We start from the raw sequence: 55,805 nt of genomic DNA on the forward strand, positions 1-55,805 counted from the left end.
ATGGCGCGCGGTGCTGCGCCAGCTGGTGGCGATGGGCCATCTGCGCGCCGACAGCGACGCCTTCGGCGCGCTGAAACTGACCGACAGCGCCCGCGGCGTGCTGAAGGGCGAGACCGCGGTGATGCTCCGCGAGCAGCCGGAAGGCGCGCGCAACCGCGCGATCCACGGCAAGTCGCGCCGCGGCGAGCTTGCGCCCGCAGCCGACAGCCCGGGCGGGGTCGCCAGCCCCGCGCTGCACGCGGCACTGCGCGCCTGGCGCTCGGAGGTCGCGCGGCAGCGCGGCGTGCCGGCCTATGTAGTGCTGCATGATTCGACGATCGACGGCATCGCTGCGATGCGTCCGGACACGCTGAACGAGCTGCGCAACATCGCCGGGATCGGCGACAAGAAGCTCGAGCACTACGGCGCCGAGCTGATCCGGATCGTGAAGTCCAACGACGACTGAACAACCGCCGTCTGCCTCCTGTTGGTGACGCCATCGTGACGTCGGCGCGATACGGCCGCGCTTTGTCTCGTTGACGGCGCCCGGATGCCCGCTCATCCTGATCGCGTTTTCCTTAACCGATCCAGCAGAGGAGCCGAGCATGAGCAGCAAGCCGACGATCGTTCTGGTTCATGGATTCTGGGGAGGCGCGGCGCACTGGAGCAAGGTGATTGTCGCGCTCTCGCGCAAGGGTCACACCGGTCTGCAAGCGGTCGAGATGCCGCTGACCTCGCTCGCCGACGACGCCGAACGCCTGCGCAAGATGGTCAAGCAGCAGAGCGGTCCGGTGCTGCTGGCCGGCCATTCCTATGGCGGCGCCGTCATCACCGAAGCCGGCGACCTCCCGAACGTGGTCGGCCTGGTTTACATCGCCGCCTTCGCGCCTGACGCCGGCGAGAGCCCCGGCGCCATCACCGCCGGACTGCCGCCGGCGGCGATCGCCAATGTCGCGCCGGACAGCGACGGCTATCTCTGGATCAAGCCCGACAAGTTTCACGAGAGTTTTTGCCAGGACCTGCCCGCCGATGAGGCGCTGGTGATGGCGGTCACGCAGAAGGCCCCGCTTGCCAGCACCTTCGGCGACAACATCACCACGCCGGCGTGGCGGAAGAAGCCAGTGTGGTATCAGATCTCCAGCAACGACCGGATGATCAACCCCGACAACCAGAAGCGGATGTCGGAACGGATGAATCCGCGCGAGATCATCACGCTCGCTGCCAGCCACGCATCGCTGGCCTCGAAGCCGGACGAGGTGAGCGCCTTCATCGGCGAGGCGGCGACCAGCCTGGCGAATGCATAGGCACGAATTGTCCTGACATGGCCGGACTTGTCCCGGCCATGTCAGTTTGTATCGCTGCGACGAGGAGGCCGGATGGACCCTGAAGCAGCTCTAAGCGCGGCCTATTGACTGCGATCACACGCTCCGCCATGCGTGACGCATGTCCACGCAATCCCCGGCTGCATCGGCCGATTTGTTCCGCCATCCGCCGCTTTTGTTTTTTGTCGCGTCACGCGGCTTCTCCGAATTCGCCTACCAGATCGCGACGGTCGCGATCGGCTGGCAGGTCTATGCGCTGACCGGCAGCGCGGTCTATCTCGGCCTGGTTGGGCTGGTGCAATTCATCCCGAGCGCACTGCTCGTGTTCATCGCCGGCCACGCCGCCGATCGCTACGATCGCCGCCGCGTCGTGCAGGCCTGCCAGATCATCCAGGGGCTGGGGGCCGCCTATCTCGGCTGGCGCAGCTTTGCCGGCGATCTGACGGTGCCCGAGATCTTCTTGGTGCTGGTTATGTTCGGTGTCGCCAGTGCATTCGGAGACCCGGCCGCCTCGGCGCTGCTGCCGGCCGTGGCGCCGGAGGGCCATCTGCAGCGTGCCACCGCGCTGTCGACCGGCGCCTGGCAGGTCTCGATCGTCACAGGTCCGGCGATCGGCGGCTTCGCTTACGCGATCTCGCCGGTCGTGCCCTACGCCGTGATGGCGGCGTTCTGGCTGCTCGCTGCAATCCTCTCCGGCGCGATCCGGCTGGAGCGGCCGGCCGCCGAGCCGGATCCGCCATCGCTCGGGCAGTTGTTCGCCGGCGTCAAATTCGTCCGCGACAATCCGGCGATCCTCGGCACCATCTCGCTCGATCTGTTCGCGGTGCTGCTCGGCGGCGCCAGCGCGCTGCTGCCGATCTATGCCCGCGACATCCTGCATGCCGGGCCATGGGCACTCGGCGTGATGCGCGCCGCACCGGCAGTCGGCGCGCTCGCGATGACCGCGGTGCTGGCGCGGCATCCGATCTCGAAGCATGTCGGCCTGCGCATGTTCCAGGGCGTGATCGCGTTCGGCGTTGCGATCTGCGTGTTCGCGCTGTCGCGCGAGATCTGGCTCTCGGCCTTGGCGCTCGCCGCGATGGGCGCAGCCGACACGATCAGCGTCGTAATTCGCGTCTCGCTGGTGCAGCTCGCGACGCCGGACGAGATGCGCGGCCGCGTCGGCGCCGTGAACTATCTGTTCGTGAACGCCTCCAACCAGCTCGGCGAATTCGAGAGCGGCATCACCGCTGCGCTGTTCGGCACGGTGCCGGCCGCGCTGATCGGCGGCATCGGCACAGTCGCGGTTGCGCTGCTCTGGATGTGGTTGTTCCCGTCGCTGCGCAAGGTGCAGCGCCTGGAATGAGGCAGCGTCCGGATACCGCAGCGAGCGGCCTCGCGGCATAGGAGCCATACCCGGCGCGGTAACGCATGTGCTTGCGGGCTGCGCCGCAACAGCCCTAATCTTTTGCCCACCGTGTCCAACGAGGCGCGGCCGAAGACAAAGCATAGGGATGAGACCGACCATGGCTCAAGAGAGCACCGCGCGCACGACTGCGCGCCCTGCCGAAACCGGATCGTTCGACGCCGTGGTGATCGGCGCAGGCTTCGCCGGCATGTACATGCTGCACCGGCTGCGCGGGCTCGGCTTCACCGCGCGGGTCTATGAGGCCGGCGGTGGTGTCGGCGGCACCTGGTACTGGAATCGCTATCCCGGCGCGCGCTGCGACGTCGAGAGCCTGCAATACTCCTTCTCGTTCTCCGAGGAACTCGACCAGGACTGGAGCTGGTCGGAGAAATATTCTCCGCAGCCCGAAATTCTCGCCTACGCCAATCATGTCGCCGATCGCTTCGATCTGCGCAGCCAGATCGTGTTCGACACCCGCGTCACCGCGGCGACCTTCGACGAGAAGGCAGGAATCTGGTCGATCGAGACCGATCGCGGCGACAGGGTCACGGCGAAGTTCTGCATCATGGCGGTCGGCTGCCTGTCGGCGCCGAACCGTCCGGCCTTCCCCGGCATGGCGGATTTCCGCGGCCCGATCTATCACACCGGCGAATGGCCGCATGAGGGCGTCGATTTCACTGGCCTGCGCGTCGGCGTCATCGGCACCGGCTCGTCCGCGATCCAATCGATCCCGATCATCGCGCAGCAAGCCTCCGAGCTCACGGTCTTTCAGCGCACGGCGACGTGGTCGGTGCCGGCGTGGAACGAGCAGCTGTCGCCTGAATATTTGAAGGAAGCCAAAGCGCATTATCCGGAGCTGCGCGCCAAGGCGCGTGCGCGGCCGACCGGGTTCTATTTCCTGTTCAACGCGCAGCCCGCCTTGCAGGCCAGCGAGCAGGAACGCGAGCGGCTCTATGAGGAGGCCTGGCAGCGCGGCGGCCTGCCCTTCCTCGGCGCGTTCGGCGACCTCTTGTTCGAGAAGGCGGCCAACGACACCATCGCCGATTTCGCGCGCGAGAAGATCCGCGGCATCGTCAAGGACCCGGCGACGGCCGATCTGCTGTGCCCGCAGAACGTGTTCGGCTGCAAGCGGCTCTGCGTCGACACCAATTATTTCGAAACCTACAATCTTCCGCATGTGAAGCTGGTCGACGTGTCGAAGACGCCGATCGAGCGGTTCACGGCTGAGGGAATCATGGTCGACGGCACCGAACACAAGTTCGATGCTGTCGTCTCCGCCACCGGCTTTGCCGCCATGACCGGCTCGTTCGACAAGATCGCGATCACCGGCCGCGGCGGACAGACGCTCGCCGAAAAATGGCGGGCCGGCCCGCGCGCCTATCTCGGCCTCGCCTCGGAGGGCTTTCCGAACCTGTTCATGATCACCGGACCCGGCAGCCCGTCGGTGCTCGCGAGCATGATCCAGGCGATCGAGCAGCACGTCGACTGGCTGGCGGATTGCCTCGGTCACATGCGTGACATCGGCGCCGGCACGATCGAGGCGGTCCGCGACGACGAGGACGCCTGGGTCGCCCATGTCACCGACGTCTCTACGGTCTCGCTGCGCTCGACCTGCAGCTCCTGGTATGTTGGGACCAACATCCCGGGCCGTCCCCGCGTGTTCATGCCCTATATCGGCGGCTTCCCGATCTATGTGCAGAAGTGCAATGAGGTGATGAATTCCGGTTATGACGGCTTCGTGCTGCAGGGCGGACGCAACGGCAATGCGCCGCCGCAGGTGCGCTTCACCGAACGCTGGCAGGTGCCGCTCGACATCGAGGTGATCTCGCCGGCCGCGGTCGCCGCCAAACGGGTTCCTATGGTCTGATCGCCGGCGGTATTCCCGGCAGGATGGTGCATGATAGTGTCGCGCCGGGCGCCGTTTCGCATCGCGGGCCGCACGGGGGATGATGGCCGACACGGCGTTGCAGGGATTGATCGAGCGGATCGGCGCGGACCATGTCGTGCGTCGGCTTGGCATCGAGGCTGCGCATGAGAAGCAGGTGTTCGGCCAGGGCACGCTGGTATTCAATGTCGAGAACTGGAAGCTGGCGCCGCGGGTGGTCACGACCGCGCTGAAGGTCGCCGGCCTCCATGGCCGCGCCCGGCGCAACGCCGACCGGGTCGAGGTACGGCGCAATCTGGTGACGTCGGCGCAGCTGCCGCCGGCGTTCGACGGCTTCACCATCCTGCAGCTCAGCGACCTCCACGCCGACATCAGTCAGGGCGCGATGCGGCATCTGGCCGACATCGTGCCCTACATCGACTGCGACATCTGCGTCTTGACCGGCGACTATCGTGGCAAGACGTACGGCCCGTTCGACACCAGCCTTGCGCTGATGAGGGAGCTCTGCGCGCGGATCAAGCGGCCGCTCTACGGTATCCTCGGCAATCACGACAGCATCCGCATGACGCCGGCGCTGGAGGCGATGGGCATCAGGATGCTGTTCAACGAGCAGGAGCCGATCGCGCGCGATGGCGCAACGATCTATCTCGCCGGGATCGATGACGCGCATTTCTACCGCACTGACGACATTCCGAAGGCGGCCGCGGCGATCCCGCGCGACGCATACTCGATCCTGCTCGCGCACACACCGGAATCCTATCGCGCGGCGACGGCGGCCGGCTTCGATCTGATGCTGAGCGGCCATACCCATGGCGGCCAGCTCTGCCTGCCCGGCGGCATCGCAATCAAGCTGGAGGCGCGGCTGCCGCGCCGGATGGGCAGGGGCGCGTGGCGCTTCGGCGAACTCGCCGGATACACATCGGCTGGTGCCGGCACCAGCCTGGCGCCGGTGCGGCTCAACTGCCCGGCCGAGATCACGGTGCACACGCTGCGGCGGCTCGAGTAACGAGCGCCGCGCAATCGGGCTCGACTTCGTCCCATCCGGACTCAGACGACGCGCAGGCGCGCATTGCCAAAACATCGAAAACAACCCCATGCAAAGTAGCCGGCGGCCGCCCCGACTTTCGCCGGGAAAGACGCGACCGGTAACTATATACAGTCACCCTGCCGTAAGGACCTGGAGAGGCAGTAGCGGAGGTCTCACTTTCCCCGTTTCGCGTTCGCGCTCTGCTCGGTCACCGTGCAGGTGATCAACAGTGTGTAGCCGCGTGCATTCTTGGCGATGTCGGACGTCTCCTTCTTCGTCCCGTCGCGCCATTCAGCGGTCCGGTACATCACCGCGCTGTTGTCGAGGAAGTCGCGCAGCGCGCCGGTCTTGATGGCGAAGTTGATGTTTTCCGGGATCGATCCCGTGGCCCGCGCCATCCTGACCGCATCGAGCTTCGAGGCCACCACGCCGACCACGGCGCCGCCGAGATCGAACAGCGGTCCGCCGCTGTTACCGGGCTGCACCGCGGCGCTGATCTGCAAATGACGCGTGTCGTTGAGGATACCGCTCAGCGAAGAGACGATGCCCGTGGTCACGGTGAAATCGGATGTCAGCAGGCCATGATAGGGATAACCGATAGCCACGACTCCGTTGCCAACCTGAATCGCGTTCTGCCGGATGCTCGCGACATCCTTGAACGGGCTCGGCGCTTGCAGCAGCGCGAGATCGTTGGTCTCGTCGTCGGACACCAATCGCAATTTGACCGCCGCCGCGCCGCTCAGATTGCCCGTGATCTCGCTGCAACCATCGACGACATGATGGTTGGTGACGACGTGGCCACCATCGCTGACGACGAAGCCGGTGCCGGTCCCCGATCGCGCCTGCTTCGCGAGCGGCGCGTTGGGTGCCGCAGCCTGTGGCGGCGGCGGCGCGGCCGCAGGCTTTGTCGCGACCGCGAATTCCCCGGCACCGGCGACGCCGTTCTTCTTCACCGAAACCACGCAGTTGAGCAACGCGGGCAGCAATTGCCCGGTTTGATTCAGGTTGAACTGAAACAACTGTCCCTGCGCGAACGCCGTCATCTGGCGCGCCTTGCGGAACTGATTGATCAGGTTGGAGGTCACCGGCATCTCGACATTGACGAGCTGGGTGCCGAGCGGCATGCCGTAGACATTGATCGCGGGCTGGCCGTCGAAAGTCAGCGCAAGCGGAAAGGCCTCGCCCGGCGTCAGGCGCCAGCTCTCATGGGCAAAGCCGAGCCGCCAACTTCCATTCGCGGTAATCGCCACCACGAAGTAGATTCCGCTCTGGTAGGTCGAGCCGGCCGAGCAATGCGTGAACGCACCGCTCTTATCGTCGGTGAAGGCGCCGCCCTTCCAGTTGCCGACCGTGATCGAGCCGTAGGGACCGCGGGCATTTGAAGGAGTTGCAGACGCAAACAGCCACGCGGCCACAACGGCCACCCGGATCACAACTCTCATGACGCGCACTCCCCAGCCACAACCCATTTTAGGAGGCGAAGAAATTCGCCCGCAAGTGGTGCGCGGCCCGGCCTTTGGTCCTGCCACCGCGCAATACCGCTGCGGATGCAGCCATCGCCACACCCTCAGGTTACACCAGGAATGTTCCTATTATGTTCTTAAAATGTCAACCCAGACGTATTTCATCCGCGGTGCAGGCGGGTCGACCGCTACTGCGGCTCCCGCACCGAGGATTGCGCCGGCTCGTTTGGATCGCTGAACCAGTAGCGGGATGCGAGGGCGTGGACGCCGACGCCGATCAGGAAGATGCCCGCGTACAGCTCGACCGCGTGATTCATCCCCAGCAGGCGGGTGCGCAGGGCGGCGCCATGGCCCTGATAGGTCCAGAACCAATGCCCCACGGCAACGATGCCAAGGCCAAGCGCGGCGATGGCTCGGCCAGCCGCATTGATCATCCTCACGCGAAGGTCTCCCGACTCGCCCGGCCCGGACAGGATATCGAGAGAAGCTGACGCCGACCTTACTCGGGAAATGGAACGTAACTCGGGGAAATGGAACGTAGCCCGGATGGAGCGCATCCGGGCTACCAGGCGCGCGATGCCTCAGCCGTTGCGGAACGCGTAGGCGTAGCCGTTGAGCGCCGGGGCGCCACCGAGATGCGCGTAGAGCACCTTCGATCCGGCCGGGAAATAGCCCTTCTGCACCAGGTCGATCATGCCCTGCATCGATTTCCCCTCATAGACGGGATCGGTGATCATGCCTTCGAGCCGCGCGCTGAGGCGGATCGCCTCCTTGGTCTCCTCCGACGGCACGCCGTAGGCGGGATAGGCATAGTCCTCGATCAGCACGACATCATCCTCGACAATGTCGCGGCCGAGCTCGACGAGCTTGGCGGTGTTCTGCGCGATCGACAACACCTGCGCCTTGGTCTGCGCGGGCGTGAACGAACCGTCGATGCCGATCACGTTGCGCGCGCGGCCGTCGGCGGCGAAGCCGACCAGCATGCCGGCATGGGTCGAACCGGTCACGGTGCAGACCACAATGTAGTCGAACTTGACGCCGAGCTGGCGCTCCTGCGCGCGCACCTCCTCGGCGAAGCCGACATAGCCGAGCCCACCGAACTTGTGCACGGATGCGCCAGCCGGGATCGCGTAGGGCTTGCCACCCGAGGCTTTCACCTCCTCGATCGCCTGCTCCCAGCTCTTGCGGATGCCGATGTCGAAGCCTTCGTCGACCAGGCGCACATCGGCGCCCATCACGCGCGACAGCAGGATGTTGCCGACGCGGTCATAGACGGCGTCCTCGTGCGGCACCCAGCTCTCCTGCACCAGCCGGCACTTCATGCCGATCTTGGCCGCGACCGCTGCAACCATTCGGGTGTGGTTCGACTGCACGCCGCCGATCGAGACCAGCGTGTCGGCGTTGGAGGCGATCGCGTCGGGGATGATGTATTCGAGCTTGCGCAGCTTGTTGCCGCCATAGGCGAGCCCGGAATTGCAGTCCTCGCGCTTGGCATAGAGCTCGACCTTGCCGCCGAGATGCTTGGACAGCCTATCGAGCTTCTCGATGGCGGTCGGCCCGAAGGTCAGCGGGTAGCGCGCGAATTTCTCCAGCATGCTGGCATCCTCTTTGGTGGTCTGGAACGGCGGCCACACCTACCATCAGCGGTACGAAAGGTGCTCTCTAACTCCGCCCGCATATCTGCCGAAGATTGCCAGATTTGCCGCTCATGGTATGTTTTCCCTCATAAAATTGACCATTAATGAGAGATCCTTCCATGGCGGCACGACTCGACCGCATCGACCTCAAGATGTTGAGATTGCTGCAGAAGAACGGCCGGCTCAGCAATGCCGAGCTGGCCGATCAGGTCGGCGTCAGTCCCGCTACCTGCCATCGCCGGACCCAAGCGCTGTTCGACGAGGGTTATGTCAGCTGTGTCCGCGCCATGGTGGCGCCGCGCAAGCTCGGCAAGGGTACGCTGGTGATGGTCGGCGTCGTGCTCGACCGCTCGACGCCGGAGAGTTTTGCCACTTTCGAGCAGGCGGTGGCGAAACTCAAATGCGTGCTCGACTGCCACCTCGTCGCCGGTGATTTCGACTACTTCCTCAAGATCCGCGCCGGCGACGTCGACGACTTCAAGCGCATCCATGGCGACCAGCTGATCGCATTGCCCGGCGTACGCCAGACCCGCACCTTCTTCGTGATGAAGGAGGTGGTGGACAATGCGGCGCTGGAGTTTTGAGCCGAGCGCAACGCTGCGCGCGATCGGCATCGCGCTGTCGTGAAAGCGTCACCCGAAAAATCGCCACCATTCGGATCGAGGCTTCGACAAGCCGTGTGACTCCCGATGAGGGATGACGTCCGGCGGACGCGGAGCATCAAGGCCATGCGCACCATCACGCTTGAAGAGCATTTCGCCACCCCGGGCTTTCTCGATGGCCCGGGACGCGACCTCAAGGAGCAGGCACGGCAAGCCGCCGGCGGCCGCGCCGAGCGGCTGATGCGCGATCTCTGCGATCTCGGTGACGAGCGGATCGCCCAGATGGACGCAGCGGGCATCGACATGCAAGTGCTCTCGCTGACAGCGCCCGGCGTCGAGCAGCTCGAGGCCGCCGAGGCGGCGGCACTCGCGCGCGACACCAATGACGCACTGGCCGAGGCGATCGCGAAGTATCCGGAGAGATTGTCCGGCTTCGCCGCGCTGCCGATCGCGACGCCGGACGCTGCTGCCAAGGAGCTGGAACGCCGCATCAGCAGGCAGGCTTTTGCCGGCGCCGTGATCAACGGCCACCACCGCGGACGATACCTCGACGACAAATTCTTCTGGCCGGTGCTTGAGGCTGCCGAATCGCTCGGCGCGCCGATCTACCTGCATCCGACCAAGCCGCCCAAGCCGGTGATCGACGCCTCGTTCGGCGGCTTTGCGCCGATCGTCACCGACATGCTGGCGGGCCCCGGCTTCGGCTGGCACATCGAGACCGCGGTGCATGTGCTGCGCATGGTGCTCGGCGGCGTGTTCGATCGTTTCCCCGGGCTTCAGGTCGTGATCGGCCACATGGGCGAAGGCCTGCCGTTCTTCATGCAGCGGGTCGACGTGATGCCGGTCGAGCTCACCAAGCTCAAGCGCCCGGTCAGCGCCTATCTGCGCGACAATCTGCACTACACCTTCGCCGGCTTCAATTTTCCGCCGACCTTCCTCGACCTGCTGCTCGAGATCGGGGTCGCGCGCATCATGTTCTCGGCCGATCATCCGTACGGATCGATGGCCAAGGCCCGCGCATTTCTGGACCAGATTCCGGTTTCGGCCGCCGACCGCGCGCTGATCGCGCATGGCAACGCGGAGAAGCTTTTCAAGCTGTGAGCATCGCGCACGGGCCGCGCCGTAAGTGTGACTCGGCTCACGAACTCGTGGCAGAACGCCACAGCCCAGGTGCATGCGCGCGTGTTTCCGGGAGACCCGTGATGCCGTAAGCTGTCCGCAGCCAACCTCGCGTCCAGCGGAGTGCCAGGCCGACCATTCAAGCATTGCAACGCTGCGCGCGGCCCGACGTTGGCAACAAGCCGACAAAACCGGGAGGACGTCATGACGATGCGACCCGACCCCACGTTTCACGCCTCGCCAAAGCTTGCGATGGAGGCGCCGCCGGAGCAGTTCGCCTATACGCTGCTACTCAGTCCCGACTTCAAGAAACCCGACGCGCTCGCGGTAATCGACGTCAGGCCGGGCTCGAAGACCTATGGCAAGATCGTCCATACCGTCACGATGCCGAACAAGGGCGACGAATTCCACCATTTCGGCTGGAACGCCTGCTCCTCCGCACTGTCTCCGCTCACCGGACACGCCTTCATCGAGCGGCGCTTTCTCATCATCCCCGGGCTGCGATCGTCACGCATCTACATCATCGACACCAAGCCTTCGCCGCTCGAGGCGAAGATCCACAAGATCATCGAGCCGGAGGAAGTGTTCAAGAAGACCGGCTACTCGCGGCCGCACACCATTCATTGCGGGCCGGAAGGCGTTTATGTCTCCACCCTCGGCGGCAGCGGCAAGGACGGCACGCAAGGCCCGCCCGGCATCTTCATCATGGATTGCGAGACCTTCGACGTGCTCGGCCGCTGGGAGATCGACCGCGGGCCGCAGACGCTGCACTATGATTTCTGGTGGAATTTGCCGCGCGACTACATGGTGTCGAGCGAGTGGGCGCTGCCGCCGCAATTCGAGAACGGCATCGTGGCCGAGGACCTGCTGGCGAACAAATACGGTCACCGGCTGCATTTCTGGGATCTGCGGGCGCGGCGCAACGTGCAGACCATCGACCTCGGCGCCAATCACCAGATGGCGCTCGAGGTCAGGCCAGCGCATGATCCGATCCGCGAATACGGCTTCGTCGGCGTCGTCGTCGACACCACCAACCTTGAAGCCTCGATCTGGACCTGGTGGCGCGAGGGCGGAAAATTCCACGCCGAGAAGACCGCGGTCATCCCGCCCGAGCCGGCGCCGAAGGAGAAGCTGCCGCCGCTGTTGCAGGGGTTCGGCGCCGTGCCGCCGCTGGTGACCGATATCGACCTGTCGATGGACGACCGCTTCCTCTACGTCTCCTGCTGGGGCACCGGCGAAATGCGCCAATACGACGTCCGCGATCCGCGGAAGCCGAAGCTCGCAGGTTCGGTGCATATCGGCGGCATCGCCCGCCGCACGCCGCATCCGAACGGCAAGGCGTTTGCCGGCGGCCCGCAGATGGTCGAGATCAGCCGCGACGGCAAGCGGGTGTACTGGACCAACTCGCTTTATTCGACCTGGGACGACCAGTTCTATCCCGACGGCATGCCTGGCGCCGAGGTCATGGCCAATGTCGGCGCAAACGGCGGGCTGGAACTCGCCAAGGACTATTTCGTCGACTTCCCCGAGGGCTATCGCCCGCACCAAATCCGCCTTGAGGGCGGAGACTGTTCGACGGATTCGTTCTGCTACCCGTCGGTCTGAAATTGAGCGGCGTCGATCCGACGGCCGTCTGGCTGTGGCTCGCGATTATCGCAAGCGGCCTCTATCACGGAATCAATCCGGGCATGGGCTGGCCGCTCGCGGTCTCTGCGGGCCTGATGGACAAATCCCAGCGCGCCGTCGTCGGCGCGCTGCTGCCGCTGTCGGCGGGCCATCTCGCAGCTATGCTGCTCGTGCTGCTGCCGTTCGCACTGTTGATCGCGCTGGTGGAATGGCAACGCCCGATCCAGGTCGCGGCCGGCATCATCGTCATCGGCTTCGGCCTGATGCGCCTCGTCGATCGCCGTCACCCGCGCGCCCTCGCGCGGATACCGCCGGCCAGATTGGCACTCTGGTCGTTCGCGGTGGCGATTGCACATGGTGCAGGCCTGATGCTGCTGCCGATCTATCTCGGCCTCTGCGCGACATCATCAGCGCCTGACGGCCACACGGCCGCAGCGCGTGTGATCGACCAGAATCTTGCGATGGCGCTGCTGGTCGCGCTGGTCCACACCGCCGCCATGCTCGGTGCCGGCGGCCTGCTGGCATGGCTGGTCTATCGCTATCTCGGCGTCAAGTTCGTTGCCAGGAGCTGGTTCAACCTGGAAACGGTCTGGGCGGTCAGCCTGGTTCTTGTGGGCGTTGCAGCACTCGCCATCAATGTCGCGGAGTGGCGGTGAGCTGGCGGCACAGCCGGGCTGCCCCGGCGGAGTAATCCTTTCATCCGACTTGATGGTCAGCGCAAATCGGCGCAGTCTCTCCCGGAATCCCCACAGGACAGGGTCGCGCGCGGAGGCGCGGGGACATTCATCCGTGGATGACAATCATGAATGTCGCGGCGGTGAGACTGGTCATACCGTTGCTGGCACTTGCCGCCGGCGGCGCAGCAGCGTTCATTTTCGGCATTCACCAAACCCGGCAAATTCTCGGCGTAAGCACGCAATTGATGGCGACGGCGCCATCCGCGCCGGCGATCCCCGCGCAGGACCAGCACAACACTACACCGGCGAAGGCACAAACCGAGACAGCGGCCCTGACCGACGCGCTCGCAGGACCGGCGCCGGCACCTGGCAGCGACGCGGTGCCGGAGTTCGACGTCGTCAACATCGAGCCGACTGGCGAGACCGTTGTCGCGGGCCGGGCGCTACCCGGCGCGACGGTGGAATTGCTGCGCAATGGAGAGGTGCACGATCGTGCAGTGGCGGATCAGTCTGGCCAGTTCGTCATGGTCCCGCGTCCGCTTCCGCCGGGAAATTACGACCTGACACTGCGCATGACGCGTGACGGCAAGCAGGTGACCTCGAAGCAGAGCGTGGCAGTTGCGCTCGAAGCTGCTGCAAGAGAGCGACCGATGGTGGCGCTGATGGCGCCGGACAAGGCGATCCGCGTGTTGTCGCAACCTGCGACCACGGCGCCGGCGGCCGGAAAGACGGCTGTCGATGCCGTCACATCGACCGCATCGATCCCGGCGCCCGCGGCGGCGACCACCGCCGCATCGAACTCGCCCTCTGTCGTGACCGCGCCGAAAGGCATGATGACCACTGTGTCCCGCGGCGACAGTTTGTGGCGACTCAGCCAGCGCGCATTCGGTGCCGGACAGCGCTACGCGGTGATCTATCGGGCAAACATGCAGCGTATCCGCAATCCCAACCTGATCTATCCAGGTCAGGTCTTCGTCGTGCCGGCTAAATAATAAGGCCGGCATTCCTCCGACAGTCACTTCCCGGGGGATTTCAGGAAGGCCACGATCGCTGCGCGATCCTCGGGTGAACGGACGCCGGTGTACGGCTTCATGCCGTTACCCGACACCACGGCTTCGGGATCCTCGATGAAGCGCAGCAACGTGCGCTCATCCCAGACGATGCCGGATGATTTCATCGCCTCCGAGTAGGGAAAGTTCGCGACCGATCCGGCCTTCCGGCCGATGATGTTGTGCAGGTTCGGGCCGACACGGTTGTCAGCTTCCTTGACGGTGTGGCAGGTGCGGCAGGAATTGTTGAACGCCTGCTCGCCGGATACGCCCGCATCCTGGCCATGCGATGGCGACAATGCCAAGGACATCGCCAAGGACATCAACCCGCAAACGACGACGATGAATCCAGGTCGCATCGATCACTCCGCCGCCAATTGCACCAGGCAGCTACCCGCAACAGCGGTCCCTTGTGCCATGCCGTCAACGCAGAGGCGGCGTGAAAGGTCCTCCCGCAACAGGCCCCACATCTGGCGCAAGCGTGCGCGCCGCACTAGATGTGCCCGCATGCAGCACCCCGCCCTCGAGGATTTCGTCGCCGGCCACCAGCGCCTGTTTGTCCTGACCGGGGCCGGCTGCAGCACCAATTCGGGCATTCCCGATTACCGCGACAGCGACGGCAACTGGAAGCGGACGCGGCCGGTCACCATCCAGGCATTTCTGGGCGAGGCCGCGACGCGACAGCGCTACTGGGCGCGCAGCATGGTGGGCTGGCGCCGGTTCGGCCGCGCCATGCCGAATGGCGCGCATCGCGCGCTCGCGAAGCTCGAACAGCAAGGCCGCTGCGAGCTGCTGTTGACCCAGAACGTCGACCGGCTGCACCAGGCCGCGGGCAGCCAGCATGTGATCGACCTGCACGGCCGGCTCGATGTGGTGCGCTGCCTCGGCTGCGGCGCGACGATGCCGCGTGAGCAGTTCCAGGGTGAACTGGCGCGGCAGAATCCGGCCTGGCTCGCGTTCGATGCCGCTGACGCGCCCGACGGCGACGCCGATCTCGAACAGGATTTTTCATCATTCGCGGTGCCGGCCTGCACGGCCTGCGGCGGCGTGCTGAAGCCTGACGTGGTGTTCTTCGGCGAGAACGTGCCGCGCGATACGGTCGCCTCCGCGCAGGCGCATCTCGAGCAGGCCGACGCGCTTCTCGTCGTCGGCTCCTCGCTGATGGTCTATTCCGGCTTTCGCTTCGTCCGGATGGCGGAGCAGCGCGGCCTGCCAATCGCCGCCGTCAATCTCGGCCGCACCCGCGCCGACGATTTGCTCACGCTCAAGGTCGAGGCCCCTTGCGAGGCCGCGCTGTCGTTCATGCTTTAGGTTGGCGCCCGCTCGCCTGTGCGCTCACGCGCGGTGGCGCGGCGCCTTGGCCATCGGCATGTTGGCGTTCCAGTGCGTCCAGCTGACGCTGGCGAGGCTGCCGAGATCCGTCGCCAGCGGGCGACGGGTGCGGCGCTCGTACTCGGCGATGCAGCGGCCTGATTCGCCGATCTTGCGCTGCAATTCGTCGATCGTCATCTGCGTGGCGCGGCCGCAATTGGCCTTGCCGAGCTGATCGACCTCGATCGCCTTCAACGCCGCGCGCAGCTTCTTGAGCTGCGCGCGCTGCCAGGCGATGTGACTATCGCTGTCTACCGTCATGTGGCCGCCACCATCTTTGATCGTTGCACGCCATTGGGAACCTCGATGTCGACCTCGAGCATCGAGACGAACTTGCCCCGGTCCATCCGGACCACGACCTTGTCGGGATCGACGTCGATGTGCTTGGAGACCACGCTCAGGATTTCCGAGCGGAGCGTCTCCAGCAGGTCGGGTGCGCCGGTCCGGCCGCGCTCATGCGAAAGCAGGATTTGCAACCGCTCCCGCGCGACGGGCGCCGATGCGGCGCGGCCGCCGAACAGCCGCATTACGTTCATCATGCCGCCCTCCGTCGCAGCAGCCGATCCATCAGACCCTTACGCTCGACCGGCACGGTCATCTCCACCGCTTCGCCCATCAGGCGCCGCACCGCGTCGGTATAGGCCTTCGCCGGCGCGCTGCCTGCAGCGTTCAGCGTCACCGGGCAGCCGACATTGGAAGCGCGCAGCACGTCCTGGCTCTCCGGGACGATACCGAGCAGCGGCGTGGCAAGGATCTCCAGGATGTCGTCGATCGACAGCATCTCGCCGCGGGCGGCGCGGCCGGCATCGTAGCGGGTGACCAGAAGATGCTTCTCGACCCGCTCGCCGCGCTCGGCACGAGCGGTCTTGGAGTCCAGCATGCCGATGATGCGGTCGGAGTCGCGCACCGACGACACTTCCGGATTGGTGACGATGATGGCCTCGTCGGCATAGCGCATCGCAAGCGTCGCGCCGCGTTCGATACCGGCCGGGCTGTCGCACAGGATCCAGTCGAACTTGGTCTTGAGGTCGGCGATCACGCGCTTGACGCCCTCTTCGGTCAGCGCGTCCTTGTCGCGGGTCTGCGACGCCGGCAGCAGCCAGAGGTTCTCCAGCCGCTTGTCGCGGATCAGCGCCTGCGGCAGCTTGGCGACGCCCTGCACCACATTGATGAGGTCGAACACCACGCGCCGCTCCGCGCCCATCACGAGGTCGAGGTTACGCAGGCCGACGTCGAAATCGATGACGACGACGTTCTGGCCCATTTGCGCGAGTGCCGCGCCCAATGCAGCAGTAGAGGTCGTCTTGCCGACCCCGCCCTTCCCAGACGTCACGACCAAAACCTTGGCCATTCTCTCTCTCCTTGTAGTCGATCAATTCAATGGTGTGATGCGCAGCATTTCGCCCTCGAGCCACGCCTGGGCGGGCCGATGGCGCAGACTGTCAGCGATGTCATCTGCGGTCTGGTAGTAGCCGTCGATGGCGAGCAGCTCGGCCTCGATCTTCTGACAGAAGATCCGGGCCGCCGAATTGCCGTTGATGCCGGCCATGGCGCGGCCGCGCAGCGTGCCGTAGACGTGGATCGAGCCGCCGGCGACGATCTCCGCGCCGGAACCGACCGAACCAAGCACAGTGACGTCGCCCTCGGCGAATACGATCGACTGGCCGGAACGGACCGGGCTCTCGAGCAGCAGCGACGGCAGCTTGCTCTTGTCCTTGTCTTTGTCCTTCGCCGGCGGCGCCTTGGGCTCGACATGGGTGATCGCGCAGGCGCGGCCGCCGGTCAAAAGCGGCGGCATGTTGGCGCCGAGCTTCGATTCGTCGACGCCTTCAATGCCGAGAATCCGGATGTTGCGTTCACCGAGGCTGCCGATCAGATGCGCGATCGCGGCCTGGCTGAGGTCGACCGACGCGAGGTCGAGCACCACGGGCTTGCCGGTAAAAAAGCCCGGCGATTTCGCCAGCGTCGCGTCGATCTCGGCGAGCCACGACACGACAGGCACGACCGGCGAGAAAACGAACGCAACGTACGAACGGCCGCGCATGCGGACCTGCTGACGTGCGACCTGTTGAGTTGCGTCCATCGCCCCTGACTCGGTTGTCTTGTCGAATGGTTAACAATCGACCCGCATGGTTAACCGAAGGTTAACGGAGGGGGGTGTTTTCACGGATTTACCGTGACGGCATCGCGGGACCTCACCTCGCAAGGAACGGGGAGAGCGGGCACAGATCCGTGCGTGGCGCCTATCTGTGGGCCTGACCGCGGGACTGCTGCGACAATTGCCGCAGGAAATCATTGGTGTCCTTTGTCAGACCGTTGCTTTGGGTCTGATACCCGCCGGAATTACTGACCGGTGGTGGGGACGTAAGCGCCTGGGTGGCATGCTGGCGCGGAAACAGCAGGGCGACGACAAGCCCGATTACCGCTACGGCAAATGCGACGTTGACGCTGATGGCAAGGACGTCCGGCTTACCGGGCTGCGCCGACGGAACGGGCGCCGCGGGCAACAGACTGGCCTGATCCGGCGAAGGCACCGCCGCGATGACCGGATCGGGCGCAGTTGCGGGGACGGCCGGCTGGCCGGGACCACTTGCCGCCTCAACTTCCGGATTCGGCGATGCCTTGCCGGGCACACTGCCCGCAACGATCAGCAGCACGAGATTGACGACCGCCGAAACAAGGCCCACCGCGCCAGTCAGCGTTTCGAACTGGGCAGGCGGTAGTTTGTTTGCGATCGCGTAGCCGACGATTCCGAGCGGGATCACCAGCATGGTCCCGATCAGGAACGATGCGCCGATCCATCCGGACCACCCGATATTCCTGAACCGGCGCGCGAGCAGACGCGCCAGCCAAAGGACAGCGACAGTGTCAAGCGCACTGACTCCGGTGATGCCTGCTCTGCCAGCAAGCGACAATGCCACATGCGCAATGACCAAAGGGACAGCCCAGGTCCAGAAGACCTCGCGGTCGACAGTCTCGGGAAATTTCATCGTCCGTCCTGCCCCTGCCGCCGTGCGAGCGGCGGCAATGCCCTCCACTACCTTTACGGGAATGAGCGCTGACGATCAACGCCGCGCTGATGGCGATCGTTCTGCCTGCACGGAAGCATCGAACACCGCGCGGCATGACGGGCTGAGCTGCTCGACCTGGGCGGCCATGCAATCCCTGATGCGGCCGCGATCCGGAATGTAGGCGCCGCACAGGCGCACGGCGTCGCCCATGCAGGCCTGACGCTGCATCGATTCGTTCGGTCCGGACTGGGCCACAGCGGGCGCAATGGTTGCGGCAAGAAGCACGAGGGCAAGGCGAAGTTTCATGGATCACTCTTTCACTGGCGGTTGAAATGTCGGGTCGCGACGGGATGTCACGACTGCGGCGTGCGGCCGTTGCCGGCCGCGGGCTCGGCGTCGGCTTGCGACGGCGGAAGGTGCAGAAGCGTTGCGATCGTGGTGTCGAGCAGCTGGGTCCAGGCGGTTTCCGCATCGATCTCCGGCGCGATCCGGCCGAGCAGCATCGGAAACGATGGCGGCTGGTTGAGCGCGGCATTGAGCAGCGCGAAGAACAGCGCCGGATGGCTGCTGCGGACGATGCCGGCATCGATGCCGGCCTGGAAAAGCTCGCGCGCCGACTCATACGCCGGACGCAGCAGCTTCTCGGTCACGAGCGTCGCGCGCTCGGGGCTCTCGGCGCCGCGCCGAACCACGAAATTGCGGACCTCCGGATGCGCTGCGTAGAACGTCGCGACGCGGATGATCAGCGCGCGCAGCCGATCGTCGAGCGAACGGCTGCCGTCGTGGGCGATCGCATGCACCTCGGCCATCGCGGGCACGGCAAGCGTCACGATGCGGTCGAGGCAGGCCTCCCACAGCGCGGCCTTGTTACCGAAATGAACGCGCACGAGATTCGGCGCGACGCCCGCCGCCGCCGCGACACTGCGCAGGTCCGCGCCGTCGAAGCCGAGATTTGCGAAGGCCTCGGTCGCCGCGATCAGCAGCGCCTGACGACCGTCGGGCATGTCCTTGCTGCGGCGTCCTTTGGGCCGGGAGGCCGGCAGCGCGGCGGTAGTCTTGGTCTCAATCATCGCTCACCAAATATGTTCATACGAACATATAAACTGATAGGACCGCACTTCAAGCCTGGAAGACGATCAAAAAAAGCAGCAAATTCAAACCAATAGCGAAGATGCCGAGAACGTGAGCTTGGCGACCAGCGGCCAAAAAAAGCCGGCGTCAATCGACGCCGGCTTCATCCCGTTGAGCGAATCCGAAACGGAGCGGCTCAGCTCTTGACGTCGGCAGCCCAGGTCTTCTCGATCTGCTTCACGACGCTGTCGGGCATCGGGATGTAGTCGAGCTCCTCGGCGCTCTTGGCGCCCTTCTCGAAGGCGAACTTGAAGAACTTGAGCGCTTCCTTCGCCGCCGCCTTGTCGCTCGCATCCTTGTGCAACAGGATGAAGGTCGAGGCGACGATCGGCCAGGACTTGTCGCCGGGCTGGTCGGTCAGGATCAGGTAGTAGCCGGGCGCGTTGGTCCAGTCGGCGTTCGAGGCGGCAGCCTGGAACGCTTCGTTGGTCGGCTGGATGGTCTTGCCGGCCTTGTTGACCAGCGCGGTGTAGGTCAGCTTGTTCTGCTTGGCATAGGCATACTCGACATAGCCGATCGAGTTCTTGGCCTGCGCGATGTTGCCGGCGACGCCTTCATTGCCCTTGGCGCCGACGCCAACCGGCCATTCGACCGCAGTGCCGGAACCGATCTTGCTCTTCCAGTCCGGGCTGACCTTGCTCAGATAGTCGGTGAAGTTGAAGGTCGTTCCCGAACCGTCGGCGCGATGCACGACCGAGATCGCCTCGGACGGCAGCTTGGCCTTCGGGTTGAGCTTCTTGATCGCCGCATCATCCCACTTGGTGATCTTGCCGAGGAAGATGTCGGCGAGCGTCGGACCATCGAGAACCAGATCGCCGGCCTTCACGCCCTCGAGGTTCACCACCGGAACGATCGCGCCCATGATCATCGGCCACTGCGCGAGACCATCCTTCTGCAACTGATCGGACTTCAGCGGCGCGTCGGTCGCGCCGAAGGTCACGGTGTTGGCTTCGATCTGCTTGATGCCGGCACCCGAACCGATCGACTGGTAGTTCACGCCACTGCCCGAATCCTTCTTGTAGGCGTCGGCCCATTTGGAGAGGACGGGGAAGATGAAGGTCGAACCGGCACCGGTGATGTCGGCTGCGAAGCTCGGCGTCGCCATGGCCACCAGACTGGCGGCCAGGATTGTCTTGACGAATTTCATGTTGATCTCCGTGAAAACGCGAGAGGTCTCGCGCGCGCTGCACTCGTTAGCGGCGGCACCGTTTTTTCGAACGCCGATGACGATGGGATGACAGAGGCGCCTGACCTTCGGCCTACGCCAAAAGTTCGAAACGGCAGGGGATACCGCCGATCGCAGTTCCCTGGAGTTCGATGCGCGTCGCGCTGGAACCTATTCCGCCTTGATGTTCGCCGACTTGACGATCGGCCACCACTTCTCGACCTCGGCCGCTTGATGCGCGCGCAGCGCAGCGGGGCTCTGCTTGTCCGGCGGCGGAATTTCCTGACCAAGCTCGGCGAAGCGTTGCCGCACGGCGGGCTCGGCGAGCGCCGTCATCACGGCCTTCGACAGAACAGCCACGATATCATCGGGCGTGCCCTTCGGCGCCCAGATGCCGTGCCAATAGGCGATGGTGAGACCCGGCAATCCGGCCTCATCGACGGTTGGAATCTCGGGCGCCGATGCAAGCCGCGACGACTGCGTCACCGCAAACGCCTTCACGGTGCCGCTCTTCACCTGCGGCAGCGAGTTGGAGGCCTGATCGAACATGATGTCGATATGCCCGGCCATCAGATCGTTCAGCGCGGGACCGGCACCGCGATACGGCACGAAGGAGAAGTTCGTATTCGTCAGCTGCTGGAAGAACACGCCCGCAACATGCGCGCCCGATCCCGGGCCGGCGGTGCCCGCCGTCGCCTTGTCGCCATTGGCCTTGAGCCAGGCGATCAGCTCCTTCAGATTGTTCGCCGGCAGATCGGGCCGCCCGATGATCAGCTGCGGTCCGCTGGCGATCAGCGCGACCGGTGCGAATTCGCGCACGTCATATTGCAGCTGATAGATCGCGCCGTTGAGGCAATGCGTGCCCCAATGCCCGATCGTGATCGTGCTGCCGTCCGGCGCCGCGCGCGAGGCGCGCAGGCCGGCGACGGTGCCGGAGGCGCCCGTGACGTTCTCGATGATGACGGGATGGCCGACCGTGTTGCGCATATATTCGGCGAGGATCCGCGCCAGCACGTCGGTCGGTCCGCCGGCGGCGAACGGCACAATCATGGTGATCGGGCGCGCCATGGTTTCGGCGCGCGCACCGAGCAATGCAAGCGGCAGCGTCGCCGCACCGAGCGCGAGTTGCAGGAATGGCCGGCGAGACATGTTGGGCATGCGCGTTCCCCCTGATGCTGTCATAGAGCCGCTTGCCTAGAAGCTCCAGCCCTTCGACGTGCCCCAGTCCATCATGAATTGCTCGGTCTCGCGTCCGGCATCGGCGAGCCATGCGGTGAAGTCCGCGATCGCGCCGGCGCTTTCATTGTCGGCGAGATAGAACGAGCGATACTCGCGCTTGCGCAGACCGAGATCACCGAACGGCAGGCAGAGCTGGCCCGCCATCAGTTCGTCGATCACCAGGAACAGTGGAAACAGCCCGATGCCGATGCGCTCGATGGTCGCCTGGAGCGCGAAGAACATCTGCTCGAACCGCAGCGTCTCCTGGTCCGCGCTCATCTCGCCGCCGGCCTGCGCCAGCCAACGCGGCCAGTCATAAGGCTCGGTCAGATAGGTGATGAGGGTGTGTTGCCGCAGGTCGTCGGGGGTGGCGAGGCGGCCGCGGCTCAGCAGGTCGACATGGCAGACCGGCGCGATCAGCTCGGTCATGAAGTGCTGCGACATCCAGCCGACGGGCTCGCCGACATTGCCGCGGATCGCGACGTCGAATGAACGGTCATTGACGTTGAGCGGACCGATCGAGGTCAACAGCCGCAGCTCGACATCGGCGCGCATGCGCTGGAATGAAGCGATGCGGCGGATCAGCCAGCGCATCGCAAATGTCGGCGGCGCGCTGACGCGCAGCACCGACGGCGAGCCGTAGGCTTTCATGTCCATCGAGGCCAGCGCCAGCCGATCGAGGATCGCCGTGACCTCGCGATAATAGATCTGCCCGGCCGCGGTCAGCGTGAGTTGCGAAGGCGCGCGGCGAAACAGCTTGACGCCGAACCAGTCCTCGAGAAGCGCGACCTGACGGCTGACGGCGCCGTGGGTGACGAGCAGCTCTTCAGCGGCCTTGGTGAAGCTGACATGCCGCGCAGCCGCTTCGAATGTCCGCACCGCGTTGAGCGGTGGCAACTTTCTCATGATCCTGTCGCGTCTCCGGATGGCATCAGGAGGATAGCGTGGCGGCGTCCGGATTGTCGAGGGCACGGACGAACTGCGCACGGTCGAGGTCGCCTTCCCAGCACGCCACCACCACCGTCGCGACCGCCGTGCCGATGAAATTGGTCAGTGCACGCGCTTCCGACATGAAGCGGTCGATGCCGAGCAGCAGCGCAATGCTTGCCACCGGAACGTGACCGATCGAGCCCAGCGTCGCGGCGAGCACGATGAAGCCGCTGCCCGGCACCGCGGCCGCCCCCTTCGACGTCAGCAGGCAGACCACCACGAGACCGACCTGCTGCATGAGCGACATCGGCGTGTCGGTGGCCTGGGCGAGGAACACGGCGGCCATGGTCAGATAGATGCAGGTGCCGTCGAGATTGAAGGTGTAGCCGGTCGGGATCACGAGGCCGACGGTCGATTCCGCGCAGCCGGCGGCCTTCATCTTGTCGATGAAGCGCGGCATCACCGATTCCGAACCCGACAAGCCGAGCACCAGCAGCAGCTCTTCGCGGAGATAACGGATCAGCTTGAAGATGCTGAAGCCAGCAAGACGCGACACGATGCCGAGTCCGACGATCACGAACAGCACGCAGGTGAGATAGAACACCAGCATGAAGTGCGACAGCGCGACGATCGAGCCGACGCCGTATTTTCCGATGGTGAAGGCCATGGCGCCGAACGCGCCGATCGGCGCGATCCGCATGATCATGCCGATCAGGATGAACAGAATCTTCGACAGCTTCTCGATCGCCACCAGCACCGGCTTGCCGCCCTCGCCATAGCGTTGCAGGGCGATGCCGAACAGCACCGCGAAGAACAGAACCTGGAGCGTGTCGCCGCTGGTGAACGCACCGCCGACCGTCGAGGGGATGACGTTCATCAGGAAGCCGACCACAGTCTGGTCGTGCGACTGGGTGACGTAGGAGGCAACGAGGCGGGAATCCAGCGAGTCCGCCGAGACGTGCATGCCGGCGCCAGGCCGCGCCAGGTTGATCACGATCAGGCCGATGATCAGCGCGGCGGTCGTGGCGACCTCGAAATAGATGATTGTCTTGAGCCCGATCCGACCGGCCTTGCGCATGTCGCCGAGGCTCGCAATGCCGTGTACCACGGTGAGGAAGACGATCGGCGCGATCGCCATCTTGATCATCTTGATCAGGGCGTCGCCGAGTGGCTTCAGCGCCGCGCCGACATCCGGCCAGAGGTAGCCGACCAGCACGCCCAACGCGATGCCGATCAGCACCTGGACATAGAGACGCGCATGCCAGGGCGCTGCGGCAACGTCGAGACGGGCGGCACCGTCATTGGTGATGGTGGACATGGGCGGCGATCCTCTGGAGTCTTGATGTTGGCCGCGCCGTCGGTGGATGCACCGCTGCAACAGCGGCGCGACGTTGGCGGGCGATTGCGCCGAGCGCAAACGAGTTAAGCTCAGGCAGCGTGACCTCAGCTCACAGGCCGGTACCGACCGCGTGAGCCCACCTCACGCTCCGTCAGCATTACTCGTTTGCGGATGCCACCCGCTTTGGCGGACAAAAGCGGGGAAGCCGGTCGTCAACCGGCGCGAGCTGTGAGGAACGACAATGAGCAGACTTTCGGTTGCGGTGATCGGCGCCGGCATGGGTGGACTGGCCTCCGCCGCGGCGCTGAGCCGCGCAGGTGTCGATGTGACGGTTTACGAGCAGGCCCAGCGCTTCACCCGGCTCGGCGCCGGGATCCAGATCGGCTGCAACGCCATGAAGGTGATGCGGGCCTGGGACCTCGAGCCGGTGCTGCGCCGCGCGGCGTTCTATCCGCGCTCCTGGAACAACAAGGAATACGACACCGGCGAGGTGCGCTTCGACATGGTGTTCGGCCCCGCAGCCGAAGAGCGCTATGGCGCACCCTATCTGCTTGGGCATCGCGGCGACCTGCATGCGGCGCTCGCCAGCGCCGTGCCGGAGAATCTCCTCCGTCTCGACCACAAGCTGACCGCGATCGAACAGCGCGCGGACCGTTCGGTGGCACTGACCTTCGCCAACGGCCGCACGGCGACGGTCGATGCCGTGGTCGCCGCCGATGGCGTGCATTCCTTCGTCAAGGAGCAGCTGTTCGGCCGTGATGAGCCGAACTTCACCGGCCGCATCGCCTATCGCACGGTGTTTCCAGCATCGCTGCTCAACGGCTACCCGATCGACGACTGCACCAAATGGTGGGGGCCGGATCGCCATATCGTCATCTATTACGTCAAGCCGGACCGAAGCGAGGTCTACTTCGTGACCAGCCAGCCGGAGCCTGGCTTCACGGTGGAATCCTGGTCGGCCACCGGCGACATCAACGAATTGCGCAAGGCGTTCGAAGGCTTCCATCCGCAGGTCCGCGCGGTGCTGGAGGCCTGTCCGTCGGTGCACAAATGGGCGCTGGTCGACCGCGATCCGCTGCCGCGCTGGAGCGAGGGCAACATCGCGCTGCTCGGCGACGCCTGTCATCCGATGACGCCCTACATGGCGCAGGGCGCGGCGATGGCGATCGAGGACGCGGCGGTGCTGTCGCGCTGCCTTGCGGGCGTCGATCGCGACGGCGTCACCGATGCCTTCCGCCGCTTCGAGGCCACGCGCAAGCCCCGAACCTCGCGCGTACAGGCGAGTTCGCGAACCAACACCTGGCTCAAGAGCCCGACCGACCCGGACTGGGTCTACGGCTACGACGCCTGGAACACGCCGCTCGCCGAGCCGGCGCTGGCCTGACCACACTTCAACAGGAGACGATGATGACCGACGCAAATCCCCGCGGCGAGAAGTTCGAGCGTGGGCTGCAAACCCGCCGCACCGTGCTCGGCGACGCCTATGTCGAGCGCTCGCTGAAGGCGGCCGACGAGTTCAACTGGCCGATCCAGAAGCTCGCGACCGAATATTGCTGGGACGAGATCTGGAATCGCCCCGATCTCGACAAGCGCAGCCGCAGCCTGCTCAACCTCGGCATGATCGCGGCGCTGAACCGGCCGCACGAGCTCAAGGTGCATATCCGCGGCGCGCTCAACAACGGCCTGAGCAAGACCGAGTTGCGCGAGGTCTTCCTCCAGATCGCGGTGTATTGCGGCATGCCCGCCGGACTCGACAGCTTCCGCATCGCCAAAGACGTATTCGCGGAGATGGGCCTTGTCGACTGAACTGGCCCCGATCGTCACCGCCGCGTGGCACGGCTTTGTCCGGCACGATGTGCCGGGCAAGGCCGGCCGGCTCAGCGTCCGTGTCGGTGGCGCCGGGCACGGCGCGCCGGTGCTGCTCTGCCACTCGATCCTGACCAGCAGCGCGATCTGGCATCGCCAGGCCCTCGCGCTCGCCGCGCGCGGCTATCGCGTGCTCGCGCTCGACAGCCGGGGTCACGGACAATCCGAGGCGCCGCAGGGTCCGTATTCGATGGACGATCTGGTTGCGGATGCGGTCGCGGTGCTCGATCATCTCGGCATCGCGCGGGCGCATGTGATCGGCGTCTCCCAGGGCGGCATGACGGCGTTCGGCCTCGGCGTGCGTCATCCGGACCGCCTGCTCAGCCTCTGTGTGATCGCCGCCCGCGCCGATGCACCGCCGCCCTTCGCCGCCGCATGGGACGACCGGATCGCGCTGGTGGGTGCGCAAGGCATTGCGCCGCTCGCGGGACCGACCGCCGAGCGCTGGTTCGGGCCCGGCTTTCTCGAGGCCCATCCGGCGATTGCCACCGCGCTGCTCGATTGCATCAACGAGACCGCCCCCGAGGGCTTCATCGGCTGCGCCCGCGCCATCCAGTCCCTCGCCTATCTCGATGGCGTGAAGACGATGCATGTGCCGCTGACGATGATCGTCGGCGCAAACGACCAGCTGCTGGTGCAGCCGATGAGCGAGCTCGCAACGATGCTCGATTGCCGGCTCGCGATCATCCCCGACGCCGGGCACCTGCCTCAGGTCGATCATCCCAACGCGGTCGAGGCCGCGATCGAACGGCACCTGCGGGAGCTGGCCCGATCTGCATAGCGCCAACCGGGAATTCTCACCCCGTGCCATCCCGGTACTGAGCGCATTGGCGATCTGCCGAGCAAGTGGATGCCCAAGGCGCGGATATCGCCGTGGGCTGACGGCCATCATCTGCACCGAATTCCCCGGATAAGCAGTCTTTTGCCGACCCTTTTTGCGGCGGTCGGCACTCATCGACGAGCCCCCCGGCCCGGTGGCGACAGGGTCGTTTCCGCATGCTAACGTGCAGGGAAGGTTATAGCGCGACGGTATAACGAGCATGGCAGTGCAGACTGACCCTGTGTTGTCCCCTCAAGTGATGCCTCCCTTCGAGCGGGCTTGTCGCGCTGTCCTTGCGGCCGATGTGGTCGGCTATACCCGACTGATGGAAGCGGCCGAGCTCGAAACCCATCAACGCTATCGGACTCTCCGCGTCGAAGTCACAGATCCGACCATCGTCTCCCATCGCGGTGAAATCGTGAAGAATACCGGCGACGGCTTTCTCGCGGTCTTCGAGAGCCCGTTGGATGCGGTCGAATGCGCGACCGAGTTGCAGCAGGAAATCCTCACTCGGGAGAGCCAGTATTCTCCCGAGCGCCGCATCGCATTTCGAATTGGCATCCATTGGGAGCCCGTCATCTTCGATCTCGATGACGTCTACGGAAGCGCGGTCAATATCGCCGCACGTCTTCAGACGACGGCGCCGGCCGGCGGGATCGTGGTGTCATCGGCCGTGCTCGATAATCTTGATGGCCTCGGAGGGCTGAAACTCGACAGCCTCGGCGACCTCAGGCTGAAGAATTTGACCCGAGCTGTGCCCGCGTTCTCGCTGCAATTGCCGGGGGTTGAGCGCGGCGCGGCCGTCGGGTTCGCGCGCTCGCCTTCCAAGCGTGCAAAATTGCCCTCGATCGCGGTCCTGCCGCTCGTCAGTCTTTCAGACGGCGCCGACGACAACTATTTCGCCGAGGGATTTGTCGACGATATCATCGCCACGCTCAGCAACATTCGTCACCTTTTGGTGGTTGCTCGCGGATCGACCATGATGATCGATCGCCGCGCCGTCGATTACGGAATGGTGGCCGGCGAACGACTTGGCGTACGCTATTTGCTCAGTGGCAGCATCCGCCGCGCCGGCGGTCGAATCCGTCTCTCTGTCGAGCTCGGCGACTTGTCGACGGCGTCAATCATATGGGCAGAGAAATACGAAACGGATATCGAGCACATCTTCGGCGTGCAGGACGAAATCGCACTCATGATCGTGGGTCGCATCTCGACGCATGTACGTCAGGCCGAGGTGAAGCGCGCGTTGCGGAAGCGGCCGCATAATTTGAATTCGTATGATCATTTTCTGCGTGCGCTCGATCTGCTCTACAAGCTGGACTTCGCCAGCTTTTCGATGGCGCGGACCCTGCTGGAGCGGGCGCGCGAAGAGGACGACGGCTATGCGGCGCCATATGCGTTTTCAGCGCGCTGGCACATGCTGAACATCGCTGAGGGCCGATCGACCGATCCCAACGCCGAGATCGCCGAGATCATCCGACTCTCGAATTGCGCCATCGAACGCGATCCATCCGACGCGCTTGCCCTTTCACTCCAGGGCCACGCGCGGAGTGCGTTCTATTTTGACTACGACACAGCACTGGACTGCTTTGACCGTGCGCTTGCCGCGTCGCCAAACAATCCCTGGGCCTGGATGTTCAGCAGTGCAACATACGGCTTCATCGGCAAGGCGGCGTCGGGAATCGAGCGAGCCGAGCGCGCCATCCGGCTGTCGCCATTGGATCAACAAGCCTTCACCAGCTTTTCGCGACTCGGCCAAAATCATTATTTGAACGGCACCTATGAGGAGGCCATTCGCTGGTCGCGAAAGGCACTCAGTCTCAATCCACGATACGGAAACGCAATCCGGATCGCAGCAGCAAGCCTCGTGGCCGTCGGCCGGCATGAGGACGCCGCGTTGCTGGCAACACATCATCGGTCGGTGTTGCCGCAGTTTACTGTGTCTCATTACGCGCCGCGTTGCCCTTTCAAAGCGGAGCAAGCCTCACTTTACGTGCAACGACTGGAAGCCGCCGGTCTTCCTGTCTGAATTTGGAGTGGTCCATTGACAAGATGATTATTTAAGCTGGGAGGTTGCGATGCAATTTCACGTATTTGATGGCGGCGGGGACGGTGGTGGCGATGGCGGCGGGGATGGCGGTGGAGGTGGCGGTCAAAGTTATGGCGCGGGCGGAGCCTATATGGGTTCGCCACCCGCACAGGGCGCACCTTTCCTGATCTTCGATCCGCTGGGCGGTGAAATCTGCGAGAAAGATCTCAATTTCAAGGTGGTTTTCCCCTGGTCGGGGTGGGAGCCCGACCTTTTTGGCGTGATCGCACTGGCTGAGTTCGGCCAGACGAATTGGCGCCGTTCCATTCGTGCTCCCGATCCGCCACACCGACATGCCGACATTTTTGCCGAGATCGATCAGCTGGCCGCAATGGCGCGCGACGAACGCCCTCGCCTGATCGGTGAAATTCTTGATCAGAATACGCGGCTCCGCGGCTATTTTGCCGAAGTCTTGATGATGTCGGCGTGGTCACACCCCAACTCGCTCAAGATCATTGAGATGGCGATCCGGGTTGCCCAGATGGTGGCGATCGACTTCAAACTCCGGTTCAATCGGGCTCGGCCGCAACAGATCTGTCCTGCGCTCGTTCCCTTGATCAACTCGCCGGGGCATGCCTCATTTCCGAGCGCGCATTCGCTCGAAAGCCACCTGATCGCCCTGGCGCTCGCGGAGATCCATCCGCGACACACCAGACGGATGCTCGGCGCGTTGGCCGATCGCATTGGCCGCAATCGAGAGGTGGCAGGCGTTCATTACCCGAGCGATACCCACGCGGGAAAGGTGCTTGCCCACCAGGCGTTCGAGATCCTGAGAGAATGTCCGACGTTCAAGGCGATATTGGCCGAGGCCAAACGTGAGCCCGGCAAGGCCGGGACACTCGTCCTCCCGTCCGGACGTTCGACCTCCAAGAAGAAGTCGGGGAAACGATCATGACCCCGGCCCCAGACGACATTGCGTCTCTCGTGGACGCGACATGCGTCCCGATCAAACTGCCCCCGTTCAGGCGGTCGAGATGGCGGCTGCTCGACTTCAAGAACGAGCACCAGGAAAAAACAAACTGGTGCTGGGCCGCCGTCGCGGCCAGCGTCGCCCATTTTTACCGTCCCTCCAGCAAGGTCACCCAATGCGACATTGCGAACGGGCAGCTCGGCCGAACCGACTGCTGCGTGGGCGACAAGGATGCCTGCAACGTCTACGGCTACCTGATGTCTTCGCTGTTCCGCGTCGGCCATTTCAGGAAATGGACGGCGCGCCGTTCCGCGTCCTTGCGAGAGACCCAAGAAGAAATCGGAAGGAGACGCCCGCTATGCGTGCGCATCGTCTGGAACGGCGGCGGGGCCCACCTTGTTACGATCAAGGGTTACTCTGATGAACCAGCGGCAGGCCTGCCCCCGCGAAATGACTATGGCCTGGCGATTGCGGACCCTTGGTGGGGCCTCTCGGACATCGACGCCGGGCAATTTCCGAGCGGCTATGTCAACTGCGGCACCTGGACGGACACATACTACACCACCAGGAGGGCATCGGCATGACGATTTCAGCAGCTGACTGTCCCGACGATGCCCGCGACGCCGTCCTTGCCGGCATGGCCAGGCGAGCGCGCAAGCGGGGCTTTGCGACGCCCAAGCTCAACTTCGCGCATCGCAATCATCCCGAAGACCTCCAGCTCTGCGCACCGCATCGCATGGCGTTGCTGCCGTTGAGCACGCTGCGCCGTCTGGCCAAGCCAGACGGGTGCGCGACCAAGGCTCCAGCCAAGATTGAACTGCCTGCGCTCAGTTCCGTAGCGACCATCCTCGGCTGGCGATTTCTCATCTATGACAAGCGCGTTCTTGAGCCGATCGCGGCGGCTCATGCCGTCTTCACCGACCAGGGTGGTTATCGATTGGCCGAACTGAACGAAGGGCCATACGTAACCTCCTCTCCCAAGGCGCTTCAGGCCCCCTCCGTGCGGCGCGCGATCTCATCCGATGCGGACGATGACAAACCGAATGAGCCGCTGTTGCTGCTCGCTCCGGCGATTTACTTTGCCGGATTGTGGATCAGACATCACGACAGCGACAAGGACTTCATTCTGCCGATGGATTCGAACCTCTTGCCGGCCTTCGTCAATGTGAAGCCCACGCAGGTGCTCTCTGTCTTGCTTCAAGCATCGCTTGCAGTTCCAACCGACGGCGCCACAGCAGGGTGATATAAGTCGGCGCGCCACACCGGCGGGCCACTTGAAGGAAACATGCAAGACTTTCAGGCACCGGCCGTCGCGCGCGTTGCCCGCGCGTGACGCTCGTCGCCCTGCCTGCGCGTAGCCCTATCCTTTGGCAGATCCGCAATCGTTGGATGACGGTCATTCCGACCGCGGTCATCGAACTCGCAAGAAAGCGTCATCCCACCGTCAATTGACCGCGACAGATTGTCGCGGCCAGCGCAGACGATTCCAGACCTACCGCAAAATAGAGAAGGGGCGAACTCATGAGTGGTTTTCGTGACTATTTCTTGTCGACTGCCGCGATCGCGGCGGCCGTGCTGGCCTGCGGCGTTGCCGTCGCGCATGCCGATGATGACAATGACCATTCGCAGCGACATGGCTACAAGCACGTCCTGCTGATCAGCGTCGACGGCATGCACGCCGTCGATTTGAAGCGTTGGGTCGAAAGCCGCCCCGGCGGCAACTTCGCGCAGCTCAGCGGCAAGGGCGTGGTCTATCCGAACGCCTTCACCACCGCGCCGTCCGACAGCTATCCCGGCATGCTCGCGCAGGTCACCGGCGCCACGTCGAAGGGCGGCGGCCTGTTCTATGACGACAGCTATGATCGCACCGAATATCCGGCCAAGGCCTTCTATACCAGCCAGGGTCTTGCCGACCCCGGTTGCGTGAGTCCGGCAGGAACCGAGCTCACCAATTTCGAGGCGCTCGACAAGAGCTACAATTACTCCAGCGGATTGGTCGCCGATTACACCGCCGGCGGCAAGCTCGGTCAGGTCTACACGCAGCTCGATCCGGATCACATGCAGCGCAAGCTGGTGAACGGCGAGTGCAAGCCGGTCTATCCGCACGACTACGTGCGCACCAACACGATCTTCGAGGTCATCAAGCAGGCCGGCATGCGCACGGCCTGGTCCGACAAACATCCCGCCTACGAGGATCTCGCGGGCCCGTCGGGCAACGGCCTCGACGAGCTGTACACGCCGGAGATCAATTCGCAGGACACGATCGACCCCGGCGCCAAGCCCGGCGACGACTACACCACGAGCTACACCGGCGTCCGCTCCTACGACTCGTTGAAGGTGCAGGCGGTGTTGAACTGGATCGACGGCTATGACGGCACGCGAACCAAGCATCAGCTGGTGCCCGCGATCTTCGGCATGAACTTCCAGGCGGTCAGCGTCGGCCAGAAGCTCGCCAAGGCCGGCAACGCGGATACCGACAAGTCGCTGGTCGGCGGCTATGCCGACGGCAAGGCGACCCCCGGCAATGCGCTCACCCTGCAATTCCAGTTCGTGGACGACGCACTCGGCAAGTTCGTCAACGAGCTCAAGGCGAAAGACCTCTACGACTCGACGCTGATCATCGTCAGCGCGAAGCACGGCCAGTCGCCGATCGACGTCAAGGACCGCGTCGCGATCTCCGACGCGCTGTACAGCAGCACGCCCGGTTTCGGCACCAACGGCTTCGAGATCTGCGATGACGAAGCACTGGTCTGGCTGTCGCCCGAGCTGCAGCAGGCGACCAATCCGGCGACCGGCCATCCCTATTATGCCGACGCCAAGGCCTACATCCTGGCCCACGCCGCCGACCTGCATATCCAGAAGCTGCTCGACCGCGACGAGCTGACCAAGCTGTACGAAGATCCGTTCCACAACAGCCGGGTGCCGGACTTCATCGCCATCACCGATCACGGCGTGATCTGCACCGGCGGCAGCAAGCTTGCCGAGCATGGTGGCTTTTCCAATGACGATCGCAACGTGCTGCTGCTGCTCTCCTCGCCGCGCATCAAGCATGCGAGGGTCATCGAGGACGAGACCTTCACCACCCAGATCGCGCCGACCATCCTCCGCGCGCTCGACCTCGATCCGCGCAGCCTGCAGGCGGTTCGCGACGAGGGCGTCGAGGCCCTGAAGATGAAATGAAGCCGTGGCTACGTATCGGCGCCTCACGCATGGGGCGCCGATACGACGTTGCCGTGAGAGGCTGATCAGTGGCGCCCCGGCATCAGGCGCTCGCGGCCCGCGCCCTCAATTCGCGCCGGCAGCGGCAGCCCGAAGGCGTCACCCCGCCTCGTATCGCGTCGCCCTATCGCCCAAACGATAGCCGCTCAGCCAAAACCGCCGCCTTCGTACGGGATCCCACGCCGAGTTTCCGCAAAATGGTCGAGACGTGGCCTTTGACGGTCTGCTCGGCGATGTCGAGTTCGGCAGCGATCTGCTTGTTGAGCTTGCCGTCGACGATCATCGCAAGAATACGCAGCTGCTGCGGCGAGAGCGATGCCGCCCGTGCGGCGAGCTCGAGATCTGCGCTCTGGATCGAGCCACGGCCGCCAGTGTTGGGCGGCATCCAGATTTCGCCGGCGAGGATGCGCGCGATGGCGTCGGCCATCTCCGGCAGACCGAGCGACTTCGGAATGTAGCCCGCGGCACCGTAGGCGATCGCTCGGCGGATCGTTGCCGCATCCTGTCGTGCGGAAATGATCGCGACCGGCACGGTCGGAAACTGCGCGAGCAGGATGAAGAGCGCCGCAAAGTCCTGAACGCCCGGCATCGTCAGGTCCCACAAGATCAGGTCGATCTCCTCGGCCCGGCCGGTCAGCGCCGCCAATGCCTCATCGAGCGACTGGCAGGCGATGATCTCGAGATCGCTCAGCACGGTGGACAACGCGCTTTGCAGCGCGGCCTGCACCAGTGGATGATCGTCGCCGATGACGATGCGTGTGGTCATGCCGAATGACGATCCCCGTTGTTTGCAAGCTGCCGGCTCAAGACCTCGGCGTTGAGGAATCTGCGCAAGTTCGCCGGCTTGACCGGCTTAGTCAGAATCTCGCAGCCGCGCGCTTTCGCGGCCCGGCGCACCGCTTCGCCGCGGTCGCCGGTGATGACCAGCGCGCGGATGCAGCTTCCGGATTTCTGCCTGAGATCATCGAGAAAGTCCAAGCCGGAGCGGCCGCCGTCAAGATGGTAGTCGAGCAGGACGACGTCCGGGGCGCAGATCGCAGCGGCCGCCAGTGCCGAATCCGGGTCTGCTACGGTCACGGCATGGTGACCCCAGCCGGACAGCAGCGCCGTCAGGCCTTTGAGGATCGTTGCATCGTTGTCGAGGCACAGGACATTCAACGGCTGCTCGGACGCCAATGGCGTCACCGGCGCAAGCTCGCGTTGCAGCGCCGTAGCCGGTCCGGAGGCCAGCGGCACGGTAACGGCAAAACAGGAGCCGCAGCCGCGACGCGAGCCGACATCGATCTTGTGTCCGAGCAAACGAGAAACGCGGTCGACGATCGCAAGCCCAAGGCCCGACCCCTTGTCCGTTCCCGGCGCCAGCCGCTGAAACTCCTGGAAGATCCTGCCCAAATCCGCTTCGGCAATTCCCACCCCGGTGTCCCAGACCTCGATGCGCAGATCGGCGCCGCGGCGTCGGCAGCCAAGCAGGATGTCGCCCTTCGGAGTATAGCGTACGGCATTCGACAGCAGGTTCTGCAAGATCCGGCGCAACAGATGCGGATCGCTGCGGATGACGAGACCGCAATCGACCACACGCAGCGTGAGCGCGCGTTCACGCGCCAGCGCCGAGAATTCGACCGTCAACTGCGTCAGCAAATCCGCGATGGCGAAATCGGCGAGCTCGGCCTGAACCGCGCGCGAATCGTAGGAAGAAATATCGAGCAGCGTGTCCAGCACATGCTCGGTCGAGCGCAGCGCCGTGATGGCGTTGCCGGCCAGCGTTCGTTCCTTGTCGCTGACCACCCTCGGGCCTGACGCCGCTCGCAGGCTCTCGTCGAGCGCGGAGAGGAACAGTCGCGCCGCGTTTAGGGGCTGCAACAGATCGTGGCTGGCGGCTGCCAAAAACCGCGTCTTGCCGAGATTGGCCTGCTCGGCTTCGGCTTTTGCCCGCTCCAGCGCCTCGGTCCGTTCGCGGACGCGCGCTTCGAGATCCTCGTTGGCACGCCGCAGCGCCTCGGCCGCGCGATGACGCTCGGTGACGTCGGTATAGGTCGAGACATAGCCGCCCTCGGCGATACGGTCGTAGACAATTTCGAGCACAGTGCCGTCGGGCCGCTTGCGTTCATAGACGTAAGGCCAGGTGAGCGCCGTGACATCGCGATTGACCAGCAGCGCCGCGAGCTCGGACGGCGCGTATTCGTCGCGGTCAACATTGAAGGCGATAAGCTCTGCTAATGGTAAGCCGACCCGCACCAGGTCGCCGGGCAGGTCGAGCAGTTCGATGAATCGGCCGTTCCACGCGGTGATGTTGAAGTCCGGGTCGAACGCGCAGATGCCCTGCGGCACGCTTTCAAGCGCACCCCGCAACAGGCGGCGGTTGAAGCGAAGGGCCTCCGACGCCTCGTCCAGCATCGCCATCGCCGCGCGCCGCGAAAGCGAATGCCCCTCCAGCGAGGCGGCAATCACCACCCGCGCGGACGCTGCGCCAATGGCGCCGGCGAGAAGATTTTCGGTGAAGCGGATCGAGTCGAGGTCGACCAGACCGGACTGGTCGAGTCGCGGACCGGGCCCAGACCGGCGCGCGGCGACATAAGCATCGAATGCGGCTGCACCGCCCTCGGCGCCGACAAAGCGGATCGCAAGTGAGCGAAGATCGTCGAGCCGCACCAGCACCCGCGACGACAATGCGGGGAACGCCTCGAACGCCGAGCCCCGCGTGAAGGCAGCCGCCTGATTCCGCTCGACGGTCGACTGTCGGCCAAGCAGGGAGAACACCACGAAGCAGGCGACATTGCCGCCAAGGCTCCACAGCGTCGCATGCGAAATCGGATCGAGACCCTCGAGGCCGAACAGTGCGTTCGGCTTGAGCCATGGCAGCTGCCACAGGCCTTCGCGCGCGATCTGCTCGATCGCCGGCCACAGCGGCGCCGCCGATGGCAGCAGCAGCGTGTAGGCCCAGATCGCAAACCCGATCGCGATGCCGATCGACGTTCCGGCCTTGTTGGCGCGCTGCCAAAACAGGCCGCCGATGAAGGCCGGCCCGAATTGCGCGACCGCCACGAAGGAGAGCAATCCGATCACCGTGAGCGGATAGGCCTGATTGACCAGGCGGTGCATCAGATAGGCCAGTAGGAGGATGCCGACGATCGAGAGCCGGCGCACCGCGACCAGCGCTGACGAGACCGACCAGGTTTCCGCGCGGCGGCCGAGGAATCGCCAGCGCAGCAGCAAAGGCATGATGACGTCGTTGCACAGCATCGTGCTCAGCGCCACTGAGGTCATGATGACCATTCCGGTTGCCGCCGAAAGACCGCCGAGGAACGCGATCAGGCTGACGGCCTTCGCATTCGCCGCGATCGGCAGCGAGATGACAAAGGTGTCGGGGTCGACGCTCGAGCCGAATCTCGCCAGCCCGGCGGCGGCGATCGGCAGGATCAGCAGGCTGAATGCCACAAGATATGCCGGATAGAGCCATGCCGCCGTCCGCGTGTGCCCCGGCGTCTCGTTTTCGACGATCGCAACATGAAATGCCTGCGGGAGGCACAGGAAGGCGATCGCCGAGATGATGATCGTCGACGGCCAGACCGGCTGGGTGATGTCGAACGTCAGTATCCTTGCCAGTTGCGGATCCGACTGGAGCTGCGCCAGCAGTGCCCCCGGCTCGCTGGAGATGCCGAACAGTACGAATAGCACGACGACCAGGAATGCGACCAGCTTGACCACGCTCTCGAAGGCGATCGCCAGCATCAATCCGCGATGATGCTCGCTGGCATGGACATGCCGGACCCCGAACACGATCGCGAACAGCGCCATCGATGCGGCGACGCCGAAGGCGGAGTCCTGCCAGAAGCGCAGCGCCTCGCTGCTGGCGCGCTCCGGCTGCAGGATCAGATAGTCGAAGCTCTTGCCGACCGCCTTGAGCTGCAACGCAATATAGGGCAGCACCCCGAGCAGCGAGGCGAGCGTCACCAGTGCCCCGAGCGACTGGCTCTTGCCGTAACGCGCCGCGATGAAATCCGAAATCGAGGTCACGTTCTGCGCCTTGGCGATCGCAATCACCTTGGCCAGCAGCGGCTGGGCGAACAGCAACACCAGCGTGGGGCCGACATAGATGCTGACGAAATCGAGCCCGCTGGTCGCAGCGCGGCCGACCGAACCGTAGAAGCTCCAGGAGGTGTTGTAGACGGCAAGTGTCAGGCAATAGCCGACCGCGGCGGCCCAGGATTTAGGCGAGACCAGCGGGCCGTCAGCGCTGCGGCGATCGCCCCACCAGGCGATCAGGAACAGCGTGGTGACATACGCCGCTGAGATCGCAAGAACAGACCAGCCCTGCAAGACATCCTCACCCGGCTAACATCGTCGCCCGCGGCGCGTTGCCGAGGGGATATGAGAGAACGCCTGCATTATAGCGTTTTCGCCCCAAGGGAAGACTGAATAGCGACGTCGGCGGCCGGCTGCAGGGGCCGGCCGCCGATCGTGGTCAAAAATCAGGCGCTCTCGCGGGATAGCCGCGCCTGCGGCAAGCCCTTGAGAGCCAGGTTGACCGCTACCGCCACGACGATGTTGAGCGCGAGCGCCAACAGGCCGGTGTAGATGGCGACAGGCCCCGCGCCGAAGTCGATGCTGTGCAGCGGCTTCAGCCCGTCCGACCAGGCGAGCCACGAGCCGCCGAGCAGGCCGACCGCCCAGCCGATCAGGAGTGCCCGGCTCGAGAACCAGTTCAGGTAGAGGCCGAACACCAGCGCCGGCAGAGTCTGCAGGATCCAGAGACCGCCGAGCAGCTGGAGATCGAGCGCGAACTGCGTCGGCATCAACAGGATCGCGAGCAGCGCCCCCACCTTGACCAGCATCGAGGTGATCTTGGCGACCTTCGCCTCGCCCTCCGGCATGATCGAGGGATTGATCCAGACCTTCCAGAAGTTGCGGGTGAACAAGTTGGCCGCGCCGATGCTCATCACTGCGGCGGGCACCAGCGCGCCGATTGCGATCGCCGAGAAGGCAAATCCTGCGAACCAGCCCGAGAACAGGACCTTGAACAGCGCCGGCACCACGTCGTTGTTGCTCGCGAGCTTCAACCCGGCCGCATGCCCCATATAGCCGAGCAGTGCGAGGAGACCGAGCAGCAGCGTGTAGGCCGGCAGCATCACCGCGTTCTTGCGAATGGTGTTGCCGCCCGATGAGGCGAAGATGCCGGTCAGGGTGTGCGGATACATGAAGGCAGCGAGTGCCGAGCCCAGCGCCAGCGAGGCATAGGGGAACACCTGCGCCGGCGACAGCAATATGCCGCCCGAACCCTTGGCCTTGAAGGCGGCGTCGGCCGCGGTGAAGATCTCGCCATAGCCGCCGAGCTTGGAGGGCACGATCGCGATCGCGGCGATCACCACGATATAGATCATGATGTCCTTGACGAAAGCGATCAGCGCCGGCGCGCGCAGCCCCGACGAATAGGTGTAGAGCGCGAGCACCAGAAAAGCCAGGATCAGCGGAATTTCGCCATGCAGACCCAGCGCCTTGATCGCCACCTCCATGCCGATCAGCTGTAGCGCGATGTAAGGCATGGTGGCCAGCACGCCGGTCGCCGCGACCGCAAGCTCCAGCCCGCGAGAGCCGTAGGCGCCTCGGACCACGTCGCCCGCGGTGACAAAGCCCTTGTCCTTGGCAACCTTCCACAGCACCGGCATCACCGCAAACACGAAGGGATAGACGATGATGGTGTAGGGCAAAGCAAAGAAGCCGTAGGCGCCGACCGCATAGACCAGCGCCGGCACGGCAATCACGGTATAGGCGGTGTAGAAATCGCCGCCGACCAGGAACCAGGTAATCCAGGTTCCGAACTTGCGGCCGCCGAGGCCCCACTCGTCGAGATGCGCCAGCGTCTCCGGCTTGCGCCATCGCGACGCGACGAAGCCCATTCCGGTGACGAGGACAAACAGGGCGATGAAGACAGCCAGTGCTGCCGGATCGACATTAGCCGGCATCGCGCACTCTCCTGTAGACGATGTAGGTCAGGAGCGATGTCAGCGGCACCCAGGCGAGCTGATACCAGTAGAAGAACGGAAAACCGAACAGCATCGGCTCCCTGAGATTGTAGAATGGCACGATCATCAGACCGATGAACGGCAGCAGCAACAGCAGGCGTATCAAGCGCTCCTCCCCAGGTCGCGTGTGAGAACGACGCGCGTCTCGTCCGCGCGGCTTGATCGCGATATAGCGCCAATCGAACGGCCGCCCGCCCCCTACCTTCGCTCCGCCGCGCCCCCATACTTTCGTATCGCGGCCCGCAATCCGGATGTATTCCGGCCGTGACCGAGCAGCGTTCGGATGATCGTCACGGCATACGCCATCGGTGAAGAATTATGACGACGAATGTCGTCGGGGCGCGTGCAGACGCGCGCTTATCAAGCGCGCCCCTGTCGGCAGGTGATCCCTTCCGCCTGGTCCGCCGTTGCTATCAATTGGGGAATGGCGGAGAGAGTGTCAGTCAATCCCCATTGAAAGATAACACATTTTCGAGTTTTCCGGACCAAAACCCACGGCTTGACCTACGCCGGTATATCGGTGTTCCGCCACTGATAAAGCTCTTCCGCGTCGTCCTGTGGCATCAAGCATAGCTTCGTAGGACAGCGCGACGTACGGTTACGTGGTACGGTGGGGCTTGAGCAGCGTCTACCCTCCGAAGGCAAATGTCACGCGTTCGAATCGTGTCGGGCGCGCCAATTTCCCTCTATTTCGCAACTTGATGCACGCGCCCAGACTGAAACACTCGCTCCGCCTTGTTCGCGCGAGTAAACAATCCGAATGAAGATCGTCGCGTAGTGCCGATATCTTGGCAGAGGACGATGTTGGGCGTTAGCTCGCCGATCTGAGAGGCGATGGTTTTGCAGTAAAGGATGAATTGCAGCAACCACTCGTGGTGATCAAAAATTATACCCAAACCGGAGCTTAGCCTGATAGCGCTCGTAGTTGGTAAGGTCCAACAAGCCCGGAGCGTTGCCGGCCCGGCCAGCAACTTGAGCGTTCCACGCCGCTGAAAGCCATGCGCGTTCAGAAAGCCGTGCATAAAATGTAGGACCGACGAAGAGCGCAGTTCCCACGAAGGCGTCAACACTGAGGCTCGCATAACTCCGCATGTAGCGCGCTTCTGCACCGATCAGAACGCCCGGATAAACTTGCACCGCCATCGCCGCGGATGTTCCAAGTTGAGATTGCTGCTCCCAAAGGCCCGTCAGGCGCGAGCGGAGCGCCTCGGGCTGGTAGAAAAGATTGAGCGCCGCGAAAATGCGATCGGGTGCAAGTTCTTTGTCTGCGATAATCCAGAAATCGGTGCCGTATCTATCGACTGGCTCTCCGGTGAGGTCGTCGGCGCGGCCCCAATGCGGATCGGCGCCGAGGGTCAGCCCGAAGGGCGCCCGCTCGCGATTAAGAACGCGATACCGCATCTCCAGCGATAGCGTGTCGATGGCTGTCTCGTGCAGGTCGTCGAGGCCGGGGACTACAGATATGCCGTGATACGCTGCGCCTACTCCAGGTTCAATCGAGAAATCCTGAAACGGGATGAACTTGACCGAGAGTTGCTGCGACAGTGCGGTGTAAGAGCCGGCGCCCTTCCCAAGCCGGGCGGTGCTCTCGCTCTCGACCTCCCTTTCGCCGACGGCGTTCACGTCGCTGCCCAGCGTGAAGCCGAACAGGTGCGTGGTCTCAAGCTCCTCTGCAAAGCAGGCTGCGGGCAGGGTCACGAGTGCTGCCGCGATCGCCAAATGCCTCACAGCGCCCTTCCGCCCATCTGTGACGCCCGTGGCTCGCTGCGAAGTTCTGCGGCGGCATGGCGTACGATTTGAAAGCCGCCTGAAAGCGCGAGGATAGCCATGATCGAGGCAACGATCACGTCTGGCCAGCCGGTCCCGATGCCGAATACACCGATCGCAGCCAGGAGGACCGCGACGTTGCCGATTGCGTCGTTACGCGAACATATCCAGACGGATCGCATGTTCGCGTCGCCGCTGCGGAAGCGATATAGCATGAGTGCGACGGCGCCGTTGGTAGCTAGAGCGAGCAAGCCTACCGCCCCCATGAGCTCGGCCCTCGGCAGAATCCCATGATAGGCGTGGACGATGGTCGTTGCTGCTACCCACGCGCCCAACGCAAACAAGGTGAGCCCTTTGAGGAGCGCAGCACGCGCCCGCCAGCTTAGCATCAAGCCGGTCACGCTGAGGCTGATTGCGTAGTTCGCGGCATCACCGAGAAAGTCGAGAGAGTCTGCTTGAAGCGAGCTGGAGCCGGCTACCAAGCCGGCGCCGATCTCGACGGCGAACATCCCGGCGTTGACCGCGAGCGCAATCCACAGCGCGCGTCGCCAGGCTGGTAACGTCGAAGCGTCCTCGTCAGCGCAACAGTCATCATGACAATGGTCAGCCATACCGAGACCCGATTGTGCTCTCCTCCGGAGACGATAGTATAGAACCTCTAGTGACTAGAGGAGCAAGAGGAAGATGTCGGAGATGTGGTCGATCGGTGATGCGGCCCGGCGAACCATGATCAAGGTTCCGACAATCCGTTACTATGAAGAAATCGGCTTGTTGCCGGCACCTGGCCGCTCAGAAAGCAATCGCCGCCGCTATTCCGAGGACGCGATCAGGCGACTCACGTTTATCCGGCACGCTCGCGAGCTTGGCTTCGAAGTTGACACCATCCGAAAATTATTGAGGTTGCAGGACGAGCCCGATCGGCGGTGTGACGAAGTCGATGCTCTCGCTCGCGAACACCTGGCTGAAATCGAAGAAAAGATCGCGCGATTGACGGCGCTACGGCGAGAGCTGATGCGGATGTTGAAATCGTGCCGAGGAGGCCGAGTAGCCGAGTGTCGAGTTATTGAATCGATTGGAAAGTCCTCCGCCTGATCAGCGGTCGGGGACTCTCGAAACCGGTTGGCGTCAGGCCTACCCGGTGAACATCCAGAGTTGCTCGCTGGCCATGTAGCCCGCCAGCAGCATTATGCCAAAGGCGACGATAAGTGTCGCGGCGCCCGCTTCGATCGCGCGCATCGCGAGCATGCCGAACCCTGCCCGCGTCCGGGCGACGCGATTTGCGAGCCCGCGTGCGCTGACCGCGACGATTGCGATTGCCGCTACAGTCGCGGCGGTGCCCAATCCCATGATCAGCGTCGCGCCTACACCCGTCCAGAACAGGTCCTGGGCCAGCGCGAAGATGAGCACGATGATCGCGCCGGAACAGGGCCGCAGTCCAACCGCGATGACGGCGGACAGGCCTCGGCGCCAGCCGCCCGCGCCGGCGAGCTCCGCCGGCCCGGGCCCATGGGCATGTCCCCAAGCCGACTCGTGATGGTCGTCGTGGCAATGAAAGCTGTGCACAGCGCATCCATCGATCATGCATCGCCCGCCGCGCATGGCCATCGCACCGAACACCCGGCCTGGCAACTGAACGGTTTGAGTACGCAAAGTCCCGGCACCCGTAGCCGAAGCAAAAGCAAGCTCGGGCGCGCGACGCCAGGTCAATTCACGGCAGGCGATCAGGAAAGAGCGACCTTTGACATAGAAAAGCCTAAGACCGATCAGGGTAACGAGAGCATAGCTGGTGATCTCGACTAGGTGGACGGTTAGCCCGATCACCTTGGCGGTTGCGCCGAGCAGAGCCGCAGCGATGGCCACGACAATGATAGCAACGACCGATTGGATGGCTGCAGACACAAATGACAGCACAACACCGCGGCGCCAGGTCTCCTCATTGGCGACGAGGTAGGAGGAGATCACTGCTTTGCCATGCCCCGGACCCACAGCATGAAAAACGCCATAGACGAAGGAAACACCGAACAGCTCCCACATCGCGGCCCCGTCCTCCTTGGCGGCTCGGATGAAGCCCGAGAGAGAACGATAGAAGGCGGCCTGTTCCGCGAAAATCCAGCCCATCAGTCCGGATGTGGACGCGGCACTTGCCAAATGGGGCGCGCCAAACGGCGCGCTCCACGCCGACACGATACCCATTGTGCAGGCAATGAAGATCGCCGTTAGCGCAGTCAAGGCGATGGTCTGCGATTTGATCATGGGCATTTCACCAGGATCTTGTTGGCGAAGATTTCTCCATAGGTGCTGGAGGGATCCAGCGGCACGGCGTCGAGCTCGCTGAGCCGCGCCTGCTCGGTCGGCGTCGGCTGGTGCGGCAGATCGTAGGTCGCGAGGCATTGCGGCGCACCGCTTAAGGAAACTGGCGTATCTTTGGCGAATTCGAAATCCACGAAGATCGAGGGGTCGTAGACCTCGATCTTCATAGCCTTGGCTGAGACAGGTGTTTTCAGTGGCAGGGTGAAATGCAGCGTCAACGCAGCATCCTTGTATTCGAGCCAATAGTCGACCGGGTCCGCAAACTTCAGCTTCTTGCCGTCGGCGCGTGCATAGGTGAAGTAGTCGTATTCCTTCAGCGAATCCACGTTGGTCTGTGCAAGCGCGGCCAGTTCTTGCCGCGTGTACTGGCCCTTTTTGGCATGCGAGATGCCTTGGAGCGCATAGGCGGAAAACATGTCATCGAAGGTCCAATCGTGGCGGACGCCGGTCATGCTGCCATCGGCGGCATAGACCACTTCGCTGTGGAACGTGACCCAAACATGGGGATGTGCCTCCGCACGGTTGATAGATAACAACAAGAGAAGGATCGTGCAGCAGCAACATGCGCGTTCGATCATGGTCCATCTGCCGAATCGAGGAATAAGGGCACCCGCAACATGCGGGGACGGCGGTCTCAAATGCGCATCAGAGTGTGATAGCGCACCGGTTGCCGCGTGCGCCTTGCGTCGCGCTCGCAGTACGTATCCCGCGGACGCACGAAAGCAGCAAGGCGTCAGACGGTGGGGGGCGCGCGTGACCGGAATGCCGCGTGACGCGGTCTAATGATTCGATCGGAAACTGGATGGAACGCGCAATCAATCTCGGCGAATTGCAACGGATACAGGCTTGACGGCGCATCGGGTAGTGAGGAAGTCGACAGCAGGAAGCCCGAAAAGCAGATTGGGCAGTTGTCATCATCATCGGCGAGCCGCGGCGGAAGCCGCTCCGCGAAATGCAAGCCTGACCGGGCGTGCGTGACGCCGACGATATCGGTGCGGTCTATCCTCGGGACAGCAAGATCATGCTTGTGAAGATGCGCGAATGACAGCACGAGCTGCAGCCCAAGCGCCGCCAGCGCGAGATAGGCTCCGCATCGCCGGGTGAAGGACCGTGCCGACATCGTTTTCGCCCCTGCCAAGGAGCCGTTCCCCTTCTGACTTCCCTCGCCCCGAAACTACCGCCATCGGCCAAACGCGCGCAATTGCCGCGCGGTACTGGCGACCATTCTGCAATGGACGAGGAAAATATGGCGGATCGAAGGGCTATGAGCGCATCACTCAGACGTTTCCTTTCGACGGAGCAGTCCCTTTCAGCCCGGTTGTGTCACTCTTGCCGGGCGTGTCATGCGGCCGCTCGCTGACCGCGTCGGTCGGTGGAAAGATGCTGTCATATATCGCCCGAGCTTCGCGAATTAAGCGAAGCCGTTCGCGTTCGGATTTCGAAATAAATCCTACGATCTCGCCCAATTGCGTTTCCTCAGGCGCAGCAAGCTTCAAAGTCTTGTCTGAGCAGGTCCTTTGGCAGGTCACGACCAATGAATACAAGCCGGGTCTGGGCGGGGCTCCTGCTCCTTCCAGGGACGCCGACTGCCGCCTTCAATGAGCATGTGCACGCTCTGAACGACGAACTGCCGATCGTCATCCTCTATCGAGGCGATATCCTTCATGCGCAGGATGTCCGTCCCATAACGCTGGGTGACGCCCTGAATCCATGGCACGAACCTGTTGGGCTTCATCGGTCCATCCGCCACCAGGGACAGGCTGCCGATCCCGTCGTCGTGTTCGTGCTCGTGTTCTTCGGTGAGGAATCCCGGCTCGACTTCGAGGATGCGCTCGAGATTGAAGGCGCCTCGTCCCAATACCTGGCCGAGGTCGATATCACAGCGCTCGGTTCGGTGAATCTTCGCATACGGGTTGAGCTTTCGGATGCGACACTCGACCGTTGCGAGGCCGCTCGCATCGACAAGATCGACCTTGTTGACGAGAACGATATCGGTGAACGCGAGTTGCTCCTGCGCTTCCGGCGCCTGCTCGATCTGTTCGAGGAGATGCTTGGCATCTGCGACGGTGACGATGGCGTCGAGCTTCGTCTTGCGACGGACGTCCTCGTCGATAAAGAACGTCTGCGCCACCGGCGCGGGATCTGCGAGTCCGGTCGTCTCGACGACAATGCCGTCGAAGGTTCGGCTGCGCCGCATCAGCCCCGCGATAATGCGAATGAGATCGCCGCGGACCGTGCAGCAGATGCAGCCGTTGTTCATCTCGAAAATCTCCTCGTCCGCGTCGACGATGAGATCGTTGTCGATTCCGACCTCTCCGAATTCGTTCACGATCACCGCAAACCGCTTGCCGTGCGTCTCGGAGAGAATGCGGTTCAGCAGCGTGGTCTTCCCGGAGCCGAGATAGCCGGTCAGAACCGTGACGGGAATCTGAGGTGCAGCATCAGCCATGGTGATGTTTCTCCTCGCGCTTTGTAGGCGGCGCTTTCGCCGTATCATGGCGATCGCTGATCAACGCCTGGTGAGCTTCGCGTCCGGATCGAGCAGACACTCAGCAATTGGTGTGAAATGCCACCCCGACTTGATTGCGATCTCCGATGTAACGTTATAACATTACTTTCAGTAAGGAGACGACGCAAGGACCGTCAGATCAAGTAATTCGGAGCGGCGCTCTTGTTCCAGCTGTGTCGTGACACTCCAATACTTGCCAATCCGCGGCGGCGGTTTCATTTCGACTTGGCCTGTCGATCGACACACGACATCCCCGTCTGGCAGAAGATCTGCCTTCGACGGTTTCTGCTGATCCTGGTTGGCCTTGCGTCCGCGTCGATCCTGCCCGCGTCTGCGCAGCAAGGGGCAACGAAGTTAAAGGTAGTGGCAACGTTTTCGATTCTCGGTGATTTCGCCAGGAACGTTGGGGGTGATCGGGTCGACGTCACGACGCCGGTCGGTCCCAACGCGGACGTCCACGTCTACACGCCGACGACCGCCGATGCGGAGGCGATCAGGAATGCCGGACCTGTAATCGTCAATGGGTTTGGCCTGGAGGGCTGGGTGCCGCGCCTTGTCGAATCGTCAGGCGGCCATGCGACCACCGTCGTCGCAACCTACGGCATCGTACCGCGAAAGGTCGTTGCGGGCGAGATACTGAGTCGTGATCGCGGCGCAGGGTCGCTGGATCCGCACGCCTGGCAATCCCTTGCGAACGCCGAGATCTATGTCGCCAATATCCGCGACGCAATGGTGGCCGCCGATCCCGCCGACGCTGCAACGTTTAAAGCCAACGCATCGGCCTATCTGGCCAAGCTGGGGGCACTCGATCACGACGTTCGCGAGGCGCTCACGCCGATCCCTGTCGAGCGGCGCAAGGTGATCTCAACTCACGCCGCCTTCGGTTATTTCGCCGCTGCCTATGACATCACGTTCGTGGCGCCGCAGGGCGTTTCGACCGAAACCGAGCCGAGCGCGCGGGATATCGCAACCATCATCACGCAGATCATGAAAGAGAAGATTCCAGCGGTCTTCCTGGAAAACATCAGCGATCCCAGACTGATGCGCCAGCTTGCCTCCGAGACTGGAGTGGCAATCGGCGGAACGCTTTATTCGGATAGCCTGACAGCGAAGAATGGCGAGGCTCCGACCTACATCGAGATGGTCAGGCACAATATCAGAACGATTGCGAGCGCCCTTATGGAGTAGCCGGTTGTCCGGCCGCGAGATCCGGCGCGAACGGTTGAATACACTGCGATCCTTGAACTTGCGGGCAAACGGTTCGAAATGGGAGAATTGATCCGGTGCGGTTAAGGTCCATCGTTCTGTTCTGCGGCCTGTTCACTATCACCATCGCTTCATTGGCGTCGCCAAGGTCTTTTGCCGCGGAGCAATCGTCGGATGTTCCGGCTTGGCTGAGAGCCCATGTCGGAGAAGGCGAAGGTCAAATCGCAAAAGTGGTCTTGCAGAGGGCGCGCGCGCTTTACCAGCAAAAGGTGAGCCAAGGCGCGGTTAAAAATCCCTGCTACTTCGCCATGGACGCGACGCGTCCCAACGATCTAAGCGATGGCAGATTGGGGGGCCGGTTCTACGTCATTTGCGAATCCAAGAGATCGTTTCGCGCGATTTCGGCGGGTCACGGCGGCGGTCGCGATTTGAAGGGGGTCGCAGATTTCGCGAACGGAAGACGGTGCGCGAAGAACTTCGGCAATGCGATGGATTCAACTCTGACGACTGGCGGGGCCTATGTCACCGGCGAGACGAAGACGTCTTTCAAAGGTTACTACCGTATCTCGGCGAAACAAGACGCGGTTCTGATACGCTCGTTTGTTCAGTTTGATGGTGAGGGCGAGACCGCAAATGCCCGACAGCGCGAGATCGGCGGGCACCCGGCCGAGTTGTTGAGAAACGTCTGTCTTCGAAAGGATCCACGCAGTCCGCACGCAAACCACGACGGTTACGTTCCTTTTGGAGTGCTAGAGAATTACGCTGGGGGCCGCAGCAACGGTTGTACCAGTTGGTCGCCATCGGACGCCGGCCGAATCATAGCGATGGTGAAAGATAATCCGACGACGCTTTACATCTATCCTGACTCTGCCGACATCGAGGCCGTCGCGCGAGCGGTTGCGGCCGGCCGGTCACTAACCGGCATGGGACTATATTGGAACGCTTCCTGTTTGAACGAAATCCGCGTTCCGAAATTTTGGCCAAGAGAATCCCTTGAGCCGATCCTGGCTCAGTACAAGAAGGAGCATCCGGCACCGGCGCAACTGCCAACGCCGATTTGCAAGGCACAGTGAACTTCCGCGCTTGTGGCCTGTCTCTCGTGCTAGCTATCTCGCTGATCTCCGGAATAGCAACGACGGCCTCGAGATGACCCGCTGGTTCAGCACCTGCGGGGAGGTCCAAAGTTTCGTCGGGATTAGGACTCTCTCCTGCCGAGGACAAGAGATCTCAGGGGGCAAATAAACCGCACGATCAGAAGCCACTTACTGAGGAGTGCCGAATGACCATGCGAACCTCGTTGTTGGCTCTTTTCTTTCTGCTTTGCAGTGTGGCGACGGCCGGTGCCAAGGGCAGCGCCGTCACCAAGAATGATCCCTGGAATCCTCATCATATCGACGATCTGCCCGCCGAAATCCGGCAATACATCGCTGCCATCTGCAAGGGGCCTGCCAGCGCTCAGAATGATTTTGCAACTTACTCGCCGCAGGAGAAGCGCTGGCGGATAAATCTCGAATATCTTCGATGCGACGGTTTGGGCGAATATCGCCGAGGAAATCAATGTCTGGATATTGACTTTATCGCCGTCGGCTCGCATTTCCGGTTCGCCAGAAAAGACTACAGAGACTGCGGCTTCTGAATCTCGGCCGGGGCATCGCCTGTGGCAATGCGCCCCGAAAATAGCCGGAGGCAATAGACAAGCAGTTCGCCTAGGCCACTGACGATGCCGACGATCGTTCCGCTTGCCTGAAGGCTCGCCAGGTAAGGACCGACGATACTTCGAGAACCTTCGTAGGTGAAGTCGGCAAAGAAGCTCAATATGCCGATCAAAACAATAAGCCGGAGGGCGACGCGGCTGTGTTGCGAAGCGGTGCTCATTGCTTCACCCGGATAGTTCCGTGTTGTTTTCTGCAGAACGCTCCGCCGCGCCTCTCGTACCCAGCCATTTGGATCTCCCACCAAGGTTTGACCTTGCAGGAGTCATTAACCCATCGGGCGTTCCAAGCGAACTCCACCGCCGCGCGGATATACGCTTTCAGAATAGACCATATTGGTGACAAAGTTGAGCGGCCTGCTCGGTTTCGTGCCCGATATCTTGATTGTGCCGAGTTGCAGCCTATTTTCTTCGCAGGTGGTGGAGTTCGCCTTTAATAGCCTCCTGGCCGATAACCCCTGCAGAAACTCTTCGAGGACATCGAAGGCGCCGAGAAGGCCAAGCGCAAGCCTCGCAACGGCGATGCCGTCGAAGGGCTGGGGGATGACGTGGTGGTCAGTGCGGCGGCACGGGCGATCGCACGGAGGAAGGATAACAACACGCTTGAACTCCTTTCCGGACTCGCCAAGATGCATCCGCTCAATGGGCTCATCGCCGCATTGGCGACGTTTCGGCAGCCCAGCACAATATCCGTCCTTATCGATGCACTAAGTGAAGATGAAGTTCGTCAGACGGCGGAAGTAGCGCTAGCCTCGTTCGGACCTGAGGCACACCCGGTCCTTCTGAACGCCATAGCTCGCTTTAAGTTTACGAATCCCCCTCAGAATCCCAACTTCGGAAGTGCCGGAGCCTGCTGCTGTTGCTCGGAGAAGCTAGGCTCAACTCAAAGGATTTCGAACAACTGCGTTCGTTCATGACGAATTCGGACCTCCAACTGTCGCTGTTGGCGTGCCGAGCCGCCTTGCGCAGCGAATCGAAGCGCGTCCGCTCCGGGGCTCAAGCGCGGCTCGGCGATTTGCGTGAGCGGCCGTCCTGGTTCGAGCGACTGCAGATTGATCAGGACCTCGCCTCGGCCAACGACTGATCATCCGCTGGCGTCATAAGTTGGCGCACTCTCAGCACTTGGGAAACAGAACCCGGATACCGCAAACAGGCAGTCGCCGCTGACCATGTCTTCGATCTGGTGTTTCTTGCGGGATCCACGACACCCATATCGGCCGCGCGTGCCCGGGCATCCACCTCATCGAGAACAAGGCGAGCTTGCATCTGCCCCCGACTGCAGCGCAGCGAGGCCGGGGCGAGCACAGCCTCTGGCGCTCCGCCGATGCCCATGTAGATGTCGATACCCGTATTGTCGGGGTCGGCCGTATGGATGACGCCAGCGACGTCACCGTCCGTGATGAGGCTGACTGCGGCGTCGGACTTGCGAACCGTCATGATGAGCTCGGCGTGGCGAGACCGGTCAAAGGACAAGGACTGTAATGCGGAGGGCCAGCCTGTAATTGAGATGTACGAGGCTCATCTTGGGGTATCGCCATGACGCCCGACTCCATGCTTCAGAAAAGGGCTCTCATATATTGCCGCGGGTCCCAGCTCGCGCTCAATTTCGAGCAAGCGATTGTATTTTGCGAGTCGTTCGCTCCGCGAAAGGGATCCAGCCTTGATTTGTCCGCCGCCCATCGCGACCGCGAAATCGGCAATAAAAGTGTCCTCGGTTTCGCCAGACCGATGAGAGATTACGTAAGCCCAGCCTGCGTCCCGACACATCTGAACAGCCTTGATTGTTTCCGTCACGGTGCCGATCTGGTTTAACTTGATGAGGACCGCATTGGTCGCACCGCCCTCGATGCCCCTTTGGATAAGACGAGGATTGGTCACGTAGAGATCGTCGCCCACGATCTGTATCCGATCGCCGCAGCAGCGGTTTGTCCGCAAAAGCCGTCCCAGTCGTCCTCAGCAAACCCATCCTCGATCGAAACGATCGGATAGACGTCAACAAGGCGGTTATAGAGAGTGAGCAGCTCGTCGCGCGAGAGGATCTTGTTGCCCGATTTGGCAAAGACATACCGGCCGTCTTCGGCGAAAGAGGTTGCTGCCGGGTCGAGCGCACTCGCGACGTCGCCGCCGGGGCGCAGGCCCGCCTTCCGGACCGCGGCGACGATCAATTCACAGGCTTCCTCGATCGACTTCAGGTTTGGCGCAAACCCACCCTCGTCGCCGACCGCGGTCGAATATCCGGCGTTGTGCAGGAGGTCGTGGAGTGCGTGGAACGTCTCCGCGCCGTAGCGAAGCGCCTCGGCAAAGTTCGGTGCGCCGTGGGCGCACGATCATGAACTCCTGGAAGTCGATGCTGGGATGATGGGGCAGTACACACACCTGTGCGCGAACAGATCCGGAGTGATCGATCAACCCCAAGTCACGGATAACCGGACGTAGCTCAGATACGCCGAAATCGACGCGACCAAGCTCCAAGCTGCGGATTTATCGTGCAATTCGGCGGTCAGCCGCGATATCATCTTGCCAAATGCCCGGTTCAAGAGGCTGGGTCCGTTCCCATACTCGGATTGTGGAACGTTTCCACGGGCGGCTCCTTCATTTGAGGTCAGCGACCACCTCGGTCTAGCCACACAGAGTGGCGGAAGGGGGCCGTCCACCCCAACACGAGAGAGCCTGGATGAGCGGGACGGTCACCGTGCGATGGAGATCATCGCGTTCTCCATCAACCTGGAACACATCGGCGACATCATCGACAAGAATCTGATGGAACTCGCCCAGAAGAAAATCAAGCGGAAGCTTGCCTTCTCCAAACAAGGCGTTTCAGAACTGGAGACGTTTCACCAGGAGGTCATGAGTAATCTCAAGCTCGCCTTCAGCGTTTTCATGTCCGGCGACGTGAAGATCGCCCGGCAGCTGATCGCGGAAAAGGCGACGTTGCGCACGGCGGAGCTGGCCGCTGCCGAGAGCCACTTGGAACGACTGCGCGAGCGTCGCCCCGAAAGTATCGAATCGAGCTCGTTACATCTCGACGTGCTGCGTGACCTGAAACGCATCCACTCGCACATATGCTCTGTCGCCTATCCGGTGCTGGAGCGCGCAGGTGCTCTTCAGCCGAGTCGTCTCCGCGTGGTCGAGCCGGACGAAAGCTCACCTGATGGCAAAGATGCCGCCTCGGCGGGTTAGCCACTCGAACTTGCGCGTTAGGTGACGACGTTGGCTCCTCGTTTGGAGCGCGGTTGAGCATGCCGTCCAGACGACGATAAGTGCTACCGCTAGCGTTTGGAAAAGATTTCGTCTCTGATGTAACGCGACGTGGGCGTAAGCTGCAACCCGCGAGGTTTGCGCCATGCAGCTCTATCGATCTCTTTCTTGTCGCCAATCGTCAGATTGCCAGACGCCTTCTTCGCGATGAAGATTGCGTCGCTCATCTTCCTTCCGGAGAAGCGATTCTTGGCCTTGATCTCTTTCCAGAGCGCAAGTTTTCCGAGTTTGAGCTTAGGAAGCTCCTCGCTGATCTCCCTACGCAGGCAGTCCTTATCGCTCTCGCGTGCGCGCTTTCGTCCGCCCGGGAACATCCACAGTCGGTCGCGTTTGCGCCGTACCAAGAGTACCTTTCCTCGCTTGATCGCTAACAGCTTCGCAGATCTCGCCATAGCTATTGGGCACCACCTATGTTGGACGCCGTCGTCAGCCTGCGCAATTGTCGAAGATATCTTGATTCGGGGCACTGCCAAGGAGGGAAAACTACTAAACGCCAAGGGTGTAAGCGCATGGCAAGCACCACATCAGAGCGCTCCTGAATGCCTGCGCGACGAACAGAGGTTGGTTGCCTCCTCGTGCCGGAGGCGCTCTATCGAGAGCTTGCTCGCTATCGGAGGTCACGGTGAGGCCGGACCGCTGCACTCGGAACGTTTAGCGATTTCGAAATGTGCCCTTTTCGCCCACTCCAGGCCTCCGATCCGCCTGCCGTGCAAATCCGTTGGCGCGTCAGGGTGCAATCAGATCAGGTAGTCTTTTTCCTGTGCTTCGGCTGCCTCGACAACCCTCTTCGTAATCTTGACCATGACGTTCCTTCACTCCGGGCGCGACCTCCCGCGTAAGCAGCACGTAAGCAGGCAGGGGAAAATCAGTGCGGGTTTTCGGATAGGAACGTCGCTTGTGTTGTTGAAAATATCCAGTTGCATCAGCCGGATATCGTAGAATAGCGTGCCCTAATCGCATTTTTCGGATGGGCACGTTATCTTGCTCCGAAGGCAAAGGTCACACGTTCGAATCGTGTCGGGTGCGCCAAGTTTCCTTTTCTTACAGAGAGATATGCGAGCCGCACTTGAGCTTTCTCAACAGTGGCACGAGCACGTAAGCAATCTGCCCTAATTTGAATCAGCAAAGGCAATGACCACGGAGACCCTGATCGCGCGCTCGGTCAGTACTAGCGGATCGTCGGCTTGGCCGCCAACCGGGAGGCGCACCGGACCGCTGCGAAGCGACACCTTCCCGCGCGCTCGGCATGCGGAGAAGCAACGCGCACCGAAGGCTACCGTTCAAAGTTTGAGCCGGATCGTAGAGGCGATTTCTCGCTCTGCGCGCGAGCGGCGCGCTATGGCTTCTGATACGGAGGAGAAGCTGCGTGGTGGCGGAAAGAGTGTGAGCCGACCCACTCGAAAACCGCGACGAACCGGTAGACGAGAGCTGCTTTGTCGGCGATCATTCCGGCATCAAGGCCCCTGCACAGTCGCCGACACGTGGAGGCGTCGGTCATCTTCAACGGCGAGACCGTGCACAGCCGCTTCGGCGCGGGCGAAGATCTGGATAATTTCTCATATCTGCGTCCGTTCCAGCGTATGTTCGCGGGCCGGACCGGACAGCTGCTTTGAAAGGTTGGGAAAGGAACCTCAGATGCCCATCGAAATGATGATTCGCAAGTTGCGGCAGCACTCTGATTTATCCAACGAAGATGTCGAAGCGCTCCGGTCCATCGTCGCCCCGGCCAGGAATTTTCCGGAAGATTCGCCCATCTTTCGCGAGGGGGACCTTAGCACTCGATGCTGCGTGATCTTGAGCGGCTTTGCGTATCGATCCAAAGTTTCGGAAGAGGGCAAACGGCAGATCCTATCGTTCCACATTGCGGGTGATATGCCCGACCTTCACGGCCTGCCACTGAAGCGGATGGACCATGATCTGATGACCCTCTCGAAAGTGGAGCTTGGCTTCATCGATCACGATGCGCTCGAACGCATCCTTGATGCGCATCCGGTTTTGGCAAGGGCGCTCTGGCGCGAGTCGCTTATTGACGCCGCGTTGTTCCGGCAATGGATCGTCAATCTGGGAACACGATCGGCTTCGGGGCGTTTGGCCTATCTAGTTGCGGAATTGCGCCAGCGACTTGGAGTAATGGGCTTGGTGGCCAACGATCAATTCAAATTTCCAATTACTCAATCTAAGCTGGCCGACGCGTTAGGATTGAGCGTCGTGCATATTAACCGCATCCTCCAAGCGTTCCGAACTCAAGGCATCCTCGATATAAAGCGACAGGTCGTCACGCTCGGCGACTTCGAAAAGATCGTCCAGCTCGGCGGGTTTGACAGTCTTGAGGACTACACGAGCCCTGAATAGCGCCTGAGCATTGCGGCCTAGGAGCAGACATCGCCCCACATACTCCAGGACAACGCCGGAGAAATCTTCACGCGCTTCAAAGCGAGATCGGTGAACAGCGACGGGATGAGCGATACCGGCCCCGGCCGCTTGTGTGCCGCAGGGGATTGACGGCAACGCACGCGTCATTGCCCGAGAGGCGATGATTTGATCTTGGCAAACTGGAGTCTGGTAATCCGTCGATTTGCAGCGCATAATCGCCGAATGAAGAGCTATTTCACCCCCCGCTTGCTAGAGGTCACTCTCACACCTCTGGAGCCGACGCTTTGGAAATGGCACGTTTCCGAAGCGAGCCTCGAGGTTGCTCACGGTTATGCGACAAGCCGGGAAACGGCGCAAATCGACGGCGATCATGCTCTATTTGCGATGCTATCTGTCGCGCCGCCGCGTTGATCCTCTTGTCCGTTGGTTGATTCAGTCTTTTCAGGCCAAGTTGGAAGTAGCTATTGGCCGAGCTGGAGCGCATATTGTGCCGATGGACATATTTCCTCGATTTGAAGCCAAGGTCATGACGAGCGGCCGCTGGTTCGTTTCGGTAACGACCGGGTATGGGCCGGACTCTCATGTCGGGGATTTCGCAACCGACAAAGACGCCAAAGACTGGATTTCGACCAAATCGAGGTACTGGCCCGGCAAACCGGCTACGCCATAGTGACCGGGCGCGATGAATGGACGATAGACCTTCAGTGCCCGAGATGCAGAAGGATCGACGTAGCTCGGCTCTCACAGGCGAATGGCTATGACTTCAGGAGAGGCGACACCGCTACCCGCGCCGATCATGTGCCAAAGGGCTTTATCTGCATTGACCCAGCGACCGGCAATTTCCAGTGTTCGAGATGCCAGGTGTCAATTCCGTGATCCGGGACCGTCAGCATGCTTGCCAAATCGCCGGCGGGCATTGACCGAAACATCTCGCTTGTGGGGACGGCCCAGCCAGCAGGTCGTGGTCTTGCCCAACGCGTGAATGGCTGAATCAGCTCGTCGCGGGACGGAGAGGCATCCTGAACGTAAACCTTGTCTCTTCTTCGGTCGAGCTAACGGTCAATTCACCTCCATGAGCCGTTGCGATCTGGGAGGCGATGTAAAGGCCCAGTCCGAGTCCTTGCCTGCTGGCGTGAGCATTCCCGCGAAAAAAGGGCTCGAACAGCTTGCCCATGGCCTTTTCCGGGATTGGCTCGCCCGAATTCGCAACCCGAGTTCGAACTCGTCTTATCTGGTTTCTCCATGCACAACCACAGGCTTGTTGGAAGCTCCATGAGTCAGAGCATTCCCGAGGAGATTTGAGAGCAGCTGTCCGATCCGGGAGCGATCGCAGTTCACCGTTCGGCCGATTTTGAATTCGGCCTCGATGACGCGGCCCGGTGAAGCGAGCCTCAGTTCGTCGACGGTGCCCATGAGAACCGGCTCCAAGCGCTTTGCCGCATCGCGATCCAGCCCAATGCCCCCGCCCAACCGGCCGCGGGCGAGATCGAGTACGTTGTCAATCAACCCGGCCATTCGCATGACCGTCGTCTGCATCATTGCGATCACCTGATGCTCTTTGTCGGTTTGTACCGAACGGTCGAGAATGCGCGCGCCTGCGCTGATCGAGGCGAGGGGGTTGCGGAGATCGTGACCGAGCACCGCGATGAATTGTTCGCGCAGCTCAGAACTTTCATGCTCGCGCCGGAGTTCTCTTCCGCAACGCTTTCCGCTACCTTTGCGAGCTCTCGGGTGTCATTCGGCTTGCAATATTGACCCCCTAAGCCGGGGGATCGGCGTCCAAAATTGACCCCCTACAGATAGGTCTGT

General features: G+C 62.8%; 55 protein-coding genes and 4 pseudogenes (1 of these 59 cut by a window edge). 26 read left to right on the forward strand and 33 right to left on the reverse strand.

The genetic code is table 11. The annotated features are described in order from the left end of the window. The 5 genes from recQ to JQ616_RS06205 all read left to right on the forward strand — a co-directional run. Window positions 1-445, forward strand: the 3' end of a protein-coding gene (gene recQ, locus JQ616_RS06185) for a DNA helicase RecQ (RefSeq protein ID WP_212012978.1). The gene continues 1,424 nt to the left of window position 1, outside the view; only the last 445 of its 1,869 coding nucleotides appear in the window; its start codon lies off the left edge, out of view; its stop codon occupies window positions 443-445. Between the two features lie 139 nt (window positions 446-584). Further along, on the forward strand, window positions 585-1,283 hold the full coding sequence (locus tag JQ616_RS06190) for an alpha/beta hydrolase (protein WP_212012980.1): 699 nt from the start codon (window positions 585-587) through the stop codon (window positions 1,281-1,283). A gap of 139 nt (window positions 1,284-1,422) precedes the next feature. After that, window positions 1,423-2,646 carry an MFS transporter gene (locus tag JQ616_RS06195; protein WP_212012982.1) on the forward strand — a complete coding sequence of 408 codons (1,224 nt, stop codon included), beginning with the start codon at window positions 1,423-1,425 and terminating at the stop codon, window positions 2,644-2,646. 160 nt (window positions 2,647-2,806) lie between these two features. Then, window positions 2,807-4,555, forward strand: a complete 1,749-nt coding sequence (locus tag JQ616_RS06200) for a flavin-containing monooxygenase (RefSeq protein ID WP_212012984.1) — start codon at window positions 2,807-2,809, stop codon at window positions 4,553-4,555. An 82-nt stretch (window positions 4,556-4,637) separates the two neighbouring features. Beyond that, on the forward strand, window positions 4,638-5,579 hold the full coding sequence (locus JQ616_RS06205) for a metallophosphoesterase (protein ID WP_212013165.1): 942 nt from the start codon (window positions 4,638-4,640) through the stop codon (window positions 5,577-5,579). Between the two features lie 194 nt (window positions 5,580-5,773). Here the strand turns inward: JQ616_RS06205 and JQ616_RS06210 are convergent, their stop codons facing one another. The 3 genes from JQ616_RS06210 to JQ616_RS06220 form a co-directional block, all read right to left on the reverse strand. Next, window positions 5,774-7,042 (reverse strand): S1C family serine protease, encoded by a 1,269-nt coding sequence (locus JQ616_RS06210; RefSeq protein WP_212012986.1) that lies wholly within the window; start codon window positions 7,040-7,042, stop codon window positions 5,774-5,776. A 209-nt stretch (window positions 7,043-7,251) separates the two neighbouring features. Further along, window positions 7,252-7,497 (reverse strand): hypothetical protein, encoded by a 246-nt coding sequence (locus JQ616_RS06215; RefSeq protein ID WP_249136547.1) that lies wholly within the window; start codon window positions 7,495-7,497, stop codon window positions 7,252-7,254. A 147-nt stretch (window positions 7,498-7,644) separates the two neighbouring features. Further along, on the reverse strand, window positions 7,645-8,658 hold the full coding sequence (locus tag JQ616_RS06220; RefSeq protein ID WP_212012988.1) for a 1-aminocyclopropane-1-carboxylate deaminase: 1,014 nt from the start codon (window positions 8,656-8,658) through the stop codon (window positions 7,645-7,647). Window positions 8,659-8,819: 161 nt separating this feature from the next. Between JQ616_RS06220 and JQ616_RS06225 the strand changes: the two genes are divergently transcribed. The 5 genes from JQ616_RS06225 (at window position 8,820) to JQ616_RS06245 (ending at window position 13,716) form a co-directional block, all read left to right on the forward strand. Continuing rightward, window positions 8,820-9,284: an Lrp/AsnC family transcriptional regulator gene (locus tag JQ616_RS06225; protein WP_212012989.1), complete on the forward strand. Its 465-nt coding sequence runs from the start codon at window positions 8,820-8,822 to the stop codon at window positions 9,282-9,284. A 144-nt stretch (window positions 9,285-9,428) separates the two neighbouring features. After that, entirely contained in the window at window positions 9,429-10,403 is a 975-nt protein-coding gene (locus tag JQ616_RS06230; RefSeq protein WP_212012991.1) for an amidohydrolase family protein, read from the forward strand. A gap of 222 nt (window positions 10,404-10,625) precedes the next feature. Beyond that, a complete protein-coding gene (locus tag JQ616_RS06235) occupies window positions 10,626-12,026 on the forward strand; it encodes a selenium-binding family protein (RefSeq protein ID WP_212012993.1) in 1,401 nt (466 codons plus the stop codon). A gap of 2 nt (window positions 12,027-12,028) precedes the next feature. Next, entirely contained in the window at window positions 12,029-12,703 is a 675-nt protein-coding gene (locus JQ616_RS06240; protein WP_212012995.1) for a hypothetical protein, read from the forward strand. Window positions 12,704-12,840: 137 nt separating this feature from the next. Further along, the gene (locus tag JQ616_RS06245; RefSeq protein WP_212012996.1) at window positions 12,841-13,716 is read left to right on the forward strand and encodes a LysM peptidoglycan-binding domain-containing protein; all 876 of its coding nucleotides are present in this window, start codon (window positions 12,841-12,843) and stop codon (window positions 13,714-13,716) included. Window positions 13,717-13,739: 23 nt separating this feature from the next. Here the strand turns inward: JQ616_RS06245 and JQ616_RS06250 are convergent, their stop codons facing one another. Beyond that, the gene (locus JQ616_RS06250) at window positions 13,740-14,132 is read right to left on the reverse strand and encodes a c-type cytochrome (protein ID WP_249136414.1); all 393 of its coding nucleotides are present in this window, start codon (window positions 14,130-14,132) and stop codon (window positions 13,740-13,742) included. Window positions 14,133-14,280: 148 nt separating this feature from the next. On the opposite strand from JQ616_RS06250, the gene JQ616_RS06255 reads away from it, so the two are divergent. Continuing rightward, window positions 14,281-15,084 (forward strand): NAD-dependent protein deacetylase, encoded by an 804-nt coding sequence (locus JQ616_RS06255; protein ID WP_212012998.1) that lies wholly within the window; start codon window positions 14,281-14,283, stop codon window positions 15,082-15,084. Between the two features lie 24 nt (window positions 15,085-15,108). On the opposite strand, the gene JQ616_RS06260 is transcribed toward JQ616_RS06255, so the two are convergent. The 11 genes from JQ616_RS06260 to dctA form a co-directional block, all read right to left on the reverse strand. Continuing rightward, window positions 15,109-15,405 (reverse strand): hypothetical protein, encoded by a 297-nt coding sequence (locus JQ616_RS06260; protein WP_212013000.1) that lies wholly within the window; start codon window positions 15,403-15,405, stop codon window positions 15,109-15,111. Beyond that, on the reverse strand, window positions 15,402-15,680 hold the full coding sequence (gene minE, locus JQ616_RS06265; RefSeq protein WP_026192121.1) for a cell division topological specificity factor MinE: 279 nt from the start codon (window positions 15,678-15,680) through the stop codon (window positions 15,402-15,404). Before minE ends, JQ616_RS06260 begins: the two co-directional genes overlap by 4 nt. After that, the gene (gene minD, locus JQ616_RS06270; RefSeq protein ID WP_212013002.1) at window positions 15,680-16,495 is read right to left on the reverse strand and encodes a septum site-determining protein MinD; all 816 of its coding nucleotides are present in this window, start codon (window positions 16,493-16,495) and stop codon (window positions 15,680-15,682) included. Before minD ends, minE begins: the two co-directional genes overlap by 1 nt. A gap of 21 nt (window positions 16,496-16,516) precedes the next feature. Next, window positions 16,517-17,227 carry a septum site-determining protein MinC gene (gene minC, locus JQ616_RS06275; protein WP_212013004.1) on the reverse strand — a complete coding sequence of 237 codons (711 nt, stop codon included), beginning with the start codon at window positions 17,225-17,227 and terminating at the stop codon, window positions 16,517-16,519. Window positions 17,228-17,387: 160 nt separating this feature from the next. Next, window positions 17,388-18,134 (reverse strand): hypothetical protein, encoded by a 747-nt coding sequence (locus JQ616_RS06280; RefSeq protein WP_212013006.1) that lies wholly within the window; start codon window positions 18,132-18,134, stop codon window positions 17,388-17,390. 75 nt (window positions 18,135-18,209) lie between these two features. Beyond that, the gene (locus JQ616_RS06285) at window positions 18,210-18,461 is read right to left on the reverse strand and encodes a hypothetical protein (RefSeq protein WP_212013008.1); all 252 of its coding nucleotides are present in this window, start codon (window positions 18,459-18,461) and stop codon (window positions 18,210-18,212) included. 47 nt (window positions 18,462-18,508) lie between these two features. Further along, window positions 18,509-19,225 carry a TetR/AcrR family transcriptional regulator gene (locus JQ616_RS06290; RefSeq protein ID WP_249136416.1) on the reverse strand — a complete coding sequence of 239 codons (717 nt, stop codon included), beginning with the start codon at window positions 19,223-19,225 and terminating at the stop codon, window positions 18,509-18,511. A gap of 197 nt (window positions 19,226-19,422) precedes the next feature. Beyond that, window positions 19,423-20,433, reverse strand: a complete 1,011-nt coding sequence (gene pstS, locus JQ616_RS06295) for a phosphate ABC transporter substrate-binding protein PstS (RefSeq protein WP_212013010.1) — start codon at window positions 20,431-20,433, stop codon at window positions 19,423-19,425. A 189-nt stretch (window positions 20,434-20,622) separates the two neighbouring features. Next, complete coding sequence (locus JQ616_RS06300) at window positions 20,623-21,600, reverse strand: tripartite tricarboxylate transporter substrate-binding protein (protein WP_433995956.1); 978 nt, start codon at window positions 21,598-21,600, stop codon at window positions 20,623-20,625. A gap of 45 nt (window positions 21,601-21,645) precedes the next feature. Beyond that, complete coding sequence (locus JQ616_RS06305) at window positions 21,646-22,575, reverse strand: LysR substrate-binding domain-containing protein (RefSeq protein WP_212013014.1); 930 nt, start codon at window positions 22,573-22,575, stop codon at window positions 21,646-21,648. Between the two features lie 25 nt (window positions 22,576-22,600). Further along, complete coding sequence (gene dctA, locus JQ616_RS06310) at window positions 22,601-23,917, reverse strand: C4-dicarboxylate transporter DctA (protein WP_212013016.1); 1,317 nt, start codon at window positions 23,915-23,917, stop codon at window positions 22,601-22,603. A gap of 262 nt (window positions 23,918-24,179) precedes the next feature. Here dctA and JQ616_RS06315 point away from each other — a divergent pair, with 262 nt between their 5' ends. The 8 genes from JQ616_RS06315 (at window position 24,180) to JQ616_RS06350 (ending at window position 32,803) form a co-directional block, all read left to right on the forward strand. After that, window positions 24,180-25,322, forward strand: coding sequence for an FAD-dependent monooxygenase (locus JQ616_RS06315; protein WP_212013018.1), 1,143 nt, complete (start codon window positions 24,180-24,182; stop codon window positions 25,320-25,322). A 23-nt stretch (window positions 25,323-25,345) separates the two neighbouring features. Continuing rightward, window positions 25,346-25,744 (forward strand): carboxymuconolactone decarboxylase family protein, encoded by a 399-nt coding sequence (locus JQ616_RS06320; RefSeq protein WP_249136418.1) that lies wholly within the window; start codon window positions 25,346-25,348, stop codon window positions 25,742-25,744. Then, complete coding sequence (locus JQ616_RS06325; protein WP_212013021.1) at window positions 25,734-26,585, forward strand: alpha/beta fold hydrolase; 852 nt, start codon at window positions 25,734-25,736, stop codon at window positions 26,583-26,585. The genes JQ616_RS06320 and JQ616_RS06325 overlap by 11 nt, the downstream gene beginning before the upstream one ends. A gap of 259 nt (window positions 26,586-26,844) precedes the next feature. Beyond that, complete coding sequence (locus JQ616_RS06330) at window positions 26,845-28,653, forward strand: adenylate/guanylate cyclase domain-containing protein (RefSeq protein WP_212013022.1); 1,809 nt, start codon at window positions 26,845-26,847, stop codon at window positions 28,651-28,653. Window positions 28,654-28,702: 49 nt separating this feature from the next. Further along, window positions 28,703-29,608, forward strand: a complete 906-nt coding sequence (locus JQ616_RS06335; RefSeq protein ID WP_212013023.1) for a phosphatase PAP2 family protein — start codon at window positions 28,703-28,705, stop codon at window positions 29,606-29,608. After that, the gene (locus JQ616_RS06340) at window positions 29,605-30,207 is read left to right on the forward strand and encodes a papain-like cysteine protease family protein (protein WP_212013024.1); all 603 of its coding nucleotides are present in this window, start codon (window positions 29,605-29,607) and stop codon (window positions 30,205-30,207) included. Before JQ616_RS06335 ends, JQ616_RS06340 begins: the two co-directional genes overlap by 4 nt. Further along, window positions 30,204-30,866: a hypothetical protein gene (locus tag JQ616_RS06345; RefSeq protein WP_212013025.1), complete on the forward strand. Its 663-nt coding sequence runs from the start codon at window positions 30,204-30,206 to the stop codon at window positions 30,864-30,866. Before JQ616_RS06340 ends, JQ616_RS06345 begins: the two co-directional genes overlap by 4 nt. A gap of 278 nt (window positions 30,867-31,144) precedes the next feature. Then, window positions 31,145-32,803, forward strand: coding sequence for an alkaline phosphatase family protein (locus tag JQ616_RS06350; RefSeq protein WP_212013027.1), 1,659 nt, complete (start codon window positions 31,145-31,147; stop codon window positions 32,801-32,803). A gap of 163 nt (window positions 32,804-32,966) precedes the next feature. Here JQ616_RS06350 and JQ616_RS06355 read toward each other — a convergent pair whose 3' ends face one another. From JQ616_RS06355 to JQ616_RS06380, 6 genes are all read right to left on the reverse strand, one after another. Further along, a complete protein-coding gene (locus tag JQ616_RS06355; RefSeq protein WP_212013029.1) occupies window positions 32,967-33,608 on the reverse strand; it encodes a response regulator transcription factor in 642 nt (213 codons plus the stop codon). Next, window positions 33,605-37,159 (reverse strand): hybrid sensor histidine kinase/response regulator, encoded by a 3,555-nt coding sequence (locus JQ616_RS06360; protein WP_212013030.1) that lies wholly within the window; start codon window positions 37,157-37,159, stop codon window positions 33,605-33,607. Before JQ616_RS06360 ends, JQ616_RS06355 begins: the two co-directional genes overlap by 4 nt. A 152-nt stretch (window positions 37,160-37,311) precedes the next feature. After that, window positions 37,312-38,802: a monocarboxylate uptake permease MctP gene (mctP, locus tag JQ616_RS06365; RefSeq protein ID WP_212013031.1), complete on the reverse strand. Its 1,491-nt coding sequence runs from the start codon at window positions 38,800-38,802 to the stop codon at window positions 37,312-37,314. Further along, window positions 38,792-38,968 carry a DUF3311 domain-containing protein gene (locus JQ616_RS06370; protein WP_212013032.1) on the reverse strand — a complete coding sequence of 59 codons (177 nt, stop codon included), beginning with the start codon at window positions 38,966-38,968 and terminating at the stop codon, window positions 38,792-38,794. Before JQ616_RS06370 ends, mctP begins: the two co-directional genes overlap by 11 nt. Window positions 38,969-39,741: 773 nt before the next feature. Beyond that, window positions 39,742-40,560 carry a hypothetical protein gene (locus JQ616_RS06375; protein WP_212013033.1) on the reverse strand — a complete coding sequence of 273 codons (819 nt, stop codon included), beginning with the start codon at window positions 40,558-40,560 and terminating at the stop codon, window positions 39,742-39,744. Window positions 40,561-40,586: 26 nt separating this feature from the next. After that, window positions 40,587-41,240 carry a cation transporter gene (locus JQ616_RS06380; protein ID WP_212013034.1) on the reverse strand — a complete coding sequence of 218 codons (654 nt, stop codon included), beginning with the start codon at window positions 41,238-41,240 and terminating at the stop codon, window positions 40,587-40,589. 73 nt (window positions 41,241-41,313) lie between these two features. On the opposite strand from JQ616_RS06380, the gene JQ616_RS06385 reads away from it, so the two are divergent. Then, complete coding sequence (locus JQ616_RS06385; RefSeq protein ID WP_212013036.1) at window positions 41,314-41,721, forward strand: MerR family transcriptional regulator; 408 nt, start codon at window positions 41,314-41,316, stop codon at window positions 41,719-41,721. A 39-nt stretch (window positions 41,722-41,760) separates the two neighbouring features. Here the strand turns inward: JQ616_RS06385 and JQ616_RS06390 are convergent, their stop codons facing one another. From JQ616_RS06390 to JQ616_RS06405, 5 genes and pseudogenes are all read right to left on the reverse strand, one after another. After that, window positions 41,761-42,882 carry a nickel/cobalt transporter gene (locus JQ616_RS06390; RefSeq protein WP_249136421.1) on the reverse strand — a complete coding sequence of 374 codons (1,122 nt, stop codon included), beginning with the start codon at window positions 42,880-42,882 and terminating at the stop codon, window positions 41,761-41,763. Beyond that, window positions 42,879-43,517: a DUF1007 family protein gene (locus JQ616_RS06395; RefSeq protein WP_100951616.1), complete on the reverse strand. Its 639-nt coding sequence runs from the start codon at window positions 43,515-43,517 to the stop codon at window positions 42,879-42,881. Before JQ616_RS06395 ends, JQ616_RS06390 begins: the two co-directional genes overlap by 4 nt. 155 nt (window positions 43,518-43,672) lie before the next feature. Further along, a complete protein-coding gene (locus JQ616_RS06400; RefSeq protein ID WP_157817095.1) occupies window positions 43,673-44,059 on the reverse strand; it encodes a hypothetical protein in 387 nt (128 codons plus the stop codon). Window positions 44,060-44,216: 157 nt separating this feature from the next. After that, a complete protein-coding gene (locus tag JQ616_RS39240; RefSeq protein WP_100951615.1) occupies window positions 44,217-44,405 on the reverse strand; it encodes a hypothetical protein in 189 nt (62 codons plus the stop codon). A 10-nt stretch (window positions 44,406-44,415) separates the two neighbouring features. Then, window positions 44,416-45,388: pseudogene (locus JQ616_RS06405) on the reverse strand (CobW family GTP-binding protein). A 327-nt stretch (window positions 45,389-45,715) separates the two neighbouring features. Here JQ616_RS06405 and JQ616_RS06410 point away from each other — a divergent pair. From JQ616_RS06410 to JQ616_RS06420, 3 genes are all read left to right on the forward strand, one after another. Continuing rightward, window positions 45,716-46,636, forward strand: coding sequence for a metal ABC transporter solute-binding protein, Zn/Mn family (locus tag JQ616_RS06410; RefSeq protein ID WP_371682862.1), 921 nt, complete (start codon window positions 45,716-45,718; stop codon window positions 46,634-46,636). A gap of 95 nt (window positions 46,637-46,731) precedes the next feature. Continuing rightward, on the forward strand, window positions 46,732-47,727 hold the full coding sequence (locus tag JQ616_RS06415) for a hypothetical protein (protein ID WP_212013040.1): 996 nt from the start codon (window positions 46,732-46,734) through the stop codon (window positions 47,725-47,727). A gap of 206 nt (window positions 47,728-47,933) precedes the next feature. Further along, window positions 47,934-48,290: a hypothetical protein gene (locus JQ616_RS06420; RefSeq protein ID WP_157817094.1), complete on the forward strand. Its 357-nt coding sequence runs from the start codon at window positions 47,934-47,936 to the stop codon at window positions 48,288-48,290. Here the strand turns inward: JQ616_RS06420 and JQ616_RS06425 are convergent. The 4 genes and pseudogenes from JQ616_RS06425 to eno form a co-directional block, all read right to left on the reverse strand. After that, window positions 48,269-48,529, reverse strand: a complete 261-nt coding sequence (locus tag JQ616_RS06425) for a hypothetical protein (protein ID WP_210202774.1) — start codon at window positions 48,527-48,529, stop codon at window positions 48,269-48,271. The two genes, JQ616_RS06420 and JQ616_RS06425, sit on opposite strands and share 22 nt — an antisense overlap. Window positions 48,530-48,634: 105 nt before the next feature. Next, a complete protein-coding gene (locus JQ616_RS06430) occupies window positions 48,635-49,000 on the reverse strand; it encodes a hypothetical protein (RefSeq protein ID WP_212013042.1) in 366 nt (121 codons plus the stop codon). Window positions 49,001-49,500: 500 nt separating this feature from the next. Next, a pseudogene (locus JQ616_RS06435) lies at window positions 49,501-49,856 on the reverse strand (fructose-bisphosphatase class II); the annotation flags it as partial. Window positions 49,857-49,883: 27 nt separating this feature from the next. After that, window positions 49,884-50,623, reverse strand: a pseudogene (gene eno / locus JQ616_RS39875) (phosphopyruvate hydratase); the annotation flags it as partial. Between the two features lie 403 nt (window positions 50,624-51,026). Between eno and JQ616_RS06450 the strand changes: the two are divergent. Continuing rightward, window positions 51,027-51,545: pseudogene (locus tag JQ616_RS06450) on the forward strand (PhoU domain-containing protein); the annotation flags it as partial. A gap of 89 nt (window positions 51,546-51,634) precedes the next feature. Here JQ616_RS06450 and JQ616_RS06455 read toward each other — a convergent pair. After that, complete coding sequence (locus tag JQ616_RS06455; RefSeq protein WP_100956138.1) at window positions 51,635-52,015, reverse strand: NUDIX hydrolase; 381 nt, start codon at window positions 52,013-52,015, stop codon at window positions 51,635-51,637. Window positions 52,016-53,056: 1,041 nt separating this feature from the next. On the opposite strand from JQ616_RS06455, the gene JQ616_RS06460 reads away from it, so the two are divergent. Both JQ616_RS06460 and JQ616_RS06465 read left to right on the forward strand, forming a co-directional pair. Further along, window positions 53,057-53,236 carry a hypothetical protein gene (locus tag JQ616_RS06460; protein ID WP_212013047.1) on the forward strand — a complete coding sequence of 60 codons (180 nt, stop codon included), beginning with the start codon at window positions 53,057-53,059 and terminating at the stop codon, window positions 53,234-53,236. Window positions 53,237-53,258: 22 nt separating this feature from the next. Further along, the gene (locus JQ616_RS06465; RefSeq protein WP_100951609.1) at window positions 53,259-53,975 is read left to right on the forward strand and encodes a Crp/Fnr family transcriptional regulator; all 717 of its coding nucleotides are present in this window, start codon (window positions 53,259-53,261) and stop codon (window positions 53,973-53,975) included. A gap of 1,012 nt (window positions 53,976-54,987) precedes the next feature. Here JQ616_RS06465 and JQ616_RS39245 read toward each other — a convergent pair. Together JQ616_RS39245 and JQ616_RS39250 are read right to left on the reverse strand one after the other, a co-directional pair. Beyond that, window positions 54,988-55,170 (reverse strand): sensor histidine kinase, encoded by a 183-nt coding sequence (locus tag JQ616_RS39245; protein ID WP_249136424.1) that lies wholly within the window; start codon window positions 55,168-55,170, stop codon window positions 54,988-54,990. A 53-nt stretch (window positions 55,171-55,223) separates the two neighbouring features. Further along, a complete protein-coding gene (locus JQ616_RS39250; protein WP_349629963.1) occupies window positions 55,224-55,637 on the reverse strand; it encodes a sensor histidine kinase in 414 nt (137 codons plus the stop codon). Between the last annotated feature and the right edge of the window lie 168 nt (window positions 55,638-55,805).

The sequence above is a fragment of the Bradyrhizobium tropiciagri genome (assembly GCF_018130545.1).
Taxonomy (GTDB): Bacteria; Pseudomonadota; Alphaproteobacteria; order Rhizobiales; family Xanthobacteraceae; genus Bradyrhizobium; species Bradyrhizobium tropiciagri_A.

Bases quoted from the DNA above. Each gene is read 5' to 3' on its own strand.
- JQ616_RS06190 (WP_212012980.1), top strand. From the start codon at position 585: ATGAGCAGCAAGCCGACGATCGTTCTGGTTCATGGATTCTGGGGAGGC.
- JQ616_RS06195 (WP_212012982.1), top strand. From the start codon at position 1,423: ATGTCCACGCAATCCCCGGCTGCATCGGCCGATTTGTTCCGCCATCCG.
- JQ616_RS06200 (WP_212012984.1), top strand. From the start codon at position 2,807: ATGGCTCAAGAGAGCACCGCGCGCACGACTGCGCGCCCTGCCGAAACC.
- JQ616_RS06205 (WP_212013165.1), top strand. From the start codon at position 4,638: ATGGCCGACACGGCGTTGCAGGGATTGATCGAGCGGATCGGCGCGGAC.
- JQ616_RS06210 (WP_212012986.1), bottom strand. From the start codon at position 7,042: ATGAGAGTTGTGATCCGGGTGGCCGTTGTGGCCGCGTGGCTGTTTGCG.
- JQ616_RS06215 (WP_249136547.1), bottom strand. From the start codon at position 7,497: ATGATCAATGCGGCTGGCCGAGCCATCGCCGCGCTTGGCCTTGGCATC.
- JQ616_RS06220 (WP_212012988.1), bottom strand. From the start codon at position 8,658: ATGCTGGAGAAATTCGCGCGCTACCCGCTGACCTTCGGGCCGACCGCC.
- JQ616_RS06225 (WP_212012989.1), top strand. From the start codon at position 8,820: ATGGCGGCACGACTCGACCGCATCGACCTCAAGATGTTGAGATTGCTG.
- JQ616_RS06230 (WP_212012991.1), top strand. From the start codon at position 9,429: ATGCGCACCATCACGCTTGAAGAGCATTTCGCCACCCCGGGCTTTCTC.
- JQ616_RS06235 (WP_212012993.1), top strand. From the start codon at position 10,626: ATGACGATGCGACCCGACCCCACGTTTCACGCCTCGCCAAAGCTTGCG.
- JQ616_RS06245 (WP_212012996.1), top strand. From the start codon at position 12,841: ATGACAATCATGAATGTCGCGGCGGTGAGACTGGTCATACCGTTGCTG.
- JQ616_RS06250 (WP_249136414.1), bottom strand. From the start codon at position 14,132: ATGCGACCTGGATTCATCGTCGTCGTTTGCGGGTTGATGTCCTTGGCG.
- JQ616_RS06255 (WP_212012998.1), top strand. From the start codon at position 14,281: ATGCAGCACCCCGCCCTCGAGGATTTCGTCGCCGGCCACCAGCGCCTG.
- JQ616_RS06260 (WP_212013000.1), bottom strand. From the start codon at position 15,405: ATGACGGTAGACAGCGATAGTCACATCGCCTGGCAGCGCGCGCAGCTC.
- minE (WP_026192121.1), bottom strand. From the start codon at position 15,680: ATGAACGTAATGCGGCTGTTCGGCGGCCGCGCCGCATCGGCGCCCGTC.
- minD (WP_212013002.1), bottom strand. From the start codon at position 16,495: ATGGCCAAGGTTTTGGTCGTGACGTCTGGGAAGGGCGGGGTCGGCAAG.
- minC (WP_212013004.1), bottom strand. From the start codon at position 17,227: ATGGACGCAACTCAACAGGTCGCACGTCAGCAGGTCCGCATGCGCGGC.
- JQ616_RS06280 (WP_212013006.1), bottom strand. From the start codon at position 18,134: ATGAAATTTCCCGAGACTGTCGACCGCGAGGTCTTCTGGACCTGGGCT.
- JQ616_RS06285 (WP_212013008.1), bottom strand. From the start codon at position 18,461: ATGAAACTTCGCCTTGCCCTCGTGCTTCTTGCCGCAACCATTGCGCCC.
- JQ616_RS06290 (WP_249136416.1), bottom strand. From the start codon at position 19,225: ATGATTGAGACCAAGACTACCGCCGCGCTGCCGGCCTCCCGGCCCAAA.
- pstS (WP_212013010.1), bottom strand. From the start codon at position 20,433: ATGAAATTCGTCAAGACAATCCTGGCCGCCAGTCTGGTGGCCATGGCG.
- JQ616_RS06300 (WP_433995956.1), bottom strand. From the start codon at position 21,600: ATGTCTCGCCGGCCATTCCTGCAACTCGCGCTCGGTGCGGCGACGCTG.
- JQ616_RS06305 (WP_212013014.1), bottom strand. From the start codon at position 22,575: ATGAGAAAGTTGCCACCGCTCAACGCGGTGCGGACATTCGAAGCGGCT.
- dctA (WP_212013016.1), bottom strand. From the start codon at position 23,917: ATGTCCACCATCACCAATGACGGTGCCGCCCGTCTCGACGTTGCCGCA.
- JQ616_RS06315 (WP_212013018.1), top strand. From the start codon at position 24,180: ATGAGCAGACTTTCGGTTGCGGTGATCGGCGCCGGCATGGGTGGACTG.
- JQ616_RS06320 (WP_249136418.1), top strand. From the start codon at position 25,346: ATGACCGACGCAAATCCCCGCGGCGAGAAGTTCGAGCGTGGGCTGCAA.
- JQ616_RS06330 (WP_212013022.1), top strand. From the start codon at position 26,845: ATGGCAGTGCAGACTGACCCTGTGTTGTCCCCTCAAGTGATGCCTCCC.
- JQ616_RS06335 (WP_212013023.1), top strand. From the start codon at position 28,703: ATGCAATTTCACGTATTTGATGGCGGCGGGGACGGTGGTGGCGATGGC.
- JQ616_RS06340 (WP_212013024.1), top strand. From the start codon at position 29,605: ATGACCCCGGCCCCAGACGACATTGCGTCTCTCGTGGACGCGACATGC.
- JQ616_RS06345 (WP_212013025.1), top strand. From the start codon at position 30,204: ATGACGATTTCAGCAGCTGACTGTCCCGACGATGCCCGCGACGCCGTC.
- JQ616_RS06350 (WP_212013027.1), top strand. From the start codon at position 31,145: ATGAGTGGTTTTCGTGACTATTTCTTGTCGACTGCCGCGATCGCGGCG.
- JQ616_RS06355 (WP_212013029.1), bottom strand. From the start codon at position 33,608: ATGACCACACGCATCGTCATCGGCGACGATCATCCACTGGTGCAGGCC.
- mctP (WP_212013031.1), bottom strand. From the start codon at position 38,802: ATGCCGGCTAATGTCGATCCGGCAGCACTGGCTGTCTTCATCGCCCTG.
- JQ616_RS06380 (WP_212013034.1), bottom strand. From the start codon at position 41,240: ATGGCTGACCATTGTCATGATGACTGTTGCGCTGACGAGGACGCTTCG.
- JQ616_RS06385 (WP_212013036.1), top strand. From the start codon at position 41,314: ATGTCGGAGATGTGGTCGATCGGTGATGCGGCCCGGCGAACCATGATC.
- JQ616_RS06390 (WP_249136421.1), bottom strand. From the start codon at position 42,882: ATGATCAAATCGCAGACCATCGCCTTGACTGCGCTAACGGCGATCTTC.
- JQ616_RS06395 (WP_100951616.1), bottom strand. From the start codon at position 43,517: ATGATCGAACGCGCATGTTGCTGCTGCACGATCCTTCTCTTGTTGTTA.
- JQ616_RS06400 (WP_157817095.1), bottom strand. From the start codon at position 44,059: ATGTCGGCACGGTCCTTCACCCGGCGATGCGGAGCCTATCTCGCGCTG.
- JQ616_RS06420 (WP_157817094.1), top strand. From the start codon at position 47,934: ATGACCATGCGAACCTCGTTGTTGGCTCTTTTCTTTCTGCTTTGCAGT.
- JQ616_RS06425 (WP_210202774.1), bottom strand. From the start codon at position 48,529: ATGAGCACCGCTTCGCAACACAGCCGCGTCGCCCTCCGGCTTATTGTT.
- JQ616_RS06430 (WP_212013042.1), bottom strand. From the start codon at position 49,000: ATGCATCTTGGCGAGTCCGGAAAGGAGTTCAAGCGTGTTGTTATCCTT.
- JQ616_RS06455 (WP_100956138.1), bottom strand. From the start codon at position 52,015: ATGGCGAGATCTGCGAAGCTGTTAGCGATCAAGCGAGGAAAGGTACTC.
- JQ616_RS06465 (WP_100951609.1), top strand. From the start codon at position 53,259: ATGCCCATCGAAATGATGATTCGCAAGTTGCGGCAGCACTCTGATTTA.
- JQ616_RS39245 (WP_249136424.1), bottom strand. From the start codon at position 55,170: ATGGGCAAGCTGTTCGAGCCCTTTTTTCGCGGGAATGCTCACGCCAGC.